This is a genomic window from Mesorhizobium sp. P170090 (assembly GCF_057786115.1).
In genome coordinates this window covers 6317265-6373484 of sequence record NZ_JBYNWH010000001.1, presented here as the reverse complement: position 1 = coordinate 6373484, position 56220 = coordinate 6317265, and the positions used below count along the sequence as shown (strand labels likewise).

Sequence of the window (56220 nt, the reverse complement as noted above, 5' to 3'; positions counted from 1 at the left end):
CGCGGATGTCGAGCGAGATGCCGTCGACGGCGGTGACCCGGCCGAACTTCTTCGAAACGTTATCAATGGCCAGCAGCGTGCGCGGTTCGCTCATTGGCCGATGATCCCACGGTTGAGCCGCTGCGACAGGGTCAGCGCGGTGATGGATACCGCCATGACGATGGTCGCCAGCGCGTTGATCTCCGGCGTGATGCCGAAGCGGATCATGGCGTAGATCTGCATCGGCAGCGTCGTCGAGGCGCGGCCGGCACCGGCGGTGAAGAAGGCGATGATGAACTCGTCGACCGAGAGCGTGAAGGCAAGCAGAGCGCCGGCAATCACTGCCGGCGCGATGACCGGCAATGTCACACGCCGGAAGGTGGTCAGAGCCGAGGCGCCGAGGTCGGCGGAGGCCTCGACGATCGACCAGTCGAAACTCTTTAGCCTTGCGCGCACCACCGAGCAGACGAAGGCGAGGTTGAAGACGACATGGGCGAGGATGATGGTATGCAGGCCCATGGTCAGGTTTAGCATGGAGAAGAACGACAGCAGAGCGATCGCCAGGACGATGTCGGGGATGATCATCGGTGCGAAGATCAGCGCCTCGAGACCCCTGCCGTATTGCCGGCGCATCTCGATGCCGATGGCCAGCAGCGTGCCGAGCAGCGTGGCGATGGCCGTGGAGACCAACGCCACGATCAGCGTGTTGAGCGCAGCGGAAAGGATGGCGGAATTGCCGGCCAGCGAGGCATACCATTTCAGCGAAAAGCCCGACCATGCCGTCGGCAGTCCGCCTTCGTTGAAGGACAGCGCCACCAGCACGGCGATCGGGATGTAGAGGAAGGCGAAGACGAGGGTGAGGATCGTCCGCATGCCGAGCGTACGGGTGAAGGAATGGGTCATCGCCGGCCTCCGACAATTGGAAGGCAAGCGAACGACCAGAGTCCTTCTCCCTGTTCACGGGTAGAAGATACCGGCAGGCAGATGAGGGGCAGCGCTGAGCGTCGCAAAGGTTGACGCCGCCCCTCATCCGCCCCTTCGGGGCACCTTCTCCCGGTGAACGGGGAGAAGGCAAGAATTGCGCGGCGCTCAGCCATCGGCGTCACCCCTTGCCTCAGCCGCACGCCCCGCGGCGCGGTCGGCGGCGAGCGCCTGCGCCATCAGCACCAGAAGCATGATGGCGATCAGCGCCATCGCCAATGCCGCGCCAAACGGCCAGTCATTGGCGGTCAGGAACTGGTCGTAGACGAGGTTGCCGATCATCTGGAAGCGGCCGCCGCCAAGCAGCGCCGGGGTGACGAAATTGCCAATCGACAGCACGAAGACGAAGACGGCGCCCGCAGCGATGCCGGGCACGGTCAGCGGCAGGATGACACGTCGGAAGGTGGTGGCGGCCGAAGCGCCGAGATCGCGCGATGCTTCGGCCAGTTCCGGGTTGAGGCGCGACAGCGGCGCGTAGCAGGCGAGGATGACGAAGGGCAGATAGTTGTAGACGAGGCCTGCGATGACCGCGCCTTCGGTATAGAGCATCGAGGGCGACTCGCCGGTGTAGCCGAACCAGCGCAAGAGCTGGGTGATCAGCCCTTCGCGGTTCAGCAGCACGATCCAGGCATAGGTGCGGATCAGGTAATTGGACCAGAACGGCAGCACGGCGAAGAACAGGAAAATTGGCTGCCACCGGCGCGGTGCGGCGGCAATTGCATAGGCCGCGGCATAGCCGATCACGACTGCGATGAGCGTCGCGGTACCGGCGATACGTGCTGAGTTGAGGAAGATGCCGGCATAGAGCGGGTCGAAGACCAGCCCGAAATTCCCCAGCGTGAAGGTGTAGTCGATGCCGCCATAGACGCCGCGCCGGAAGAAGGCGAGCGCCAGCACCAGGGCGCATGGGATAACCATCAGCGCGGTCAGCCAGACCAGCGCCGGGGCCATCAGCAGAGAGGAACGAAGTCGGGTCTGGGACAATTTCTCGGGTACCGCTCAGGGCCGGCGGCAGAAGTGCTGCCGGCCGTGAAGTCTGCGCCGCTTACTGCGCGGCCTTGATCTCGCTGACGATCTTGGAATAGTCGCGCTGGGCTTCGCCGACGTCACGCAACTGCTCGAACTTGACGAGATCGGCCACCGGCATCGCCATGTTGGGGAATTTGGCCAGGAAGTCGGCCGGCAGGCTTTCCATCGCCGGCTTGTTCGGCACCTTGTAGTCGATGTTCTGCGCCGCCCAGGCGTGGTTCTTGGCGTCGAGCATGAAGTTGATGAACTTGAAGGCGTCGTCCTTGTGCTCGGACGCCTTCATCACCACCATCGTGTCGACCCACAGGTCCGAACCTTCTTTAGGGATGACGTATTTGATCTCCGGCTTGTCGGCGATGCCGTAATTGCACCAGCCGTCCCAGGCCTGCACCATCAGCGCCTCGCCGGAAACCAGCTTGGAATAGAAGGTGGTGTCGTCATAGGCGAGCAGGGTCTTCTTGGCGGAGATCAGGAGGTCCTTGACCTCGGCCATCTTGGCCGGGTCGGTCTCGTTGACCGAATAGCCCTTGTCGAGCTGCCCGGCGGCCAGCAGCCAGCGATCGGTCGCCAGCATGGTGGTCTTGCCCTTCATCTCGTCGGAAGGGGCGAGCAGGTCGCTCCAGCTCGTGGGCGCCGTCTTGACAAGGTCAGAGCGGTAGCAGAGGCCCGTCGTGCCCCAGGTGTAAGGCACGGAGAAAGCGTTGCCGGCATCGTGCGGCAGCTTGGTCGCTTCGGGATAGAGGTTGGCGAGGTTGGGGATCTTGGCATGGTCGATCGGCTCGGTCAGGCCAAGCTTGTTTAATACTTCGGCGAAGGGCGAGGAGACGAAGACCACGTCATAGCCCTTGCCGCCGGCGGCAATCAGCTTGCCCATGATCTCTTCATTGGTGGCGTGCACCACCACTTCGCCGGCAACGCCGGTGGCGGTCTTGAAAGCGGCCATGGCGTCGGGTGCCATGTACCCATCCCAGTTCGAAATAACGAGGTCGGCTGCGGCGGCCGGCCCCGAGAGCGTCAGGGCGAGACCGAGAGCGATTGAGGATGTATTGAGCGCACGGCGCCGCAGGCTGGTAGCGGTCATGGCAGTCTCCCATTCGGTTTGATCGTCGAAATCATTTGCCGGACCAAGGCCGGCGACGCGCGCGCCTGCCTCGATCCTGTTCCCTCGGTCTTTTCTCGCCGATTGTGCCGACAGTACTATTGCAGAAAAAAGTACGTCAATCCATAATCTGTCAACCGACGGAGGAATTTGGCCGATTGTCCCTGTTCCGGCGATCAGCCAGTCCAATGCGCCACATTCGCATTCGAGAAAAGTCATGCAAGCCGTAGCCAGACGACCTCGCACCAACCATCTCGATCTGGCGCAGCGCATCCTGGATGTGGCGCGGCAGCGTGGCTTCGAGCCTGGCGCCCGCCTGCCCGAACAGCAGATCGCCTCGCTGTGCAATGTCTCGCGCACGCCCGTACGCGCCGCACTCGGCCTGCTCGCGGAACGGGGCGTGGTGCGCTGGGAGGCCGACAGCGGTTATCATCTGACGGTCGACCTCGCCGCCCAGCCCGCCATTGCCGCCGAACTACCCAGTGCGGAGGAAGACGAGCTCGCCGAAGCCATCCTGCGCGACCGCTCGGCGCGACGGTTGGACCAGACGGTGACCATCGCGGGGCTGATGCGACGCTACGACGCTGATCGCAAGACGGTACTAAAAGCACTTAACAAACTGACCGACGAGAATCTTCTGGATCGTGCGCCTGGGCAATCCTGGTTGTTTCGCCGCGCGCCGGACGATCCGGAGGCGCAAGGCGAAAGCTACGAGTTCCGCCTGGTGCTGGAGCCGGCGGCCATCCTGACGCCAGGCTTTCGGCTGGACGGGGCGCGGGCAGCAATGTTGCGGCAAGGCATGGAAGCGCTTGCAGCGCTGCCGGACGAGACATTCGACACGCGCGAGTTCCAGCGGCTGGACATGGATTTTCATGGCATGATCGCCGAGGGCTGCGCCAACCGTTTTGTGTCGGATGCATTGGCCGATCATCTCCGCCTGCGCCGGCTGCCGGGCATCTATTCCGGCGTCAACGTGTTTCGGCTGCGGCAATCGTTGCGCGAACACTCGGGCATACTCGACTATCTTGAAAGCCGGCAGTATGAGGTGGCTGCCGATCTGCTTCGCATCCACCTGCGGCTCTCCCGCAGCCAGCGACCGCAAGCAGCCAGCCGCGGAGCTCCCGCACTGTTCAGCATGATCAGCCGGCCGGATTGAAGAGGAATAATTGACGCGTAAAGCCAGCCCGACCATCGCGCTGTTTCCCGAAGCCAGTTTCGGCGCCGCGTTGAATTGCGTCGGTATCGCACAGGCATTGCGCGCACGGGGCGCTCGCCCCGTCTTCATCTGCCATGCCGGCTTCTCCGGCGTCTTTACCGACTATGGCTTCCAGGAATACCATCTGCCGACGGATGAGCCGCTGAGCGACAGCGACCGCCAGAGCTATTGGCAGGCCTTCGTGCGCCGGCACCTGCCGCATTTCCGGCTGAGCCCGATCGACCAGCTCGAGACCTATGTCGCGCCGACCTGGCAAGCGATCGTCGACACCGCCGTCAACGCCGAGGCGCCGCTGCGCCAATTGCTGGCGCGGCTGAAGCCGGACGCGGTGGTGCTCGACAACGTCATCATGTTCCCGGCGATCGCCGCCGCCGGCTGCCCGTGGGTGCGCGTCGTCTCCTGTGCCGAGACGGAACTGCCGGATGCCGAGGTGCCGCCCTATCTCTCGGGGATGGGTGCCGACGACCCGCAACGTGCGGCGTTCGAAGCGCGCTATCTCGCGGCCTCCGCACCCGCGCATGAGCGCTTCAACCGTTTTCGTGCGGATGCCGGCCTGGCGCCGTTGCCCAAGGGCCTGTTCCTCGAGACATCACCCGACCTCAATCTGCTGCTGACGCCAGCGATCGTACGGCGTGAGCGGGCCGAGCCGCTCGACCCCAAACGCTTTGTCTATCTCGAAGGCTGCGTGCGTTCGGAAGGGCCATTCGAGGTGCCGGTGTTTCCGCGCAATGGCGGCCCGCTGGTCTATGTCAGCTTCGGCAGCCTCGGCGCGATGGATGTCGGGCTGATCGAGCGCATGCTCGCCGTCTTCGACAGGCTGCCGGCGCGCTTCATCGTCAATGCCGGCGGCCTGCGCGACGCCTATCGCGCGGTGCCGGACAATGTCTATCTCGACGCCTGGTTTCCGCAGCCTTCGGTGGTGGCGAAGTCGGACCTGTTCATCCACCATGGCGGCAACAACAGCTTTTGCGAGGCGCTGCGCTTCGGCGTGCCGTCGCTGATCATGCCCTATTGCTGGGACGGTCACGACAATGCGCAACGCGCGGGAGAGACAGGTGTCGGCGACCATATCGGCCGCGACGCCTGGACGGAAGGGGGATTGGAGAGAGCCATTCTCGGCCTGCTGGCCGACGATGCGATGCGCGCCCGCCTCAGGGACAATGCTGCCAAGATGGCGCTGACCCCTGGAACGGATGTGGCCGCGCAAGCCATACTCTCTCTCATAGGTACGTGAACCAAAATGCAGGACAAAAATACCAACACCGCTCTCTTCACCGGCAACGATCCCAAGGCCTGGCTCGCCCAGCACGGCATCACGGAGGTCGAGTGCCTGGTGCCCGACATGAATGGCGTGCTGCGCGGCAAGGCGCTGCCGACGGTGAAATTCCTCAAGGCGCTGGAAGACCGCGCACTCTACCTGCCGAGCAGCGCTTTCCTGGTCAGCATCGATGGCCGCTACTCCGGTTCCATCGACGAAGGCTTTGCCTATCAAGACCCGGATATGCGCATGGTGCCTGATATGTCGACGCTGTGCCTGGCGCCGGGCGGTGGCGTCGGCAAAGCCTATGTCTTCGCCGACGCCTTCCACATGCAAGGCAAGCCCTGGATGGCCTCGCCACGACATGTGCTGCGCGCCGTGCTCGATCTCTACCGGAAGCGCGGTTGGCGCGCGGTGGTGGCGCCGGAAATCGAATTCTATCTGACCGCGCCCAATCCGAATCCCGACCAGCCGCTGACGGCACCGGTTGGCGCCAATGGCCGCGCCGAGGGCTCGCAGCATCCCTATGACATGGTGGCGCTGGAAGAATTCGAGCCGGTGATAAGGCGCGTCTATGATTATGCCGCAGCCGCCGGCCTGCCGCTCGACACGCTGATCCATGAGTCCGGCACCGCGCAGCTGGAGATCAATCTCTTGCACGGCGACGCGGTGCCGCTCGCCGACCAGGTGCTGCTGTTCAAGCGGCTGACTCGCCAAGCGGCGCAACAGAGCGGCATGCACGCGACCTTCATGGCCAAGCCGATCGCGGCGCAGGCGGGAAGCTCGATGCATCTGCACATGTCTGTCGTCGATGAAACGACAGGCGCCGCGCTGTTTGCCGACAGAGATGATGCAGACACCGAAATGTTCGGCCATTTCATCGGCGGCCTGCAGAGATATGTGCCCGAGATCATGCCGCTGTTCGCACCCAACGTGAACTCGTTCCGCCGCATCCGGCCGAACCACAGCGCACCGGCCAACATCGAATGGTCGCATGACAACCGCTCTTGCGGCCTGCGCGTGCCGGCAGGTGGCCGCGCCGCCCGGCGGGTAGAGAACCGCTTGCCGGGAGCGGATTGCAATCCCTATCTGGCGATCGCCGGTTCGCTGCTTGCCGGCTATCTCGGCGTCGAGCAGAAGCTGGCGCGCTCGGCTGAGGCCTCGGGCAATGCCTACAAGATCAAAAGCACGCTGCCGAAAACGATGGAGGAGGCGCTTGATCGTTTCATTGCTTGCGAGCCGGTGCGGGCATTGCTCGGCGAGGATTTTTTCCAGACCTATCTGCGCGTCAAGAGCGTCGAACTCGACCTGTTCCAGAGCGTGGTGACGAGCTGGGAACGCGACCATTTGCTGCTGAAGGTGTGATCATGGCCTCCGGCTCAACGGGTTTCAATTCGAGCCTCGATATCGGCAATTCCTATTATGTCGCCACCGCCAATCCGGCGCCGGACCATCCGGCGCTGGTGGGAGATGTCGGCGCCGATCTGGTGGTGGTCGGTGGCGGCTGCACCGGCCTGTCGGCCGCCCTTCATGCCGCCGAGCGCGGCCTGAAGGTGGTGCTGCTCGAAGGCGGCAAGATCGGCTGGGGCGCGTCGGGCCGCAATGGCGGCCAGATGATCCCCGGCCTGCGCAAAGGCGCCAAGGGGCTGGTCAAGCTCTACGGCCCCGAGCGGGCGAAGGCGCTGTTCGACCTCGCCTTCGAGGCGCGGGGCCTGGTGCTCGACATCATCGAGCGCCACGCCATCGACTGCGATCTGCGGCTGACCGGCCATCTCGTCGGTGCCGTTAATGGCTCCGACCTCAGGGATCTCGAAGACGAGGCCAAATGCCTCGAGAGCGTGATGAAGTTCCGCGACGTCGAGATCCTGTCGGCGGCGCAGGCACGCGGCAAGGTGGACACGCCCTATCATGGCGCGATGTATGAGCCGCTCGGCGGCCATATGCATCCTCTGAACTACACGCTTGGCCTTGCCCATGCCGCCGTGGCGGCCGGTGTCGTCATCCACGAAAATTCCGTCGCGGTGAAGCTGGAGCGCGAGCCTTCGATCCGGGTCTCGACGGCGCAGGGGTCGGTAAGGGCCAATCATGTCGTGCTGGCCGGCGACGCGTTGCTGCATGGGCTGGAGCCGCGCGTCAACAGCCGCATCATGCCGGTCGGCAACTACATCGTCGCCACCGAACCGCTGGAGGGCAAACACAATGTCATCCCGGCCAATGTCGCGGTGTCCGACACGCGCTTCGTCGTAAACTACTACCGCATGTCGGCGGACGGTCGGCTGCTGTTCGGCGGCGGCGAGCGCTACACGCCATCGCCGCCGGCCGACATTGCCGGCTTCGTGCGGCCGCATATGGAGGCCACCTTCCCGCAACTGAAGGGCTGCCGCATCGATCATGCCTGGGGCGGCCTGGTGTCGGTGACCACGTCGCGGCTGCCGCATGTCGGGCACTATGGCGAGGTCTATTTCGCGCATGGCTATTCCGGCAAGGGCGTCATCCTGTCAACGCTGTCGGGCAAGCTCTTGGCCGAAGCGATTACGGGCGACGCCTCGCGGCTGGACCTGTTCTCGACGCTGACGCCGATGCCGTTCCCGGGCGGTACGGCGCTGCGGGGCCCGCTCTATGTGCTGGGGATGTTGTGGTACGCCATGCGCGACCGTATCAAGCATTGAGGTTAGTACCGGCGGGTGGATCATCGGAGGATTGCATGCGTGATTTTCAGTTCCCCGGCCGCTCGCCGGTTCGCGCAACGGAAGTTATGGCGGCGACATCGCATCCGCTGGCGACGCTGGCCGCCATCGACATGCTGCGCTCAGGCGGAAATGCGATGGACGCCGCCGTCTGCGCGGCGGCGGTGCAAGGGGTGGTCGAGCCGCAATCGACCGGCATCGGCGGCGACTGTTTTGTGCTCTACAGTCCCAAAGGCGAGGGCGAGGTGCTGGCCTTCAACGGCTCGGGGCGGTCGCCTGCTGCTGCAAATGCCGATTGGTATCTGGAGCGGGGCCATAGCGAACTGCCTGCGGCCGGACCGCATGCCGTCACCATACCAGGCGCCATCGATGCATGGTGCCGGCTACTCGAGGACCACGGAAAAAAGGGCATCGACGCCGCGCTGGCGCCAGCCATTCGCTATGCCGAACAAGGCTATGTCGTTCATGATCGCGTCGCCTTCGACTGGGCCGACGAGGTCGCCCTGCTCGCCGCCGACGAACATGCGGCGCAGATCTTCCTGCCGAACGGCCGGGCACCACAGGCCGGTGATGTGCATCGGCAGCCGGAACTCGCGGAAACCTTGCGCATAATCTCGAAGCAAGGTCGCGCCGGCTTCTATGAGGGCGAGGTCGCCGGTGATCTGGTGGCGCGTCTCGGCGCGCTGGGCGGGCTGCATGCGCTGGACGATTTCGCTGCAACCAAGGGCGACTACGTCAAGGCGGTGAACACGTCCTATCGCGGCTACGACATCCATCAGATGCCGCCAAACAATCAGGGCATGACGGCGTTGATCATGCTGAACGTGCTTTCCGGCGTTGCGCTCGGGTCATTGGAGCCGAACAGCGCCGAGCGGCTTCATCTCGAGATCGAAGCCGGCCGGCTTGCCTACCAGGACCGCGATACTTTCATCGGCGACCAGGATTTCGTCCAGGTCCCCGTCGAACAACTGCTGTCGGCAGCCCATGCGGAGCGGCTGCGCGCCGCCATCGATCCGGCCCTCGCCATGACGCATCTGCCGCGGCTTGAGCTGCCGCGCAGCGACACCGTCTATATCTCCGTGGTCGACCGCGACCGCAATGCAGTCAGCTTCATCAACTCGACCTTCGGTTCCTTCGGCAGCGGCGTCGTCGGTCCCAAGACAGGCGTCGTGCTGCAGAATCGCGGCAGCAGTTTTCGCCTCACGGAAGGCCATCCAAATCGTATCGCGCCGCGAAAGCGACCGATGCACACCATCATGCCTGGCATGGCGACGCGAGGGGGTAAGGTGGTGATGCCGTTCGGGGTGATGGGCGGCGGCTACCAGCCGTTCGGCCATGTCCATCTGCTGACCAACATGATCGATTTCGGGATGGACCCGCAGCAGGCACTGGATGCGCCACGGGTGTTCTACAAGGACAATGCCGTGCTGGCCGAGCGCGGGATTCCGGCTGAGGCGGTCGCCGGCCTGCGTCAGCGCGGCCATCAGGTTTCGATCGCCGAGGAGCCGCATGGCGGCGGCCAGCTGGTGCTGATCGATTGGGAAAAGGGCACGCTCACCGGTGCCTCCGACCCGCGCAAGGACGGTTGTGCGCTGGGCTACTGATCTGCGTTGCTGGAATGCGCATTCAGAACCAGATCAGCCAGACAAGCTGCAGGATTACCAGTGCAATGGCGTCCCAGAAGATGAGTTCGCCCATCGAGAACCAGCGCCGCGACCGGTTGAAGCTGTAGAACAGCCACCAGACCAAGGCTGCGGCGGCCAGCGGCACCAAAGCGAGCAGCGTGCTCACGGCAGCCGCGCTCCCGACACCGCATCGAATGTGTGCAGCGCTGCCGGCGGAAAGCGTAGATAAAGCGGCTGGCCGGGATCGAAAGCGCGATCGTCATTCACAGTCCTGACGATCAGCGCGTTGGCCTCGCTCTTGGCGAAGATCAGCACGTCCGGCTCGACCGGTTCGACGACGTCGACGGCAAACTGGATGGCATCGCTTGCGGAGGCGTCGACCAGTTGGATCTGCTCGGGGCGAATGCCGAGCACGATGGGACCATCAGGCTTTCCCGGAAGCGGGCAAGTGAAACCGCTGGCGTGGAAGACGCCGGCGCGGACGTCACCATCGAACGTGTTCATCGCTGGACGGCCGATGAATTCGGCGATGAAGCGATTGGCCGGGCGCCGGTAGATCTCGCGCGGGTCGTCGTACTGGATCAGCGCGCCTTCGCGCAGCACCGCGACCCTGGTCGCCAGCGTCATCGCCTCTTCCTGGTCGTGGGTGACGAAGACGAAGGTCTTTTTCAGCTCGCGATGCAGACGCTTCAGCTCGGTGCGCATGTGGAGCCGCAACAAGGCGTCGAGATTGGACAGCGGCTCGTCCATCAGACAGAGGCTCGGCTGCCAGACGAGTGCGCGGGCCACAGCCACGCGCTGCGCTTGGCCGCCCGACAATTGCGAAGGGCGGCGGTCGAGGTAGCGGGTTATTTCCAAGAGTTCGGCCATGGCGTGCACGCAGCGGTCGAGCTCGGCGGCCGGCATTTTTCGGATGCGCAAGGGATAGGCGATGTTCTCGTAGACGCTCTTATGGCTGTAGAGCGCATAGTTCTGGAACACCATGCCCATGCCGCGCAGGCGCGGCGGCAGGTCGGTGACATCGCGACCCTCGACCATGATGCGGCCGGCCGTGGGACGTTCAAGGCCGGCAAGCAGCCGGCAGGCTGTCGTCTTGCCGGAACCAGAGGGCCCGAGCAGAACCAGGAATTCGCCGGGCTCGAAAGCAAGATCGAGCGCCTGCAGCGCCACCGTCCCGTCGGGGAAAGCCTTGGTGACGCCGTCGAAAACAATTGCCATGCGAGATCCCTTCAACCCTTGACCGCGCCGAAGGTGAGGCCGCGCACGAGCTGTTTCTGGACAAGGAAAGTGAAAAGCACGATCGGCAGCGTCGCCACGATGGCGACCGCCGCGACTTGGCCCCATAGCGTGCCATGCGGCGTCACCAGTCCGGGTATGCCGACGGTCAGCGGCCGCCCGTCGAAAGCGACGAGGATGAAGGCATAGAGGAACTCGTTCCACGACAGGATGAAGCAGAGCACGGCCGTCGCGCCGATGCCGGGCGCGGCCAGCGGCGCGACGACGAAAAAGAATGCGCCGAGCCGCGAGCGGCCGTCCATCATCGCGGCTTCGTCGATCTCCCTGGGGATTTCGGCGAAGAAGCCGCGCATCATCCAGACGACGAGCGACAGGTTGAAGGAGGTGTGGGCGATCACCACGGCGTAGATGGTGTCGATCAGGCCAAGCGAGGTGAAGAACAGGAACAGCGGCACGGCGATCGAGATCGGCGGTGCCATGCGCGTGGTCAGGAAGAAGAAGAACAGGTCTTCCTTGCCGGGGAAATTGGAGCGGGCAAAGCCGTAGGCAGCCGGCGCGCCGATGACGATGCAGAGCACCGTAGACGACACCGAGATCAGCACCGAGTTGATTGCCAGCGGCCAGTATTCCTTGTCGATGAAGACGGCGGGATAGTTGGCAAGCGTCGGCGAAAAAATCCATTTCGGCACAGAAGACAGAAGATCGACGCGGTTCTTGAACGACGCCAGCACCATCCAGACATAAGGCGTCAGCGCCACCACGACGGCGACGAGCAACACCGCCCAGGCAAAGCTTTTCCAGGCGCGGTTGGTGGACTGATCGATCATCGCAGCGCCCTCAAAACGCCCCCACCTGCTTGCGGCTCGACCAGTAGACGGCCTTGTAGAAGACCGAGCACAGGATCAGCACGACGAGATAGATCATGAAGGCGACCGCGGCGCCGTAGCCGAGGTCCCAGTTGCGGAAATTGACGCGGTAGGCGTAGATCGAGGCCAGCTCGGTCAGCGTTCCCGGTCCGCCGCCGGTCATCAGGAAAACCTTGTCGAACTCCTTGAAGGCATCGATGCCGCGCAGCAATAGCACCAGCGCGATGACGGGCCGCAGCAGCGGCAGCATGACATCGCGAAAGATCTGAAACGGTTTTGCGCCATCCATCATCGCCGCCTCGAACGGCGCGCGCGGCAGGCTCATCATGCCGGCGAGCATGATCAGGGTGACGAAAGGCGTCCACTGCCAGACATCGATGGCGACGATGGTCGGAAACACCAGGTCGGGTGCCGAAAGCACCGCCGAATTCTGCGCCAGCAGGCCGACCTTGCGCATGTAGAAGGTGAGCATGCCGAAATCGCCCTGCAACAGCAGCCGCCAGATCAGCCCGACGGCGACCGGCGCGATCATCATCGGGATGAGCAGCAGTGTGGTGAGAAGCCGCTGGCTGGCGACGAAGCGGAAGATCAGGAAGGCCAGCGCAAAGCCGAGCAGGAATTCCAGGCCGACGGCGATGATGACGAATTTCAGCGTCAGCAGGAACGATGCCCAGAAGAATGGGTCGTTGCGCATCACCTTGCGGAAATTGTCGAAACCGACGAAGGCGCCGGCATGGCTGGCGTCGGCGAAGCTGAGGTCGGTCAGCGCGGTGTAGGCCATGTAGTAGAACGGGCCGACCAGGAAGACGACGACGAGCAGCGTCGCCGGCAGCATCAAGAGCGGCCCCACCCCACGGTCGAGAAGCGGCATTCCGCGCGGCGATGGTGTGCGGTTCGTCACGGGCGTTTCCTGCGGACAAGAACGGCTACCCGCTTGTGCGGGTAGCCTCTGCGCGACATCTCAAGGCCTATCGTGCCGGATAGGTCATGGGTGCGCAAGAACCGAGCAGTGTCGAGATGTCGGTGGCGGCGGTGTCGAGGGCGGCCTGCGCCTCCTTTTCGCCGGCGAGGTAGGATGACAGTTCGCGCACCAGTATGTCGGTCATCTCGGCCGATTGCGGCAGCGTCGCCTTCGGCACCGCATGCTCGTTGGCCTCCATCGAAGCCTTGGCATAGGGCAGCTTCTGCACCTCGGCGGAGGCATAGACATCCGGCCGACCTGAAGCGCCGCCATTGAGATGCTGTTCGAGCTGGCGGTCATAGCCCATCATCCACTGGACGAAGAGGAAGGCGGCCTGCTGGTTCTTCGAATAGACCGGGATGAGATAGGTCCAGCCCTCGACCTGGCCGATCTTCCCGCCGTCGCCTTGCGGCACGAGATCGAAGCCAACCTTGCCGACCACGGTGGAGGCCGTGGTGTCGACCGACACGGCATAGGTTGCGTCGTTCCACATGATCAGCTCGGCGACCTTGGCTTGCTGCATCAGCGCCATGACATCATCCCAGAAATAGTTGAGGCTGTCCGGCGGCGAGAATTGCATCAGGCTCTTGTAATATTCGAGCGAGGCGACGGCCTTGGGGCTGTTGACGATGACCGGGCCGCAGGCCGAGCCGCTCTTCACGTCGAGCACGTCGCCGCCGAAGGAATAAAGGAAATTGAGCCACTCATACCACAGTGCCTCATGGCGCTTGCCCTGCAGGGCGGTGCCGTAAAAACCCTGGTCGGGGCGATAGAACCATTCGGCGATATCGCGGTATTGCTTCCAGTCCTTGGCGGGAGCGAGGCCGTAGCCATACTTGGCCTTGAAGCCTGCCTGCTCCTTGGGATCGGCGAGCAGGTCCGAGCGATACCACATGAACATGTTGAGCACTGTGAAGGGGAAGCCGTACTCCTTGCCGTCATACCAGGAGATTTCGTGCCAGGCGGTCTGGTAGAGCTGCTTCTCCGGCTCGAAGCTCGGATCGCGCAAAGCCGGGTCGGCCATCATCTTGGCGATTTCGACCAGATGGTTGTTGGTGGCGAACTTGCCGAGTTCGCGATGCGGCTGGATGATGACGTCGTAGCGGCCGCGGTGCGAGTTGAGATCGAGCTGCACCTTGTTGACGGCTTCCGAGTGCTCGTACATCTCGACTTCGACATGGATGCCGGTCTGTTTTTCAAACTCCGGCGCCATCTTCTTCAGCGCTTCGAGCGGCGGCAGCGCCTCGCCGACCATGCGGATGGTCTGGCCGCTATAGGGTTTCGACGCCTCTTTCAGATCCCACGCGTCCGCTTGTGTCACTTGCCACGTCAGGGGCCACACAAATACGACTGCGACGAGCAGTCTGGACGCGGTACGTCTCAGCGGCTTGAGCATTCTTCCCTCTCCCTAGAAGTCGTGCCTGGCGGGCCGGCGCCCGTTTTGTCATAAAATGTGTGGTACTGCAAATCAAAATGTGGCACCTTGCAACAAATGGTTGGGAGGTGTTAACAGACCGGCAGCAAACCGGCTTTCCCGACCAGGCGAGGGACCTTTCGGATGGACTTCATCTTCATGCTGACGCGCAACGATCGCACGGTCGAGGACTGTCTCGACCTGGTCGATTTGATTGAGCCGGTCGGCCTGAAGCATGTCGGCTTCAAGGATATTGGCGTCGCGCCGGATGTGCTGCGCAAGCTCGCTGTCGCCATTGGCCGGACAGGCGCCACCACTTACATGGAAGTTGTCTCGACGACGGCTGAGGCCTGCCTTAATTCCGCGCGCATCGCCAGGGATCTCGGCATCCAGCGCCTGCTCGGTGGTACCCAGGTCGACGAGATCATGGCGTTGATGGAGGGGAGCGGCACCGAATACTACCCTTTTCCCGGGCGGCCGGTCGGCCATCCGACCAAGCTCGGCGGTTCGGCCGAGGATGTCGAGGCCGACTGCCGGGCCTTCGCCGAGAAGGGTTGTGCGGGATGCGACATCCTCGCCTATCGCGCCACCGAGGCCGACCCGGCCGAACTGGTGCGCGCAGCCCGGCGCGGGCTTGGTCCGTCGCGGCATCTGATCGTCGCCGGCGCTGTGGCATCAGCCGATCGGATCAAGGCAATCAAGCTGGCCGGCGCCAACGCTTTTACCATTGGCACAGCGGTTTTCGATGGCTCCTATTCGCCGACGAAAGGTTCTATCCTCTCGCAACTGCGGGATGTCCTCGCGGATTGCGAGCGTGTCTAATGCCAGTCATCGGCATCGATCTCGGCACACAAAGCCTAAAGGCGATCGTTGTCGACGACGAATTGCGGCTGCGTGGCGAGGCCGCTGTGTTGTACCAGCCGGCCTTCCCGGCGCCCGGCTGGGCCGAACAGAACCCGGCGCTGTGGCTGGCGGCGCTCAAGCCGGCCATTGCCGGCGCGCTCGACAAGGCTGGGCTTGCGCCGTCCGACATCAAGGGTATTGCCATTGCCGGCCAGCTCGACGGCTGCGTCGCGGTCGATCGCAATGGTGAGGCGCTGGCTCCGTGCATCATCTGGATGGACCGGCGGGCGGCAGGAGAGATCGCCGGCATCGACCCGGACTTCATCCGTGAGCGCACCGGTCTCGTTCTGGACGCCACCCATATGGCGGCGAAAATCCGCTGGGCCGCGCGCAACCTGCCCGAAGCGCGCCGAGTGGCGCTCTGGCATCAACCGGTATCATTCGTGGTCGCAGCGTTGTGCGGTCGTGCCGTCATCGATCACGCGCTGGCCTCGACGACCATGCTCTATGGGCTGAAGGAGCACAATTATGCCGGCGATCTGCTGGCGGCCTTCGACATCGATGCAGATAAATTGCCCGGCATCGACGATGCATCTGAGATCGCCGGCGCCTTGACCCACGCCGGCGCCGAGCTCACCGGTCTTCCTGTGGGCACGCCGCTGGCGGTCGGCACCGGCGATGATTTTTCGGCCGCCATAGGCGCCGGGGTTGTCGTGCCCGGTGTCGTCGCCTGCAATCTCGGCACGGCCGAAGTGGTCGGCGCGGTGTCCGGCACGCTTCGCCTCGACCCCGGCGGCCTGGTCGAGACCCATGGCTTTCTCGGCGACGGCTATTTCATCTCCAATCCCGGATGGCTCTCGGGCGGCGCGGTGACGTGGTTTCTAACAACCTTCGGCGTCGATTCGCCGGCGGCGATGTCGGAACTGGCGGCGACGGTGGTTGCCGGCAGCGACGATTTGCTGTTCTTGCCCGCGTTGTCCGGTGCCATGGCGCCGCGCTGGATCGCCGAAGCGCGTGCCGCTTTCTACGGCCTGACATCCTTCCACGGCAAAGCCGCTTGTGCCCGTGCCGTGCTGGAGGGCTGTGCCTTTGCCATGCGCGACGTGGTCGACCGGCTGGACGATCTCGATATCGCGACGGATCGCATCCGGCTCTCAGGCGGTGGCGCGCGCAGCCGGGTATGGGCGCAAATCCGTGCCGATGTCAGCGGCAGGCCGGTCGAGATCGCGGGTGCGGCCGATGCCTCGCCGATCGGTGCGGCAATCCTTGCCGCCGCAGCCATCGGCCTTACCTCCTCAGTGCAGCAGGCGGCTGAAAGGCTGGCCGGCCGCATCGAGACGATCGACCCTGATCCTTCCGCCAAGGCCACCTACGACAGAAGTTACCGCCGGTATCGCACCTTGTTCGATGCCCTGACCCCGCTTCATGCTGACTGACCGGACTGCATCCTATGTCCAGACAAATGCTCGATCGCCTTATTGCCGGCACGCTGCCTGACCCGGACAGCCAGGGAATGCTGTCGGTGCCGCTGAAGACCATCGTCATAGGGCGCGGTCTCGGCGACGAAGCCGATGCGCTGGTCAAGCCACTGCCGCTCGGCCGCAAGCTCGCCGTGGTCATGGATCCCGACACAAGGCTGGCGCTGGGTGAGAGGGTGTCGATCGGACTGCGTGGCAGCAGCGATGTCGACAAGATCATCCTGCCGCGCCATCCGCATCCGGACATGGACGCGGTGCGATCGGTGATCGCACGCACGAAAGACGCCAGCGGCCTGGTCGCGGTCGGATCTGGCTCGATCAACGACATCACCAAATATGCTGCCCATCTCACCCAAAAACCTTATGCGGTGTTCGGCACCGCGCCATCGATGAACGGCTACACCTCGGTGTCGGCGGCAATCACCGAGGACGGCCTGAAGAAATCGCTGACGGCCAGCCTGCCGGTCGGCGTCTTCCTCGATCTCGATGTCATGGCGCGAGCGCCGCACCGGCTGATCGCTGCCGGCTTCGGCGATTCGATGGCGCGGCCGACCGCGCAGACCGATTGGCTGATGGCGCATCTGTTGCTCGGCACGCCCTACCGGGAGGCGCCGTTCATGCTTCTGGCCGAGGACGAGGAGGCGCTCATCGCCAAGGCCGGCGAACTCGGGACCGGCGACCTTGAGGCGATGGAAGTGCTGGTGCGCACGCTGGTCATGTCCGGTCTCGGCATGACACTGTGCGGCGGCTCTTATCCGGCCAGCCAGGGCGAACATCTGATCGCCCACTATATCGACATGCGGGGCCAGGGATTGCCTGAGGCGCATCACGGCGAACACATAGCGGTGACGACGTTGACGATGGCGCGGCTGCAGGAACGCGTGCTGGCACTGCGGGAGCTGCAGCTCGCGCCGTCCGCCGATACGCCAGACCGCTTCATCGAAATCTTCGGCGAAACGCTCGGACGTTCCTGCTGGGCGGCATTCAAGCCCAAGCTGCTGGACCGCGAACGGGCAAACGCCATCAACACCATGCTGGCCAAGCAATGGCGCTCGCATCGTGAAAGGCTGGTGCGGGTGGCACGCCCGGCGCGCGAGATCGCGGCAGCACTGCGCGCCGCCGGCGCGCCGACCACGCCGCAGGAGGTTGCCATACCGGCTGGCTTCTACGACGAGGCGGTCGCCAATGCCCGGCTGATCCGCGACAGGTTCACCATGCTCGACGTCGCGGCTGCCTCGCTCGAAACGGTTGCGGCGGGAGCCTGAGCGGGTGCTGCGTCCGCTTGCCGACTTCACCGCGCTAGACCGGCGCAACATCGCCGTCGTTCTGACCGATATCGACGACACCTTGACCGACAAGGGACGGCTGCCGGCAAAAGCCTATGCGGCGCTCGAGCGGCTGAAGCAGGCCGGCTTCCTTGTCGCGCCGGTGACCGGCCGCCCTGCCGGCTGGTGCGACCTGATCGCGCGGCAATGGCCGGTCGATGGCGTGATCGGCGAGAACGGCGCTTTCTATTTCCGCTATGACGGCACTGCCAAGCGCATCGTTCGTCACTATGCCAGGAGTGCCGGGGAAAGGCAGGCTGACGCGGCGCGCCTGCGCGAGATCGAACGCGCCGTGCTCGCGGAAATTCCGGGTGCGGCGGTCGCCGCTGACCAGGCCTATCGCGAAGCCGATTTGGCGATCGATTTTCGCGAGGATGTCGCGCCGCTGCCCAAATCTGAAGTGCTGAAGATCGTCGCTATCTTTCAGCGCTATGGAGCGGCGGCGAAAATCTCGTCCATCCATGTCAATGGCTGGTTCGGCAAATACGACAAACTGTCAACAAGCCGGCTATTCTTGCGCGACTGTTTTGGTATAGACATAGACCACGACAAGGACAGCATTGTCTTCGTCGGCGATAGTCCAAACGATGCGCCAATGTTCGGCTTCTTCCCCAACAGCGTCGGTGTCGCTAATGTGCTGGACTTCGCCGGCGAACTTCCGGCATCTCCTGCCTTCGTCACAAGCGGGCGCGGCGCGCAAGGGTTTGCCGAGCTTGCCGACGCACTGATTGCTGCAAAGGGAATGGAATAATCATGGATCAGGGCCGACTGACGAAGAAGGAGCGGCACGCGCTTATCCTTTCGGAAGTGCGCCGGTCGGCGTCCATCCGCATCTCCAAACTTGCACGGCGCATCGGCGTCGCCGGCGAGACCATCCGCCGCGATCTCATCGAACTCGGCGATGCCGGGCTGATCAACCGCACCTATGGCGGTGCGACGATCTCGCTGGTGACATCAGAGCCGGTGATTTCGGAGCGCGGCCTGACCCTGGTCGAGGAGCGCGCCCGCATCGGCCGCGGCGCAGCGGGCCTGGTCCAGAAGGGCCAGATCGTGATGATCGATGGCGGTTCGACCACTTATGAGGTGGCGCGCAACCTTTCGCAGCTGAAGCGCGACCTGACCATCATCACCAATTCCACCGGCGTGGCCTCGGTGGCCGGCGCCAATCCGACCTTCCGCGTGCTGCTTTGCCCCGGGACCTATGACAGCCGCGAAGGCAGCGTGCTTGGCGAAGACACCGTCGAGTTCCTGCGCCGCTACAATGCCGACGTCGCCATTATCGGGGCATCGGGGATAAGCGCCGATGGTCCGAGCGACATGATCTCGGGCGCCGCAGCCGTTAAACGCGCAATGATATCGCGTTCACTGTCGACGGTGCTGGTGGTGACCCACGACAAGTTTGGCCGCAGCAGTCTGGAACGCATCTGCGGGCTCGATGACATTGCCGATATCGTCACCGACAGCGAACCGAAGGCCGACCTGCGCACTGCTGCCGAACAGGCGGGCACGGAGCTGCATGTGTTTGCCGCCGACTGATCAGCATTGGCTATCCGGCGGCATCCCTGTTGGTCAGCGCGATGTGGCAGCAGCCGGGGCCGTGGCCCGGCGTCCAGGTGACATTGTCGAAGCGCACGCCCGTTGCCTCGAACAGACCACGGTCGAAAGCGCCGGCGATGCGGCAGAGCGTGGCGAGTTTTTCATCACCGACACCGGCCTCGACCCAGGCGTCCTTCAGCGGACAACGCTTCACCTTGAAGGCGATGTGGTCCGGCCCGCGCTCGACATCGGTCGGATACATCAGGCCGCCATCCGGGCTGACGGCCAAAAATGCCTCGCCGATGGCCGGCGCGTCGTTAGGTCCGAAACGGGCGAAGGCGGCCGCCGCCACCTCCTTGCCGCGCTGCTCGATGGTGCGGATCATGATCGCCTCGGCCTTTTCCGCGCCGAGTTCGCCGGTCAGCTCGTCGAGAAACAGGCGGTAGAGATCGGCGCGGTTGCGGAAGGCGGAATCGAGTTCGCGCGAGAGTTTTTCGGCTCTGGCTTCTGGGTCGGTCATGGTACCTGCCTGCTGCTTTTGTCCAATCTTGGCGCCGCCGCAACCAGCGCCTTGCCGATTGCCGATTGCGGCGCGTCGACTACGTTGCGGGCGTCGCCGCTCTCGGCGATCCGCCCGGCGTCGAGAAGAACGACGCGGTGGGCGATGGCCCGTACGACGCCGAGATCATGCGAAATGAAGAGATAGGCGATCCGTTCCCTGGCTTGCAGGTCGAGCAGCAACTCAAGGATCTGTCCGCGCACCGAAACGTCGAGCGCCGACACCGCCTCGTCGAGCACGATCAGCGACGGTTTGGTCGCGATGGCTCGGGCGATGGCGACGCGCTGGCGCTGGCCGCCGGAGATTTCGTGAATGGCGCGCGGGGCGAGATCGGCTGCCAGCCCGACGCGATCCAGCAAGGCAGCAATGCGGGCCGGCCTCTCGGCGCGGGAAGCGATGGAATGGATGCGCAAGGGATCGTCAAGCACGCGAGCCACCGTGGCGCGCGGGTTGAACGCGGCGAGCAGATCCTGGAACACCATTTGCAGGCGCGCGCGCTTGGTGCGCAGGGCCGCACCCTTCAAGAGCAGAAAGTCATCGCCTTCGAACTGGACGGTGCCGGCGTCGGGCTCGATCAACCTAAGCACCAGCCGCGCGATCGTCGACTTGCCGCTGCCGGAGGGCCCGGCCAGCGCCAGCGTCTCGCCGGGTTCGATGGCGAAGGAGACACCGTCGACGGCCGCGATGGCCTTGCCGCCACGACGGTATCGCTTGGTAAGACCGGAGACGGTGAGCAAGTTCATGCCGGCGCCCGTCGTAGCAGCGGATCGGCGTCGAGGCCGAGATGGGCGTCGAGCAGCGTTCGCGTATAGGCATGGCGCGGGGCGTTTATGATTTGCTCCGTCGGGCCGAGTTCGATCAGTTCGGCGTTCCGGAATACAGCGATACGCTCAGCCAGTTCGGCGGCAAGCGCGATGTCGTGGCTGATGAACAGCAGCGTCATGCCGTCCTCCGCCACCAGTTGCCGAATGAGGCTGACGATTTCCGCTTGCACAATGGTGTCCAGCGCGCTGGTCGCCTCGTCGGCGATCAGCAGTTTCGGACCGGCTGCAATGGCCGCGGCAATTGCAACGCGCTGCTTCTGGCCGCCGGAGAGCTGGTGCGGGAAAGCACGCATGGCGGTTTGTGGGTCGGGCAGCCGGACACGTTGGAGCAGGGTTTTGGCTTTGGCGTAAGCTTGTGGCCAGTCGAGGCCGAGGTGGGTGCGGGCGACTTCGGCGATCTGTTTGCCGACGGTCATGACGGGGTCGAGGCTGGCGGAGGGGTCCTGGAAGACGAAACCAATGTCGCGACCGGGAAGGGGGAGCGTACTGGGTTCGGTTAATTTGAGAGGTCGGCGTTCCGTCACACCCCCCTCTGTCCTGCCGGACATCTCCCCCGCAAGGGGGGAGATTGCTCTCTCATCTCCGCCTTCGCCAACCACGAACGTTGCACAAGGGAAGCCGTCGGCAAAGCTGCTGATCTCCCCCCTTGCGGGGGAGATGTCCGGCAGGACAGAGGGGGGTGGGAAGGATCGCGGCGCCTGAAACTGCCACTTGACATGCCCTTCAATCTTGGCGCTCGCCGGCAGCAGTCCAGCCACCGCCAGCGCCAGCGTGCTCTTGCCCGAACCGCTTTCGCCGATAATCGCCAGCCGCTCGCCGGCAATAACATCCAGGCTGACCCCCTTCAGCGCCGTTACCTCGCTGCCATCGCTGAAATAGCGCACAGACAGATCGCGTATCTCAGCCAGTGCGGTCATGACAGGCTCCTCCGCACCGCCGTCGTTTCGACCACGCCTTCGCCGGTGAGATAGACGCCAAGCACGGTCAGCACCAAGGCGATGCCCGGAACGATCGACAGAAAGGGCGCGGTGCGCAGCACAGTGCGGCCCTCGGCGATCATGCCGCCCCAAGTGACGCGATTGGGGTCGCCGAGACCGAGGAAGGACAGCGCTGCCTCGGTGAGGATCGCGGCCGCCACGATCACCGAGGACAAGGCCAGCACCGGCGGCAACGCGTTGGGCAACACCTCGCGAAAAGCGATCTCAAGCGGATGCATGCCGATGACGCGAGCGCCGGCGACGTAATCGCGCTCGCGGATCGACAGCACTTCGGCGCGCGCTACACGCGCCGGTCCGGTCCAGGCGCCAAGCGCTATTGCCGTGACGACGACGCCGAGCGACGGCCCGACGACGCTGACGAAGGCCAGCGCCAGGAGAAAACTCGGCACGGTCTGGAAGGCATCGGTGATGCGCATCAGCCCCTCGTCGACAAGGCCGCCGGCAAAGCCGGCCAGCGTGCCGACGACCGCGCCGATGAAGAGTGCCGCCGCTGCCGCCGCCAGGCCGACCGCCAGCGAGGTGCGGGCGCCGTGGAACAGTTCGGACAGCACGTCACGGCCGAGCCGGTCGGTGCCGAGCGGCAGCGACCAGTCCTGGAACGGCGGCAGCAGTGCTGGTCCGGCAATGGCCTGCGGGTCGCCGGGGAAGAGCAGCGACGCAAACAGCGCCATGGCGAACAGAAGCGCCAGGATGATCGCGCCGGCGACCGCTTCCGGCCGGCGCAGGAACCGCGGCAGCGCGCTCACGCGCTGGCCTCGCTGGCGCCGACGCGCGGGTCGAGGAAGGCGTAGGCGATGTCGACGGCAAGGTTGACGGCAATGACGAGGACGGCGCTGGTGAGGATGATGCCGAGCAGCAGCGGCGTGTCGCGCGAAGCGACCGCTTCCTGCGCCAGCCGGCCGAGCCCGGGCACGGCAAAGACGCTTTCGATGACGACGCTGCCGCCCAGCATCTGCGCCGATTGCAGGCCGAGCATGGTGACCAGCGGCAAGAGCGCGTTGCGGGCGACATGGGCGAGCACGATGCGGCGGCGTGACAGCCCCCTGGCGCGGGCGGCGAGCACAAAATCCTGCCGCCACGCCTCGGCCATGCCGGCGCGCATCATGCGCAGATAGAGCGCGAGATAGATGAAGCCGAGCGCGGAAACCGGCAGGACGAGGTGGACGGCGATGTCGGTGGCGCGGTCAAAACCGGTCTTGTCCGAGGCCAGGCTCTCGATGCCGCCGATCGGCAGCCAGCGCAGGTCGACGGCAAAGACGACGATCAGCACCAGGCCAAGCCAGAAACCCGGCACGGCATAAAGCGCCAGCGAGCCGATCGACAGGAAGCAGTCGCGAAAGCTGCCGGGTCTGGCGCCGGCGTAGATGCCGAGCGCCGAGCCCAAACCGAAGGAGAGCGCGGTGGCGGTCACCATCAAGAGCAGTGTCGTCGGCAGGCGTTCCAGGATGACATCGCGAATTGGCCGCGAGAAGGTAACGGACTGGCCGAGGTCGAAATGCAGCAGCGCCCAGAGATAGTTGGCGAGCCGTGTCAGTTCGGACTGGTCGAGGCCCCAGCGATGACGCAGCAATTCGATCATGCCGGCGTCGCCGCCGGTCGAGACGATGTAGGCGTCGACCGCGTCACCGGGGGCGGCTTCCAGGAGGAGGAATGTGCCGATGATGACGATCAGCAGCACGAAGATGCTGCCGACGAGGCGACGGCGCATGAGGGTGAGGGCGCGGGTCATGGGAAAGGCATAGCGCTGCGCCAGTCGGGAGAGGTGCGGTGTCTAGGCACCCCCCTCTGTCCTGCCGGACATCTCCCCCGCAAGGGGGGAGATTGGATGTCGCCTCTGCCTTCGCCAATCTTCGATGCCGAATGTACGCGACAGCGAAGCTGCTGATCTCCCCCCTTGCGGGGGAGATGTCCGGCAGGACAGAGGGGGGTGTGATGAAACGCGGCCCTACGCCATGCCTTCACACCAATTTCTTTGCGAACTTTCATCCGCGCAAATGTGTCACGATTCCAGATAGGTGTCCGCCCAGTTCGACGCCGCCCATCGCGGGTTGTTGGCGATGTTGCCCACGGTATCGCGCGCGACGCTGATGAAGCTCCATTCGGCGACGTTGATCAGCGGCAGGTCCGCCGCGACCTGTTTCTGGAATTCCTTGTAGAGGTCGGTGCGCGCTGACGTATCCAGCGTCTCCGAAGCCTTGGCGATCAGCGCGTCGAGCGCGGCGTTCTTGTAGCCGCCCTGGTTGGAGAACGGCACGCCGTCGGGAATGCCGCTCTGCACCAGGATGGTGGTCGAGATCGCCGGGTCGCCGCGGAACACCGGCGGGCCGACGGCGAGGTCGAAGGCGTGGTCGGTGTAGACGGCCTTGATGTGCGCGGCCGAGTCATTGTTGACGATCACGGCGTCGATGCCGATTGCCGCCAGCGCCTGGCGCAGATAGTCGCCGAACTGCTTGGTTTCGTTGAAATAGGGTGCCGGCAGGAGTTTCAGCGCAAAACGCTTGCCGTCATCGGCGCGCTTGTACCCCACGTCGTCGAGCAAGGCGTTGGCCTTGGCGACGTCGAATGGATAGATCGGCACGTCGGCAGTGTAGAATTGCGGATCGTTCTTCGGCACCGGGCCGGTGGCGGTCGCGGCATAGCCGAGGAACACCGTCTTGACGACGAAGTCCTTGTCGATGGCATGCGCGATCGCCTGGCGGACCTTCACGTCGGCCAGTTCCTTGCGGCGATGGTTGATCTCGACGACAAGCTGATAGGTCAGCCCCTCATAGCCCTTGGAGATCACCTTCAGGCCCGGCACCTTGGAGATGCGGTCGAGGTCGGCCAGGGGCACGGCGGAGAAGGCGGCGAGCTGGATCTCTTCGGCCTCGAGCGCCGCTGCAGCCGACGTGCGGTCGGGCAGCACCTGGTAGATGATCTCGTCGAGATACGGCTCGTCCTTGGCCCAGTAATCCGCATTCCTGGTCAGCTTGTAATACTGGCCGGCCTTGTATTCGCCGAACTTGAACGGTCCCGTGCCGATGGGTGCGTTGTTGGCCGGGTTGTCCTCGATCTTGCCGACTTCGTAGATATGTTTCGGCACCACGCTCGACAGCGCCGGCAAGGCGTTGCGGATCAGCTGGAACGGGGTCGGCTTGGCGAATTTGAACACGGCGGTCAGATCGTCAGGCGTGTCGACGGCGGCCAGGTCCTTGAACACCGTGCGGCCGAGATTTTGCAGCGGCTTCCAGATCTGCAGCGCCGAGAAGGCGACGTCGGCCGAGGTGAACGGCTTGCCGTCATGCCATTTGACGCCGTCGCGCAGTTTGAACGTCACCGACAGCCCGTCGGCGGCACCTTCCCAGGAGAGCGCCAGGTGCGGCTGCAGCCCGTCCTTGCCGTCGAAGGACGCTTCGGCCAGCGTTTCGACGATCTTGCTGGACATGAAGAAGACGCCGTTGGAGGCGACGATCGCCGGATTGAGGTTGCGCGGTTCGGAATCGGCGGCAAGGACCAGCCGCCCGCCCTTCTTCGGCGTCTGCGCCCAGCTGAATGTGGGCATGGCGGTGGAGGCCAGCAGCAAAGCTGAGCCAAGCAGCGTGCGTCTGGAAATATCCGACATGATCAACCTCCGTCCTCTCCGCGACCAGATGGGCGCACCCCTCGAAGCTGGCCGCACCCGCCAGCATCCTCGCGGCGATTATGACCCTTGCCAAGGGTTTCGCCAGAGACGGAATTGGCGCATCCTTGCTTGGCTTTGAAATTTTCGTCCGCTGGACCAGTTTTAGAGGTGGCCCTTTCATTCTGGTATTCTGGTAGGACCAGATTGCCTTGATGTGCAGCAATGACGACTTGGTGACTGCCTGCTGAAGCTATTTTCCTTGTTTCTGGCTGGACCAGAGTGAGCAAAATGGTGCAGATTTGATCGAAAGCCAAGGGATCGGCCGCTGCACGACCGGCGATCCCACGGAAATCAGGGAGAGAACAATGAACATTGCCCCGGGCAAGAGCGCCGTGAGCAATATCCCGTTCGACCAGGCGAGGGTCGACCGGCTGATGGAAGAGGCCGGCATCGATGTTCTGCTCGCGACGTCCAAGCACAACACGCAGTATCTGCTCGGCGGCTACAAGTTCATCTTCTTTGCCGCCATGGATGCGATCGGCCATAGCCGTTACCTGCCTATCGTCCTCTATGAAAAGGGCGGGCCCGATCATGCCGCCTATATCGGCAACCGCATGGAAGGCGCCGAGCACCAGAACAACCCGTTCTGGACGCCGACGCTGCATGCCGCCTGCTGGGGCACGCTTGATGCTGCCAATCTTGCGGTCGAGCACATCAGCAAGATCGGCAAGGCCGGCGCCCGCCTCGGCATCGAGCCGGCCTTCCTGCCGTCGGACGCCTATGCGCTGATCCGCAAGGCGTTGCCGGATGCCAGGCTGATCGACGCGACCGGCATGCTGGAGCGCATGCGCGCCATCAAGACGGACGCCGAGCTGGAAAAGCTGCGTATTGCCTCCGAGCTAATCACGGATTCCATGCTGGCGACCATCCAGTGGGCGCATGAAGGCAAGACCAAGGCCGAGATCATCGAGCATCTGCGGCGCGAAGAAACCAATCGGGGCGCGCATTTCGAATATTGCCTGCTGACGTTGGGCGCCAGCCACAACCGCGCGGCGTCACCGCAGGCTTGGAAAAAGGGCGACGTGCTGTCGATCGATTCCGGCGGCAATTATCACGGCTATATTGGCGACCTCTGCCGCATGGGCATTTTGGGCGAACCGGATGCCGAACTGGAAGATCTGTTGGCCGAGGTCGAGACAGTGCAGCAGGCGGCGTTCTCGAAGGTGAGGGCAGGCACCATCGGCGGCGACATGATTTCGCACGCGGAGGGCGTGCTGAAGGCGTCGAAGGTCGCGCCCTATACGGATTTCTTCGCCCACGGCATGGGGCTGATCACGCATGAGGCTCCGTTCCTGATGACCAACCATCCGGTGACCTATGAAGGCACCTATGCCGCCAAGCCGCTGGAGACAAACATGGTGCTGTCGGTGGAGACGACCATGCTTCACCCGACGCGGGGGTTCATCAAGTTGGAGGACACGTTGGCGGTGACGGATACGGGATATGTGATGTTTGGGGATCGGGCGCGGGGGTGGAATAGAGGTGGGATAGCCTAGCTCGGCGCTACCCCCTCACCCGGATTGCCATCCGAATTCCGAAGGGCAATTCGGGGCTATCCGACCTCTCCCCGAGGGGAGAGGAGTTTGCGCCGGCGCTGGCTTCTGCCTCTTCTCCCCTCGGGGAGAAGGTGGCCGCGAAGCGGCCGGATGAAGGGGGCCTTTCGCGATTACTTCCCCGCCGGGATCAACCTGAAATCCGGCAACTCCCGCAGCACCAGTTCGGGTCCGGCCGGCGAATAGACGACGAAGAGCTGCATCGGCCCATCGCCCGTGTTCAGTGTCGAATGGAAACGGCTTTCCGGCACATAGATGGTGCAGCCGGGGCCGACCTTGGCGACGACCGGATTGCCGTTCTCGTCTTCGACCATTTGTTCGCCATTGCCTGAGATGACGAAGATGATTTCTTCCGCGCCGGGGTGGTTGTGGCGGGTGTGGCCCTTGCCTGAGGGCAGGTCGACGACGCCGCCGGAAAAGCGCTCAGCGCCATTCACTTCAGGCGCGACCGTCAGCGACAGCTTGCCCCAGTCAAAGCCGAAGGCGCTCACGTCCTTCGGGTATACGAACACCTTGCTCTTGTCGGTCATGATCTCATCCCTTCTTTTTCTTCTGGTCGTGCGGCGTGACGGCCTTGAAATCCGCCGTCTGCCTGGCGATCGCGGCTTCAGCCGGCAGCCGTTCCATCGAACTCGCGCCATAAAAGCCGTGCAGGCCCTTGCAGCGGTCGAGGATGTAGCGGGCATCATCCGGCATCGAGATCGGCCCGCCATGGCAAAGCAGGATGACATCCTTGCGCACCGAGCGCGCCGCGTTGGCGATGGCGTCGATCTCGACCACGCAGTCGTCGAGCGACTTGGCCGACGTGGCTCCGATCGAGCCGCCGGTCGTCACCCCCATATGGGCAACGACGATGTCGGCGCCGGCTTTTGTCATGGCGCGCGCCTCGTCGGGGTTGAAGATATAGGGCGTGGTCAGAAGATCGAGCTTGTGCGCCTCGGCGATCATGTCGACCTCCAGCCCGAAGCCCATGCCGGTTTCCTCAAAACTCTGGCGCATGCTGCCATCGAACAGGCCGATGGTCGGGAAATTCTGCACGCCGGAAAAGCCCATCGTCTTCAGCTCGGCAAGCAGCAGCGGCATGATGACGAAGGGATCGGTGCCGTTGACACCGGCCAGCACCGGCGTCTTTTTGACCACCGGCAGCACCTCGTAGGCCATTTCCTTGACGATCTCGTTGGCGTTGCCATAGGCGAGCAGGCCGGCAGCCGAGCCGCGCCCGGCCATGCGGTAGCGGCCGGAATTGTAGATGATGATGAGGTCGATGCCGCCGGCTTCCTCGGCCTTCGCCGACAAGCCGGTGCCGGCGCCGCCGCCGACGATGGGCACGCCGTCGGTGATCATCGCCTTGAACTTCTTCAATATGTCTTTGCGCGGTATTGCGGGCATTTGTTGACTCTCACTATCTGGCGATGTCGAGGAAGGCCGCGGTTGCGGCTTTGGCAAATTCCGGATCGTTGATGTGCAACGGCAGGCGTGTGACGCGGCGCGTGGCGCTCGGCCTGATGGTGCGCTCGATGGCATCGAACAGCACGGCGTCGGCTTCGAGGTCGAAGAAGGCGCCGCCCTCGATGTCGAGTGCCGAGACGCCTTTTTCGGGGATCAGGAAATGCACAGGGCCCTCGCAGCGAGCGAGCCTGGTGCCGATCCACTCGCCTATGCCGCGGCATTCATTCGCCGTGGTGCGCATAAGCGTGACGTTGGGATTGTGCTCGTAAAACAGCCGGCCCCTAAACTTCTCGGGAATGGTCGGCGGCGCCCAGAAATTGACCATGTCCAGCGCGCCGACCGAGCCGACATAGGGCAGCTTGGTGCGGGCGATAGCGCCGAAGCGGTCTTCCGTCGCCGGCAGCACGCCGCCGAACAACAGGTCGCAGACTTCCGTCGTGGTGATGTCGATGACGCCGGCGAGCAGGCCCGAGTCCGCGAGCTTCTCCATCGAGCGGCCGCCGGTTCCGGTGGCGTGGAAGACCATGCAGTCGTAGTTGGCGCGCAGCTGGTCGGCGATGGCGGTCACGCAAGGCGTGGTGACGCCGAACATGGTGAGCCCGAGTGCCGGCTTGCCAGTGGCGACTGGCGCCGGCCTGGCGGCCATGCCGGCGATTGCCTGCGCCGCATTGTGCAGCACGACGCGTGACAGCCGGTTCAGTCCCGCCATATCGGTGACCGATGGCATCATGATGATGTCGGAGACGTCGACATAGGGCGCGGTGTCGCCGGAGGCGAGCGTCGAGACCATGATCTTGGGCAGCCCAAGCGGCAGCGCGCGCATGCCGGCAGTGATGATCGACGTGCCGCCGCCGCCGCCAATGCCGATCACGCCTGATATGTCGTCGCGCGACTGAATGAAACTGGTGAAGGCGGCGCCCATGCCGGCCACTGCCGTGCCGCGATCATCGATGCCGAGCACGCCACTGGCTCCATCCGGATGATGCGCCGCGACCTCGCTGGCCGGGATATCGACCGGCACGGTGGCGCCGCGCGTTCCGATGTCGACACGGGCAACCGAACTGCCGGTGGCGGCAATAGCATCGGCCAGGAAGGCAAGTTCCTCGCCCTTGGTGTCGGCTGTGCCCACCACGTAGATGCGCTTCATCGCGTTTCTCCCGTCACCGGCCGACCGGCGCCGGGCCGCCTGTCGCCCTTTGCCGGCCTTTCGGTGGGCAAAGGTCATTGCAATTTTTTGAGACGCGCGTATCGTATTGACATGGAAGTCTCACGTCAACAAGCCGCTGGGAACGACGACGCCAACGAGGCTGCAGAACGCGGCCCGCGGGCCCGCACAAAACGGCTGATGCTGGAGACGGCGACGCGGCTGATGCAGGCGGGCGTCACCCCGTCTGTCAGCGAAGTCGCGGAGGCGGCGCAAGTGTCGCGCGCCACCGCCTATCGCTATTTCCCAAGCCAGGCAGCCCTGGTGCAGGCGGTGGTCGACGAGGGGCTTGGGCCGATCCTGACCTGGCAATCGACGTCCACCGATGCCGGGCGCCGCGTCGCCGAACTGTTCGACACCGCCATGCCGCGCATCGAGGCTTTCGAGGCAACTTTCAAGGCGGCGCTGAAACTGTCGCTCGACCAATGGGCGCAGCGGCAGGCGGGCACGTTGGACGGCGAACCGCAATTCACGCGCGGACATCGCGTCCAGCTGCTGAAGGACGCCATCGCACCGCTCAAGGGCCGGCTGCCGCCGCGCGAGTTCAAGCGACTGGCACAGGCGCTGTCGATGATGTTCGGCGTCGAAGTGCTGATCGTGCTGAAGGATATATGGGGGCTCGATAGCCGCGGCATGCGGTCGGTCGCGCAATGGGCGGCGGGCGCCCTTGTGCGCGCCGCGGTGGCGGAATCAACGGCTGAAATCGATGCGGCCCCGACGGCGGCATTGGCGAAATAGCGCCAATCTGGTTCGACCAGATTTGGATGCCCACTATTGATGTTAACCGGGATGGCAGTGCCGAAACAAGGCTCTCCTATATCAACGAGTAGGAAAATTCAGGGAAAACAGTCGGATACATGAAAAATCCGGTTATACAAGGTCCGGTGGTGATCCAAGAAAGAGCTTGACGGCTATCCAAAATTGGTAATACCAGATCAGGAAAGAAAAGGCGGATCGAGAATGACAGCCGCAGTCCATTTCGGCAGGACGAGGAGAATCATACGGATGGCGCGTGTTCCGTCCGCACGAGGTGGCGCATCGTGACGCAGACGTCGCCTCGCGCCAGTGACGGCAAGGGGATTGCGCTGCGCCTCGATGGGCTCAGCAAGGCCTATGGATCCGTGCGCGCCATCAACGACCTGAGCTTCGCCGTCGACGAAGGCCGCTTCTTCGTACTCTTCGGGCCGAGCTCCGTTGGCAAGACGACGACGCTGCGCACTATCGCCGGCCTCGTCAAGGCCGACTCCGGCACGCTTGAGATCGGCGGCCGCGACATGGCCCATGCGCCGATCGCCGGCCGAGGCATCTCGATGGTCTTCCAGTCTTTCGCGCTTTACCCCCACCTCACGGTCTATGACAATCTCGCCTACCCGCTGCGCGAGGAGAAAGCCGCGCGCGCCGAGATTGACAAGCGGGTGAAAGAGACCGCCGAGATCCTGAAGCTGACACACCGCCTGAAGGCCAAGCCGGCAACCCTGTCCGGCGGAGAGCAGCAGCGCGTCGCGCTCGGCCGCTCCCTGATCCGCCGGCCAAAGATTCTTCTGCTCGATGAGCCGCTCACCAATCTCGACGCCAAGCTTCGGCACGAGACGCGCGCCGAGCTGAAGCGGCTGCACCGCCAGTTCGGCATGACCGTGATCTATGCCACGCCCGACGAGATCGAGGCTCTCTCGATGGGCGAGACGATCGCCGTCATGCGCGATGGGGGTATCGTCCAGATCGGCACGCCAGACGAGCTTTACGAGCAGCCGATCGATACCTATGTCGCCAGCAAGATCGGCTCGCCGCACATGAATCTGTTCACGGCCTCGGTGCGCGCCGACACCAGATCTTTCGACACGCCGCTCGGGACTCTGGTTCCGGCGACGGCGCCAAAGACTGCCGATGCCAACGAGGCCGCGCTGATCGGCATTCGCCCGAGCGACATTCGGCTCGCCGCCAAGGGCGAAGCCGGGGTTGCCTCGAAGGTGCATCTGGTCGAACCGCTCGGCGACATAACGATCGTCTCGGTCGAGGCCGGCGGCGAGATGTTGCGCATGGTGCTGCCGGAAGCGATCGCCGCCAGCATCAGGACCGGCGATTCGGCATCGATCGCCATCGATAACAGGAAAATCCACGTCTTCCGCGCCGCGAGCGGCCAGGCAATGACCTGACTCGAAAGGCGAGAAGCAATCCGGTTAACCAAGGGAGGAAACGCGAATGACGGCGATGACCAAACTGAAAGGGCTAGCGACAGCCGCAAGCTTCGCTGCCACACTACTGGTGGGAGGCGTGACCTATGCCTCTGCCGAAGAAGTGACGTTGACGATGGCGGTGCCGGATTGGCCCCCGACCCGCATTATGAAGAAGTTCTTCGACGAGCAGTACAAGCCGAAGTCTGGCAATACTGTGAAGCTCGATGTGGACTTCATTCCGTGGCCGGATTTCTACACCCGCGTCAACGCCTCGTTGACCTCGGGCGAAAAGAAGTACAACTTCATCGTGTCGGACTCGCAGTGGCTGGGCGCCTTCGTCGAAGGCGGCTACTTCCGCAAGATCAACGATCTCATCGATGCCGACCCGGAACTCAAGGCGACGATGGAGTCGATGCATCCCGCCGTGCTCAACGCCTACTCGACCTATCCCAACAGCACGCCGAACTACTACGGCTTCCCGCAGTTCCCGGACGTGCTGGTCACCTACGGCCGCAAGGACGTGCTCTGCAACAACGACGAGCAGGCCGCCTACAAGGCGAAGTACAATGAGAAGCTGCCCTGCACCGGCGAAGAAATCGACGCCATGGACTGGAACACGTTCGAGCATGTTGGCGAATTCTTCCAGCGCAAGAAGGGCGACAAGCTCGCCGGCCAGGTGCTGGATGACGATTTCTATGGCATCGCCTATCAGGCAGGCAAAGGCTACGACTTCTCGACGAGCTCGGTCCACACGTTCGTCTGGGAGCATGGCGGCGGCATCTGGGATGAAACCAAGGCCCCGACCGGACATGCCGAAGGCGTCGTAAACTCCCCGAAGTCCATCGAGGGCATGGAGCATTTCCTCAAATTGCTGAAGTTCATGCCGCCGGTGGTCAAGACCGGCACCATGGACATCTTCGTCTCGGACCAGTTGTTCCGTGAAGGCAAGGTGGCCATGAACATCGACTGGATCGGTCTCGCCGAAGCCTCGCTCGATCCCAAGACGTCGAAGGTTGCCGACAAGCTGGTGTTCGGATTGGCGCCAGGCCTGCGCGGTGCCGACGGCAAGGTGAATCGTACGTCACAGATCGGCGGACAGCCTTTCGTTCTCACCACCTGGACGACGCCTGAGCAAATCAAGGAAGCGGTTGGCTTCGTGAAGTGGTGGCTCTCGCCTGATATCCAGCACCAGTTCGCCGCCGGCGGCGGCCAGTCCGCGATCAAGTCGGTCTACAGCGATCCGAAGTATGTGACCTATCGTCCGTGGGACCGCGCCTGGGCGAACTCGCTCGACTGGCAGAAGGACATGTGGCACGTGCCGCAGTTCTTCGAACTGCTCACCCAGCAGCAGGACCAGTACGACCTAGCCATCACTGGCAAGCAGGACGCCAAGACCACCTTGGATAACATCGCCAAGTTCCAGGAGGACCTCCTGAAGAACGATGGTCTTATCCAGTAACCTTCCGACATAGCTGCGGGGAGCGGGCAAAAGCCGCTCCCCGTCATTGCCACTTCAGGCGCTCCATATTTCGGACTCCCATGACCGCTGTTTCAAGCACGCTGCTGACACCACGCCTTACCGCGGTTGTTGCCCACAACTGGAAACTCGCCATCGCTGTCGCTGTCGTCGTGTCGGCCATATCAATGGCGGGCTTGCCTGCGGCTGTCTCCTTCTGGGTGGTGGGCGCCGCGGTGGCGTTGGTCGCGGCCGCATTTACCGTCAACGCGTATCGCCGCCACTACTTCGGCGCCTTGCTGGTCGCTCCGGCAATCGCCGTTCTGTTTGTGATGAATATCTTCCCCCTGCTGTGGTCGCTGGGCCTTTCGTTCTTCGCCTACCAGGCAAACCAGCAGACGATCCGCTTCGTCGAACTCGGGAACTACATCCGGATCCTTACCAACGATCTCGCTGCTCACGCGACTTGGGGCGCGCTGATCAACACCGCCATGTTCGTCGTGTTCACCGTCTCCGCGCAGATGATCGTCGGCTTTCTGCTGGCCATCCTGTTCGCCAAGCAATTTCCGCTGCGCAAGTATTTGTTGATCCTGGTGCTGACACCGATGATGCTTTCGGTTGTCGCCTCTGGCGTGTTCTTCACCTACTACTATGACCCGACATTCGGGATTCTCAGCTACGTCATCAATTCCATCTCCGGCAACCAGTTCATCCTGATGAGCAACAAAGTCGGTGCCGTGGCGGGAATCGTTTTCGCCGACGCATGGATGTGGTCGCCCTTCGTCATGCTCCTTGTGCTGGCGGGCCTCGTCTCGGTGCCGAAATACCTTTACGAGGCCGCTGCCATCGACCGTATTTCCAGCTGGCGGCAATTCTGGATGATCACCTTCCCCTACATCCGCGGCCTTCTGATGTTGGCCCTTCTCTTCCGCACCATCGAGGCATTCAAGCTGGCGGATCTCGTCATCCTCCTCACCAAGGGCGGCAACGACACGCTGACGATCTCCTATCACTTGATCCGCATCGCCAACGAGCAGAACAAGACGAGTGAGGGCGCGTCGATCTCCTATCTGATGCTGTTCATGGTGATCGTTCTCACCAACCTCTACCTGTACCTCGCAAACCGCCGTACGCAGGGAGCCTAACCCGTGACCGAATCGATATTGGGAAAGCTCGGCTTCCGCAGGGCCAGCGGAGTAGACGAGGCCGGCTGGGGGCGGACGCTCGCCGTGGCCGTCGTCGCCTTTATCTATTTTCTGCCGGTGCTGTTCATCATATTCACCGCCTTCAAACCGCAGGGCGACGCGCTTCTGGTGCCTCCGACGCTGTCGCCCACGTCGCTGTTCGGCTTGATTCCGGATCATTTTGTGTTCAAGCCCACGCTCGAAAATTTTGGGTCCGTCTTTTCTCGCTCGATGACGTCGGGCGGTGCCCCGGAAGCGACAGGATTCGACCGTTATTTCTTCAACTCGATCTTCATCGCCTCGGCTTCGGTGCTGCTGGCGCTGGTCATCGGCACCCTGGCGGCCTTCGGCTTCTCGCGCTATCCGCTGAAAGGCAATGACACCTACCTGTTCATCATCCTGACCACGCGCATGCTGCCGGCGATTGTGGTGATCATTCCGGTGATCCTGATGTTCCGCGTAGTGGGCCTGTCGGGCTCGTATCTCGGCATCATCATGCTCTACACCGCCTTCAACTTGGCCTTCACCATCTGGATGATGAAGAGCTTCTTCGATGAATTGTCGCCAGACGTCGAGGATGCCGCCCGCCTCGACGGATCGTCCGGAATGCGGGTGTTCTTCAAGATTTGCCTGCCCCAGGTCATTGCCGGGCTCGCCGCCACGTTCGTGTTCGGCCTGATCCTCACCTGGAACGAGTTCCTCTTCGCCCTCTTGCTCTCGGGGCCTGACACGAGGACGGTCCCGGTCGCCATGAACCAGGCCGTGTCGTCGGGTGGACGCGGCACCGACTGGACTTTGCTTGCCGCCATCGAAACCCTGTTCCTCGTCCCAGTCTTCCTGGTCACCTTCTTCTTGCAAAACCATCTGTTGCGCGGTGTTACCTTCGGCACGGTGAAGCGCTGAGATGTCAACCATCGAACTCCGCAAAGTCACCAAGCGCTTCGGCTCCTTCACCGCGGTCAAGGACGTTGACCTGTCGGTGGCCGCCGGTGAGGTCGTCTGCCTTCTCGGCCCGTCCGGCTGTGGCAAGACGACGACCTTACGCGTCATCGCCGGGCTGGAAAGCGTCACTGACGGCGAGGTCGTCGTCGCCGGCAAGGTGATGAACAAACTGCCGCCCGAAAAGCGCGACATCGCCATGGTGTTCCAGTTCTACGCGCTCTACCCGTCGGCATCGATCGCCGAGAACATCGCCTTCCCGCTCTATCATGACGGCATTTCCGGGGCTGAGCGGACTGCCCGCGTCAACCGCGTCGCCGCGATCCTTCACTTGGAGCACGTTCTCGACCGGCTGCCGAACCAGATATCCGAGGGCGAAAAGCAGCGCGCCGCCATGGCCCGCGCCATCGTCCGCGACCCCAATTGCTTCCTCTTCGACGAGCCCTTGTCGCGTCTCGATGTCGAACTGCGCCAAACCATGCGTGGCCAGATCAAGGAAGTGCTGCAGGGCCTCTCCAAAGCGACCGTGATCGTGACCCATGACCAGCTCGAAGCGCTCACCATGGCCAACCGCATCGCCATCATGAAGGACGGCCTGATCGAGCAAGTCGGCTCACCGCACGAGGTATTTGCCAAGCCCGCCAATGCTTTCGTGGCGAGCTTCATCGGCACGCCGCAGATGAATCTTCTCGAGGCCGACCTCAAGGCCTTCGCCGATGGCACGGCGGACATGACCGTTGCCGGCATTAGTCTGGCGATCCGCACGGACGCGGCGGTCGCGCGCCTGCAGCCCGGCAAGGTGACGATCGGTGTCCGCCCCCGTGCTTTCACCGTGACCGATACGGGGGACCGTGGCACCATCTCCGCCAGAGCCGAGCTCATCGAGCCCATGGGCGCCGAAACCCTTATTCATGCCCGCACGGCGGCAGGCGCCGACATCCGCGTCGTGGTGACGAGAAGCCAGTGGGTCAAGGTCGGCGAGGCGCTGAATCTACGCCCCGATCCCAGGCAAACCCATGTCTTCGATGGCGCCGGAAAGGCGGTGCGGTCATGAGCGACAGTTCTTCCGGCATGAGCCGCGCCGGCGCGTTCCGCCTCGAGCTCTTCATCATTGGCCTCGGCGTCTTGGCGCTGGTGCTGATCTTTCAACCCTTTTCCATCGGCCTGTACGCGGTCGGCAGCGGTCTCGTGGTGCTTGCCGGGCTCATCAACAACCTGCTGCCGTTGGCCCAGCCGGGCGTCAAGGTGCGCAGTGTGGTGACCGTAGCGCTGGTCGTGGCGCTGGTCTTCTGCATTGCGCTGCTGGTATCGATCACGGCGGCGCATCTCTACGGCGTCTTCTTCCTCAATCCACCGGACCCCAACACTCTCGCCGGCAAGGCGCAGCTCGCCACGCCGCCTTTCTACAAGCAGGCTTTCGTGTGGGAAATCGCCGCCGCGGCGGTGATTCTCGCGCTGATCGTCACCGCTCTCAACAAGACAGCGCGATGATCAGCAGCTGACGCTATCCGGCAGGTCGCGCTCGCGCCCGTCCGCGACGGTCGGTGTGCGTCGCCCTCTCAACTCTCACGCTGTCATCCTCCGGCTTGACCGGAGGACCCGACGCCGAGATCAAGGATCGTGTCGACCGCGCCGCCAAAACACTCAGGATCGAACATCTGCTCGACCGCAAGACCGATCGTCTGTCCGGCGGCGAGATGCAGCGCGTTTCGATCGGCCGCGCCATCGTGCGCAAGCCGCGCGTGTTCCTGATGGACGAACCGCTGTCGGCGCTCGACGCCAAACTGCGCGAGGCGCTGCGCACGGAACTGAAGAACCTGCAGATCCAGCTTGGCGCCACCTTCCTGTTCGTCACCCACGACCAGATCAAGGCGATGTCGATGGGCGACAAGGTGGGCGTGCTCAACCATGGCCGCATCATCCAGACCGGCACGCCGCACGAGATCTATAACAATCCGCGCGATAACCTATGTGGCCAGCTTCGTCGGCTCGCCGCCGATGAACCTGATCGATGGCAAGCTGGTCAACGGCCGCGCGGTGATGGCGCCGCTAAATTTCGAACTGCCTTTCTCTGGGGGTGCCAAGGCGGGCGGTGCGACCGACGGTCGCCCGCTCGTCTTCGGTATTCGACCTGAGGATGTGTATCTTGAAAGCGGTGCGCCGGTCGAGGCACGCGTCCACGATGTCGAGAACCATGGCGTGGAAAAGATCCTGACTCTGCGGGTCGGCGACACGACGCTGCGCGCCACGGTGCCGGCCAGAACCGATGTCCAGATCGAGCAGCCGGTGCGCTTTGCCTGGAATCAGGACAAGGTGGTGCTGTTCGACAAGGGCAGCGGCGTGAGCTTGCGGCACGCCAGCTAGTTGCGGTCGAACGACGGCGCCGCCTGACTATTTCTGGAAGTAGGTCTCGTAAGGCGTATCGTTGATCAGCAGGATCACGCACTCCGTCTCGGAGAGGCAGGCGTCGTCGTGCATCTCGTTGGCCTTCTGGGTCCAGTAGGATCCCGGCGGCAATTCGACCTTCGTCGCTTCGCCGCCGTCCATTTGCCAATGCGCCCACAGTCCCTTGATGACCACCGCGCGATAGTCGGCGGTGTGCGCATGAACCGGCGCGCGCCAGTTGCCGGGAACTTTCAGCAAGGTGCCCGCCGGGCCTTTGGCCCGGTCACCCCACAACGGGCCAAGGCGATGCGGCTGGTCTGGCACTTCGGCGACATAGGGGATCTTGTCGGCCGGGAGATAGCTGTCCTCGAGGGCAAAGGCGCGAGCGGGAAAGACGCAAGAAACGGCGAGCGCCAGAAACGCGCTGTCTTCGGCGGCCTGGTGGTCGACAATGCCGGTGTGGCCAGCGCCTTCGCCTATTGTGGCGCTGCGACCTTGCTGGCGGCGATCGTTGTGTTCGCGCGCGGCCCTAAGCGCGTCGAATAGCCGATAGCCATCCTTGGCTGAAGCAGCGGGCCCGAGAACTATCAAGGTTTTCGGGGCGTTGCTTTTGTGGTGAGAGGCCACCGTAGGGTCAGACCGCGCGGCCGTCGAAGTCGAAGACCGGCAGGCCGGTGGGATCGAAATCGGCGACGCAGTTGAGGTTGATGTAGGCGCTGCGTTCGCTGCCCTGACTGACATCCTCGGCAAAGGGATGGATGCCGCAGGTGCGGCAGAAGCGATGCGCCATTGCATGATTGCCGAATGTGTAGGTGCCGAGATCGTCGCCCCACGCCAGCACCGTCAGGCTGTCATGCGGGATGGCGGCCAACAGCGCGCCCTTGCGCGAGCAGATCGAACAATTGCACCGCACGGCGCCGGTCAGCTGCGCCTTGAATTCGAACGCAACCTTGCCGCAGTGGCAGCTGCCTTTGTACAGCATCAGTCCCTTCCTATCGCTGGCAGGTGCAAAGGCACGCTGTCCGGGCTATTCCTTCCGCTGACCTAGCGGCCCATATGCCTTAAAGACGCTCCACCTTGACGGAATCCGACATCGACATGCAATCAATCCGCGATCGTCTCGAGATCATCCTGTCACGTCTTGCCAGTTGCGCGGCAGGCGAGAAGGTGTTCACCAAACTCTATGCCGAGGCGGCGCGCGCAGCGGCCGAGGCCACCGATGCGCGCAAGAAGGCCGGCGTATCGCTCGGGCCGCTCGACGGCACCATCGTGTCGATCAAGGATCTGTTCGATGTCGCCGGCGAGCCGACCACGGCCGGGTCGCTGATGCTGAGGGACACCGCGCCCCGTCGGCACGACGCTGCGGTCGTCAGCCGTCTGCGCCAGGCCGGCGCCGTCATCATCGGCAAGACCAACATGACCGAATTCGCCTTCACCGCTATCGGCGACAACATGCACTACGGCACACCGGGCAATGCCGCCGACACCAGCCGCATTCCAGGCGGTTCGTCGTCGGGCGCCGCCGTGTCCGTTGGCGAGGGGACGAGCGACATTTCCATCGGCTCCGACACCGGCGGTTCGGTGCGCATCCCGGCATCGCTGAACGGCGTCGTCGGTTTCAAGCCGACGGCGCGGCGCGTGCCGCTGACTGGTGCCTATCCCCTTTCCGCGACGCTGGATTCGATCGGGCCGCTGGCGCTGAGTGTTGCTGCGTGTGCCCTGGCTGACGCCGCGATGACGGGCGAGCAGATGCCGCAACTGCACCTGCCGTTAGCGCTTGCCGGGCTTCGTGTCGGCATTCCGCGCGGCCTGCTTTTCGAAGACACGGAAACGGAGATTGCCGCCGCGTTCGATCGCAGCCTTGCCGGGATCGAGCAGGCAGGCGCGTGGCTCACGGACATTTCGATCGACGACCTCATTGCCGATCTGCGCCTGGCCACCAAACGCGGCTCGATCGCGGCCATGGAAGGTTCTGAAATCCATGCCGACTGGCTGGCGACGGGCGCATCGGTGCCGGTCGATCCCCATGTCAGCGGGCCGCTGTCGCGGGCGGCGGCCATACCGACGCCGGTTTATATCAGGGCAATGCGTCGTCGCGCGGCACTGTGCATAGCCATGGACGAGCGGTTGGGTTCGGTCGATGTGCTAGCTCTGCCGACCACGCCGGTGACAGCGCCGACTATCGTTTCGATGGCCGAGGATACGGCTCTGCGTGAACGCACCGAAGGTCTGCTGCTGCGCAATACCCAGGTCGCCAACCAGTTCGACCTCTGCGCGATCTCGCTGCCGATGCCCGGCATGACGCTGCCGGCCGGACTGATGCTGGTGGCGCGCAATGGCCACGACCACCATCTGCTGCGCATCGCGGCTGAAGTCGAGCGGCTGCTCCGATAGGCAGCGAGCCGTAGGTCGGCAGTCAACGTGCCGCGCAGCGCTTGCGCTCGCTTTTCTTGGAGGAGCGTTCGATTTTGGTAACGACCAGCATCGGCGGATCGTTCGGCTGGCCGCGATGCTGGATCGATCCTCGGACGACGAGTTTTCCAGCATAAAGCTTGTCGGAGAGGTCAGGTGCCGATCTGTCCAGCGGCGGCAATTCCGTAGTGTTGAGCTCCACGCCTTTAACGACATTGCCGGTGGTCAGATCCAGCGCATTGCCTGACGGGCAGGGCGCCATCATGCAGACGATCCCATTGCTGCAATAGACATAATCGCTGCTTTGTGCCGCCGCGAGCGAAGGTAAGGCCACGATCGACGACACTGCGAGAACCAGAGATGCGAAGCGAAAACCGGACATGGTTCACGCGTCCGCCGGGAACCGTCTGCGGTAATGCTCGACCACGTCGGGATTGCGCAGATTGACAGGCAGCCGGTTGGCCAGCACCAGCAAGGTCTCGCCGGCCGCGCCCACGCCCATGCGCATCATCGATTGCTCGGTAATCCCCGCCATATGCGGGGTGACGATAACATTGTCGAAACCGAAATAGGGATGGTTTGCCGGCAGCGGCTGCGTGGCAAAGACGTCGAGTGCGGCGCCGCCGATCCGGTCTTGGCGCAAGGCCTCGATCAGCGCCTCGTCGTCGATCACCGGTCCGCGCGAAATGTTGATCAAAAGCGCGTCCGGCTTCATGCGGGCAATGCGTTCGCGGCTGATCAGGCCGCGCGTTTCCGGCGTCAGCGGGCAGCAGAGCACGATGATGTCGCTCTGTTCGATCAGCGCATCGATCGACAGGAAGCCGATCCTGTCGGGTGCCGGCTGCATGCTGCGGGTCGTCGCCACGACGTCGAGGCCGAAGCCGTGCGCGGCGATATGGGCGACCGCCTGACCGATGGCGCCGAAGCCGATGATGCCGATGGTCTTGCCGGCAAGCTCGCTGGCATGGCTGGCGTGGTCGCGGCCGGCATTCCAGCCCTTGGCGCGCAAGTCGCGGTCTACCGAACGGAAGCGCCGAAGCAGGGCAAGGGCCGCGAACATCACATATTCGGCGACCGAACGCGCATTGACCGCCGGCACGTTGGCGACCAGCACGCCGGCCGCGGCCGCGGCCTCCATCGGCACCATGTCGAGCCCGGCGCCGTGGCGGACCGCTGCTCTGAGTTTCGTGGCGTTTTCGAACAGCGACGGCGGCAGCGGTGCGCGAACGATGATGACGTCGGCATGCTTCGCCTCGGCGGTCAGCGTTGCCGCATCGAGCGCTGAGGCGACGACGAGTTCACCGGCGCCCGCCAGCATTGCGGAGGCACGCGGATGCAGCGTGTGCGTCGACAGGATTCTGGGCATGGGGCTCTCGCTAGTCGCAATTCTCAAAGGAAAGCGCCGCGCGCTTTTCCCAGAAAAACCGTTTCACACCTTTCCTGGAATTGCACTAGACCTTCTCAAGTGCCAGGCTTTGCGCTTGCGCCTCCCGGCCCTCGATGATCCCCTTCCAGTAGCTTTCCGCGCCTTGCAGGTGGGCGCTCATCAGCGCCTGGGCGAGATTGCCGTCGCGACGCAGCAGCGCCTCGTAGATCTGGATATGCTCGGCATGCGAGCGCACTGAGCGCTCGGGATCGTTGAAGTAGATCGGCAGCCGCTGCTCGCCCATCAGGTAATAGACACTGCAGATATTGTGGAAGACGCCGTTCTTGGTCGCCCGCACGATTTCGAGGTGGAATTCGCGGTCTTCCTTGGCGAGGCCTTCGCCGGCGGCGATGCACTCCTCCGAGGATTTCAGGATCTCCCGCAGGCGTTCGAAATTCTCTTCAGTGGCGCGGGAACAGGCAAGTTCGGCGGCCTTAATCTCGTGGATCTTGCGCAGTTCGACGGTCTCGTAGATTTGCACCGGGTCGAGCGGCAGGCCGGCACGGGCAAACAGCGCCAGCGCCTCGACACTGGCCTGCCTGGTGTCGACATAGATGCCGGATTTGGCGCGGCGCTCGACGATGCGCATGGCCTCCAGAATGGCCAGCGCCTCGCGGATCTGGCCGCGACTGACGACGAAATGCTCCGCCAGTTCGCGCTCCGAAGGCGTGCGGCCGGTCTCCTTGTCCGAATGGGCGAAGAGATAGGCGGCGAGCTCGGCGAGAAGGTTCTTTTCTTTCATCGTCAACCGCGTTGCGCGTGCGCCTCCAGGAACCGCTCCGAAATGGTGAATCCCAGACCCGGCTTTTCAGGGATCGCTATCATACCGTCCCTTGCTTCGACAGTCTCTTCGATAAGATCGTGGATCATCGGGTTGGCGCCGAGCGAATATTCGACGGTAAAACTGGCAGGCGAGGCCGCACAAACATGCAGGCCGGCGAAGAAGCATGGCGCGCCGGCCCACAGATGCGGGGCAAAGCGCAGATTGAAGGCACTGGCGATGGTGCCGATCTTCATCGCCTCGCTGATACCGCCGCAAAAGGCCGGATCCGGCTGGAAGATGTCGGCGGATTTCAGCACCGCGAGATCGCGGAAGGCGTAGCGCGTCGCTTCGCTTTCGCCGGTGGCGATCGGGATCGAACCCGAGGCGCGCACCTCGGCCATACCAGCCTTGTCGTCGGCGATAACAGGCTCCTCGAACCAGGCGAGGTCGAGATCGCTGGCCAGGCTGATGAAGCGCTTGGCCTCGGCCACCGTATAGGTGCCGTGCGCGTCGACCATCAACTCGACGTCAGGACCGAGCGCCTGCCGTGCGGCGCGGACGCGGGCGGCGGAAATGTGCGGGGCGCCGTCCATGGCGCCGACGCGCATCTTCAGCGCCTTGAAGCCGCCTTTGGCGATGTAGGATTTGAGCTGCTCGCCGATAGCGTCGGCGGCAGCCCAGCCGCCGGAGGCGTAGGCCGGCATGCGGTCGAGCTTGCGGCCGCCGATGAGCCGCCACACCGGCTGTCCCAACGACTTGCCCAGAATATCCCAGAGCGCGATATCGACGGCGCTGATTGCCGCAATGCTCATGCCGCGCCGCGCCAGCTGCGGCATGGCATGGCCGGCGCGCGCGGCACTGTCATGGCGCACGCCGTTGTAGAGCATCTCCCAGATCATGCCGATGTCGGCGGGGTCGCGGCCGATCAGCTGCGGCCCGACCTCGTGATTCAGCATGTAGACCAGCGCACCATAGCTGCCGGCGCTGCCGGCGGCGTTCTTGCCCTCGCCCCAGCCGATCAGCCCGTCGTCAGTCTCAATGCGCAGGATGGCGGCGTCGAACGTCGTCACCTGGCCAAAGTCGCTGCGATGCTGCTTCGCGGCCTCAATCGGCACGCGGACCCACCACGCCTGGACCGTTTTGATGCGCATCCCGATCGGCTACTTGATTAGCGGCAGCAGCGTTTCGGCCGTGATGCGCATCTGGTCGGTGTAGAATTTCTCCGTCAGCACGCTGGAGCCGTGATCCTGGATGAACTTCAGCTGTTCGGGAGAAATGTCGACCGGATTGCGCTCGACCATGTCGGGATAGGGCGCGGCGGGTGTGCGGTCGACTGGCGCGACAAATTCGTTCGTCAGCGCGCCGTCATAGCCGACTTCCTTCAGCGTCTGCACGATCCGTGGCCAATCAATCTGGCCAAGGCCGGCGGCAAAGCGGTTGTTGTCGGCGACGTGGAAGTCGAACAGCCGTTTGCCGACCTGACGGATCGCGTCATGGACGTTAAATTCTTCCATATGGATGTGATAGGCGTCGAGGCAGACGCCGCATTCGGGGCTGACCGCATCGGCCAGGGCCAACGCCTGCGCGCCGCGGTTGAACAGATAGGTCTCGAAGCGGTTGAGCGGCTCGACCGCGATCTTGACGCCGACCTTCTTGGCATGGGTGAAGCATTCGCGGGTGGCGTCGACCACCCACTTCCATTCCTCTTCCTCGGTGCCGTCCGGTACCACTTTGCCGACGGTCGCGGGCACCAGCGTTATGATCTCGCCATCAAGTTCGCTGACCATGGTCAGCACGTCCTTGACGTACTGCGCCGAGCGTTCGCGCTGGCCCTGGTCCCTGGCGGCAAGGTTGCGTTCGCCCAGCATCAGCGTCACCGACCCCCAGCAGCGGATGCCGTATTCTTTCAGCAGCGCGCGGGTCTCCTTGGTCTTGTATTGCTCGGGCTCGCCGGAAATCTCGATCGACTCGTAGCCGAATTTCTTGATGCGCTTCAGCGTCACCTCCAACGGTTCCGCGCGCATCCAGTTGTGCGTCGAAAGATGCATGGTCTATCCTTCCCAGAATTCGTCTGTGCCAGTTCGCCTGCGACGCGCCCCACAAGGCGCGTTGCGTGTTTCCTCCCCAAGGCGCTCCAGCGTTTTTGCGCAACTGGTTCGACCAATTGGGCCCTAATGGAGGTCTACAGCAATTTTTGTCGCGCGGCAAGAACCGCCGCCATGCGATATCGACATCTGTGTACCGTATTGATTATGCTGGTATATATCGCCAAAAATGGAATGCCCTGGCAGCTTTGCGCGTGAGTCAAATGGCTTGACCCATTTTCGGTATTTGGTAATACCAGAATGCCGATACGAGAATGCACATCACGAGAGACCAAAGAGGCTGGCCCTGCTTTCATCAGACGCTATGCTTGGTCCTTGGAAAAATGAATTGGGAGGATGCCGATGCCGTCGACAATGAAGGGTCCGGGGCTGTTTCTGGCGCAGTTCGCGGGGGATACCGCGCCGTTCAATTCGCTGGCCTCGATCACCAAATGGGCGGCCGGTCTCGGTTACAAGGGCGTGCAGATCCCGACCTGGGATGCACGCCTGTTCGACCTCAAGAAGGCGGCATCTTCCAAGACCTATTGCGACGAGGTGAAAGGCATCTGCGCGGATGCCGGCGTCGAGATCACCGAGCTGTCGACGCATCTTCAAGGGCAGCTGGTGGCGGTGCACCCGGCCTATGATGCCCAGTTCGACGGCTTTGCACCGCCTGCGGTGCACAACAACCCCAAGGCCAGGCAGAAATGGGCGGTCGAACAGATGGAGTTCGGCGCCAAGGCCTCGAAGAATCTTGGCCTGAAAACCTCGGTGACGTTTTCCGGCGCTCTGGCCTTCCCGTATCTCTATCCCTGGCCACAGCGGCCGGCCGGGCTGATCGAGGAGGCCTTTGCCGAACTCGGCAAGCGCTGGAAGCCGATCCTCGACGTCTATGACGAGAACGGCGTGGATGTCGGCTATGAGATCCATCCTGGCGAGGACATCTTCGACGGCGCAACCTTCGAGATGTTCCTAGATGCGGTTGGCGGTCACAAGCGCTGCAACATCAACTACGACCCGTCGCATTTCCTTTTGCAGCAGCTCGACTATCTCGAATTCATCGACATCTATCACGAGCGGATCAAGGCCTTCCATGCCAAGGATGCCGAGTTCAATCCGACGGGGCGGCAAGGCGTCTATTCCGGCTATCAGAGCTGGACCAATCGCGCCGGCCGCTTCCGCTCGCTTGGCGACGGGCAGGTCGATTTCGGCGGCATCTTCTCCAAGCTTACCCAGTATGGCTACGATTCCTGGGCGGTGCTGGAGTGGGAGTGTTGCCTCAAGCATCCGGAGGACGGTGCGGCCGAAGGCGCGCCCTTCATCCAGCACCACATTATCCGGGTGACGGAAAAGGCCTTTGATGATTTCGCCGGCGGCACCACCGACAAGAAGATGCTGCGCGCCATGATGGGTATTTGAGACAAGCAGGAGAAAGACATGGTCGGCGCATCGAAGTCGGAAGCGGGGGGCGGCCCGATCCGCTATGGTATGGTCGGCGGCGGCCAAGGCGCCTTCATCGGCGCGGTGCACCGGATCGCGGCGCGCATGGACAATGACTTCGTGCTGGTGGCCGGCGCCCTGTCGGCCAATCCCGAGCGCGCCAAGGCTTCCGCCGCCGAACTCGGTCTCGACCCGGCGCGCAGCTACGCCTCCTATGCCGAGATGGCCAAGGCCGAGGCCAAGCGCCCGGACGGCATCGAGGCGGTGGCGATCGTCACCCCCAACAATGTGCACGTGCCGGCGGCCAAGGCCTTCCTCGAGGCGGGCATCCACGTCATCTGCGACAAGCCGCTGGCGACGACTTTGGCCGAGGCCAAGAAGCTCGCGGCCGTGGTTGAAAAGACCGGCAAGGTGTTCGTGCTGACGCACAATTACACTGCCTATCCGATGATCCGGCAGGCGCGCGAGATGGTGGCCAAGGGGCAGCTTGGCGACATCCGCATCGTTCAGTCCGAGTACCCGCAGGACTGGCTGACCGAGGATCTTGCCGCCACCGGCCAGAAGCAGGCGGCGTGGCGCTCCGACCCCAAGCAGGCGGGCGCGGGCGGCGCGCTCGGCGACATCGGCACGCATGCCTACAATCTGGCGCGCTTCGTCTCGGGTCTGGAGCTCGATTCCCTGTCGTCCGATCTCGACGCTTTCGTGCCGGGGCGACTGCTCGACGACAATGTCAATGTCATGCTGCGCTTCAAGCCGGTCGGCAAGGTGCATCCGGCCAAGGGCATGATCTGGGCAAGCCAGGTGGCGCCCGGCCACGAGAACGGGCTGAAGCTGCGCATCTATGGCTCGAAAGGCGGGCTGGAATGGGTGCAGGCCGATCCGAACTATCTCTGGTACACGCCGTTCGGCCAGCCCAAGCAGCTGCTCACCCGCAACGGCGCCGGCGCGCTGCCAGTTGCGGGACGCGTCAGCCGCGTTCCGTCTGGCCATCCGGAAGGCTATCTCGAAGGCTTCGCCAACATCTACCAGGAGGCGGCGCGGGCGATCCGCGCGGCACGCAAGAAGGGCGGCAGACCGGGCAAGGACGTGGTGTTCCCGACCATCCAGGACGGCGTCGAAGGTATGGCGTTCATCGAGGCCTGCGTGAAGTCATCGAAGAAGAACGGGGCGTGGACGAAACTTTAGGGAGCGCCGGCGCCAAGTCTCTTCTCCCTTCGGGGAGAAGGTGGCCGCGAAGCGGCCGAATGAGGGCGCATGGTGCGAGGTGCGAAAGAAACCAGCGCGCGCCGTCAAACGGGGAGGGGCTGTCGATGAAAATCGGCATGTGCATGTTTTTGTGGACGACTTCCGTGTCTAAGAAACACGAGCCGTTGCTGCGCGACATCAAGGCGACCGGCTTCGACGGCGTCGAGATACCGATCTTCTCAGGCACGCCAGAGGACTACAAGAACCTTGGCGATTTGCTCGACCGCATCGGGTTGGAGCGCACGGCTGTTACGGCGATGGGCGACCCGGCGATGAATCTGATTTCGCCGGATGCCGCGACCCGCAAGGCCGGCATCGGCTACATGAAATGGGCGATCGATTGCGCCCAGGCGCTCGGCGCGAGTACGCTGAGCGGGCCGCTGCATTCGACGCTCGGCGCCTTCTCCGGCAGCGGGCCGACCGCTGCCGAGAAGAAGCGCTCGATCGCCTCGCAACGCGCCATTGGCGATCATGCCGGCAAGCGGAACGTTACCATCGGGTTGGAGGCGCTCAACCGTTTCGAGTGCTATCTGCTGAACACGATGGCCGATCTGTCCGAGCACGTCGATGCCATCGACCGGCCGCACATCAAGGCGATGTACGACACCTTCCACGCCAATATCGAGGAAGCCGACCCGATCGGCGCCTACATGAAGCACCGGCGGAATGTCGTGCACATCCACATTTCGGAGAACGATCGCGGCGTGCCGGGACGCGGGAACATTCCGTGGAAAGAGACTTTCGCGGCCATCCGCAAGAGCGGCTATGACGACTGGCTGACGATCGAGGCGTTTGGCAGGTCGCTGAAGGATCTGGCGGCGGCGACCAAGGTGTGGCGGGATTTTTCCGAGACGCCGGAGGCAGTTTATCGCGAGGGATACAGGCATATCAGGGATGGGTGGAAGCGGGCGGCTTAGCCGCTCACTTCCCTCATCCACGGGCGCAGCGGACGCGGAGACTCGAGGACCCATGCCGCGACTGTCGCGCGCCGCAGCGGTGCAGGTAGGAGATGCGAATGGACGCCTCTTTTTGCACCGCTGGATTCTAGCGCAGACGTCACCGAATGAAACCTCGGGTCTGCGCCGCGTCGCTTCGCTCCTTGCTCCGCCCGTGGATGAGGAAGCGACGGGCCTTTTCGCAAATCGCCGAGGTATGCGATCTGCCTTAACTCGGCACTTATCGCTCCACCAAATTTTTCGGATGTCTTACCCCACCTCGATCACAGCCTTGATCAACCCCGATTTCTCATGCGCCCAGCGGGTGAGATCATCCGGCGTGCCGGCCAGCGTGGTGCGGTGGGTGACGAGTTTTGCCAGCGGCACGGCGCCGTTGCGGATCGAGGCGGCGACGTGGTCGAAATCGACTTTCAGCGCGTTGCGGCTGCCGATCAATGTCATTTCGCGCTTGTGGAATTCCGGGTCGGAAAAGACGATGTCATCCTTGACGACGCTGACCAGCACGAGCGTGCCGCCATGCGCGACATGGGCGAAGGCCGACTGCACCGAGGCGGTGTTGCCGGTGGCGTCGAAGACGACGTCGAACCCTTCGCCGCCGGTTGCCTCGCGCACCAGTTCGGCTGCCGCTTTTTGTGAACCGTCGAGCGTGGCGAAGCCGAGTTCGCCTTTTGCAAAATCCAGCCGCTCCGTGCTCATGTCGAGCAGGCTGACATCGAGCCCGGCGATGCGCGCAAACAGCGCTGCGCCAAGGCCGATCGGCCCGGCGCCGATGACCAGCGTGCGGGCGCCTGGTTCGGCGCGAGCGCGCCGCACGGCATGCGCGCCGATGGCGAGGAATTCCACCGCCGCCGCATCGGCCAGCGACAAGCCGTTTGCCGGATAAAGATTCTGCGCCGGCACCAGGATCTGCTCGGCCATGGCGCCGTCGCGATGGACGCCAAGCACTTCGATCCTGACGCAGCAATTCGGCTTGCCGTGCCGGCAGGCGATGCATTTTCCGCAAGCGAGATAGGGATTGATGATGACGGGCTCGCCCACGGCAAGGTCGACATCTTCGCCGGTCTCGACGACGGTGCCCGACACTTCATGGCCCATGATGCGGGGATAGGCAAGGAACGGGTGCTTGCCTTCGAAGATGTGGTAGTCGGTGCCGCAGATGCCGACATGGCTGACGGCGACCAGCGCCCAGCCGGCAGGCGGCGCTCCTGGCGCCGGCCGGTCTTCCAGGACAAGCTCGCCGGGCGAGCGGCAGACAACAGCTTTCATTCGGCAATTCCAGTGTTTCTCGAAAAAGGCGCCGGTCCGTTGTTAAGCAGGCCGGCGCAGAAGGTCAGGGAGAATTACTTGCCGCGACGGCGCAGCCCGTCGAAATAGACGATGATTATGATCAGCGCGCCGGTGATGATGCGCTGCCAGAACGAGTTGACGTTGAGCAGATTGGCGCCGTTGTTGATGGTGGCCAGGATGAAGGCGCCGAGCAGCGGGCCATGCACCGAGCCGACGGCGCCGAACAGCGAGGTGCCACCGATCACCGATGAGGCGATCGCCTGCAACTCCCAACCTTCGGCCTGGGTCGGGTTGCCGATGCCGATGCGCGCCGCCAGCAGCACGCCGACGAAGGCCGCGCATAGGCCCGACAGCGTGTAGGCCATGTAGATGGTGCGCTGGACATTGACGCCCGAGAGGCGCGAGGCCTCGGCATTGGATCCCACAGAGAAGAGATAGCGGCCCCAGCGGCTGTGGTGCAGGAAGATGTAGGCCGGGATACCGACCAGGATCACCATCCAGAACAGATTGGGGATGCCGACAAAGGAACTGCGCGAGAACGCGGTGAAGCTGTCGCTGTTGATGTTGATCGAATTGCCGTTGGTCATCAACAGGCCGATGCCGCGCAACGAGGTCAGCGTCGCCAGCGTGATGATGAAGGGCGGCAGGCCCATCTTGACGATGCCGAAGCCATGGAACAGGCCGATGGCAACGCCGACCAGCAGCGTCACCAGAATGGCGACCCAGATCGGGAAGCCGGCATTGATCATCATGGCGACAATGACGGTGGCGAAGCCGACCACGGCGCCGACCGAGAGGTCGATGCCGCCGGTGATGATGACGAAGGTCTGGCCGACCGCCATGATGGCGATCATCGAGCCCTGCCGCAAAAGATTGGCGATGTTGTTGGAGGAGGCGAAGCTCGGCGTCGCCACCGACAGCACGATCCAGAGCAGAACCAGCAACGCCAGAAGCGTCAGCCCGAACAGGACGTTGTAGTTCCGTTTCGGTTTTTCGATCGCGACGGTTTCGATGCTCATGGTTCCTCCCGTTTCTTGTTTTGTCAGCCGATCGCCTGCGTCAGCACGTCTTCGTGGCTAGCGGCGCGAAAGCCATGGCTGGCGACCAGTTTGCCGCGCCGGAACACGTGCAGCGTATCGGCGAGCTCGTAAACCTCGGGCAGATAGGACGAGATTAGGATGATGCCGGCGCCCTTGGACAACAGTTCCCCGAACAGGCGGTAGATCTCGGCCTTGGTGCCGACATCGACGCCGACGGTCGGCTCGTCGAAGATGAACAGCTTGGCGCCATGCGCCAGCCATTTGCCGATGACGATCTTCTGCTGGTTGCCGCCGGACAGGCTGGAGGCCAGGGCGCCGCGCGTCGGCGTTTTGATGCGGAGGCCGGCGATCTGGCGATCGGCCTCGGCCTTTTCCTTCGCACCGGAGATCAGCATGTTGCTGGAGATGCGCTTATAGATCGGCAGGTTGAGGTTGAGGCCGACCGGCAGGTTCAGGCACAGGCCCTGGTCGCGGCGGCTTTCCGGCGCCAGCGCCATGCCGAGCTTGATCGCGTCGTGCTCGGAATTGATGTGGACCGGCTTGCCTTGCCAAAGGACCTGTCCGGCCGACTTCTTGTGGCGGCCATAGAGCGTGGTGACGAACTCGCTCCGCCCGGCGCCGATCAGGCCATAGAGCCCGACGATCTCGCCGGCGCGCACCGTCATCGAGACGTCTTCGAAACCCTTGCCCGACAGGTTTTTCGCTTCAACGATCACGGCACCGGGGGTGAAATGCTCCTTATGGTAGACTTGCTCGATCGAGCGGTTGATCATCATCTTGACCAGCTCGGCGTCATTGGTCTCGGCAATGTTGCGGGTGCCGACCAGCGTGCCGTCGCGCAGCACCGAGACGCGATCGGCGAGTTCGAACACCTCTTCCATGCGATGGCTGATGTAGATGATGGTGACGCCTTCGCCCTTGAGCCTGCGGATCAGCGTGAACAGCTGGTCGGCTTCCTTGCGGGTGAGATAGGCGGTCGGCTCGTCGAAGATCAGGAATTTGGTGCCGCGCACGGTGGCGCGGGCGGCGGCGATCAGCTGCTGCTGGCCGATGGTGAGGTCACCCAGCATGACATGCGCCGGCAGGTCGAAGCCGAGACCGTCGATGATCTTCTGCGCTTCCTTGACCATGGCGCGCTGCTGCAGGATGCCGAAGCGCGAATTCTCCTCGCCGAGGAACATGTTGGCGGCGACGGTGAGATGGCGACAGAGCACGACCTCCTGATGCACGGCGTTGATGCCCAGCGCCATTGCCTCGTGCGGGGTTGCCAGCGCTGCCGGCTTGCCCTCCCAGATGACATCGCCGGAGGTGCGCGGCATGACGCCGGTCAGAAGCTTGATCAAGGTGGATTTGCCGGCGCCGTTCTCGCCGACGATGGCGTGGATCTCACCTGCCTTGAAGGCAAGGTGAACGGGCTTCAGCGCATGCGTGCCGGGATAGCGTTTTTCCAGCCCGTGCAGTTCGAGGATCGTCCTGCCGGGCGCTAGCGTTGGGGCCGGGTGCAGTTCCTGCGCCGTGGGCGTCATGACAATCCTCCCAGATTGGCCTTACGATTGGCACGTCGCGATGCAGTCAGCCACATCGTCGAGGTGATTCAAGCCGGTGGATATTCAAGCTTGTATCCGGTGTTTCCGGGGCGCGAGGCCCCGGAAACGATTTTTGCCTGACGGGCTCAGAGCTTCGGGTTGAGCAGGGCGTCGATCTTGGGGTCTTTCATGTTTGCCTTGGTCACCAGGTTGGCGCCGGTGTCGACATTGGCCTCGACCTTCTCGCCCTTCGAGGCGGCGAGCGCGGTCTTGATGCCGTCATAGCCCATCCGGTACGGATCCTGGACGACGAGCGCGGAAATGACGCCGTCATTGAGGAACTTGATCAGCTTCTCGTCGCTGTCAAAGCCGACCAGCGCCAGCTTGCCGCCAAGGTTATTCTCGGCGACAGCCTGACCGACGCCCTGCGCCATGATCAGGTTGGACGCGAAGATGCCCTTGAGGTTCGGGTTGGCGGTGATCAGGTCGGTGGCGATGTTGAGACCGGTCGTTGCCTGGCCGTCGGCATATTTGTCCGCGACGAGCTTGAGCCCCGGATATTTCGCGGCCAGCTGCTCGGTGAAGCCCTGCTTGCGCTGCTCCAGCGAACCGGCGCCCGGCGCGTTGGTGATCAGGGCGACGTCGCCCTCGATCTTGCCGCCATTGGCTTCGCCGATGGCTGCTGCAAGACCGTCAGCGGCGACGCGTCCGCCCTGCACATTGTCGGTGGTCAGGAACGAGGTGAACGCCTTGGAGTCGGCGCCGGAGTCGATGCCGATGACCTTGACCTTGCTGGCCGCTTCATCGATCGGCTTGCCGAGCGCCTTGAATTCGGTCGGCGCGATGACGATCGCGGCCGGGTTGCCGGCGACGGCATTCTCGAGGATCGAGACCTGGCCGTTGACGTCGGTTTCAGCCTGGGCGCCGAGTTCGGGTACGTTGACGCCGAGATCCTTGCCGGCCTTGCGGGCGCCGGCCAGGACGATCTGCCAGTAGAAGGACGTGGTGTCCTTGACGATGATCGGAATGGTCACTTCCGCCGCCGAAGCCGGCGCCGTGTGCAGCGTGCCGGCAAGCATCGAGGCGGCAGCTAGTGCCATCAGTGAGCGGCGGTTGAGAATGCTGGTCACGAATTTCATTAGGAATCCTCCCTAGATCGCCCGGTGAAGGTTACGGAAGCTCCATTTGGATAGGCGCGGCCCAAACAGAACTTTATCAATAAAAAACAGTTGCCGCTTTTGATAGTGCATCGGTCCGGCCGACGCAAGCGGTGTTTCATATCGGCCTGCGCATGGCTTGGCGGGGAAACCTCCCTGCCGATCCTCAGTGCCACGTCCAGACGCTCCCGATCCTCCTTGATCATCATGGAATATTAATTCCACCGTCGAGTCAATATGGAATATTCATTCCTTCTTGAGAACCGTGATCGTGGCGTTTCGTCAGCCGAGCTCCTGCACGATGGTGTAGGGAGCGTAGCGGGCGAATTCCGCTTGCGGCACCTGGATGTCGAACAGGTCGAGGTTGCGCGTCAGGTTGGCGGGCTTGGCCGTTCCGGTCAGCACGCTGGCCACGACAGGCTCCTGCAGCGGAAACTGCAATGCAGCCGCCGCCAGCGGATATCCGCCCTCATCAGCGATTTTCTCCATCGCGCCTACACGCTCGAGTATGTCCTGCGTCGCCGGCAGATAGTCGAAATGCGCACCGTGCACCGGTCCGGTCGCCAGGATGCCGGAGTTGAAGACGCCGCCGATGATCAGCGAAGTCTGTCGCTCACGACACAGCGGCAGCAACTCGGCTTCAGCCGAGCGGTCGAGCAGCGAATAGCGGCTGGCCAGCAGGATGCAGTCGAGCGGTGCTTCGCGCAGCACGTCGAGGCAGATCTGCACCTCGTTGACGCCGAGCCCATAGGCGGAAATTACACCCGACGTTTTAAGCTCGTCCAGCGCCTTCAAGCCGCCGTCCATCAGCTGGCGAAAGTGCAGCTTCGTCTTCTCGACGCCATGTGTGTAGGTGCCGATGTCGTGCACAAACAGGATGTCTATCCGGTTCAGCCCGAGCCGGGCATAGGAGAACTCGACCGAGCGCATGATGCCGTCATACGAGTAGTCGTAGTCGAGCGCGAAAGGCAGCGGGTCGACATAGGAATGATCGGGAACCTGGTCTTCCGGCACCGGGCGGAACAGGCGGCCGACCTTGGTCGACAGCACATAGGAATCCCTCGGCTTGTAGCGCAGGAAATCGCCGGTCCGCCGCTCCGACAGGCCGAAGCCATAGAAGGGCGCGGTGTCGAAATAGCGCAGGCCGGCATCCCAGGCTGTCTGCAGCGTCTCCATCGCCGCTTCGCGCGGACAGGCCCGGTAGAGCCCGCCGATCGCCGCTCCGCCGAAGCTTATCTCAGTGACCTCGAGCGCAGTCGTGCCGATGCGGCGTTTGTCCATCCAAAGCCTCCCCTTGTGGGCAGTCGTTGCAGCCCGCTTTTTTCGTCGGTGGTTAGAGCGTCGCGCCGAGGTGCCACGGCACGAACTCGTTGTCGCCGTAGCCGAACGCCTCGCTCTTGGTCTTGCGGCCCGATGCCGTCTCGACGATGAGTTCGAAGAGTTCCCGGCCCATGCCGGCGATGGTCTTCTCACCCGAAGCGATGACGCCGCAATTGACGTCCATGTCCTCTTCCATCTGGTGGTACATGGTCGAGTTGGTGGCGACCTTGATCGACGGCGTGGGCCGGCAGCCGAAGCAGGAGCCGCGGCCGGTGGTGAAGACGATGATGTTGGCGCCGCCCGCCACCTGACCGGTCGCCGAGACCGGGTCGTAACCGGGCGTGTCCATGAACACTAGGCCACTGCCGGTGACCTTTTCGGCATAACCGAAGACGCCGTTGAGCGGAGTTTGGCCGCCTTTGGCCACGGCGCCCAGCGACTTTTCCAGGATGGTGGTCAGGCCGCCGCGCTTGTTGCCGGGCGAGGGGTTGTTGTCGATCGAGGCGCCGTGCTTGGCGACATGGTCTTCCCACCATTTGACGAAACCGTCGAGTTTCTTGGCGATCTCCGGCGTTGCCGCGCGATAGGCGAGCAGATGTTCGGCGCCATAGATCTCCGTCGTCTCCGACAGGATGCCGATGCCGCCGACGCCGGCCAGGATGTCGACCGCCGCTCCCAGCGCCGGATTGGCAGTGATGCCCGACATGCCGTCGGAACCGCCGCATTGCAGGCCGACGACGATCTCCGAGACCGGGATCGGCTCGCGCTGATACTGGCCGACTTCCTCGGCGATTTCGGCGAGCACGCCCATCGCCTTTGCGACCGATTTGCGCGAACCGCCGGCGTCCTGGATATTGAAATGGCGTTTTCCCGCCGCCGCACCCTTCTGGCCGTAAAGGGTGAGCTGGTTGACCTCGCAGCCGAGGCCGACCATCAGCGCGCCGCCGAAATTCGGGTGGCGGGTGTAACCGGCGAGCGTGCGGTGCAGTACCATCATGCCGTCGCCGGTGCCGCTCATGCCGCAGCCCTGGCCATGGACGATCGGGACGAAGCCGTCGATCCCCGGATATTTCGGCAACAGCACGCGGTTGGCCTCGTCGGCAATGGCGTGGCAGACGGTGGCCGAGCAATTGACGCTGGCGATGATGCCGATGAAGTTGCGCGTGCCGGCACGGCCATCGGCGCGACGATAGCCCATGAATGTCCGGGCGCGGTCGGCTTCGGTGGCATGCTCCGCTTCGCTCGGCGGCACGACCGGCAGACGGCCGGACTCGAAGACCAGATTGTGCGAATGGACGTGGTCGCCGGGCGCGATGTCCTGGGTGGCGCGGCCGATGGCCTGGGCATACTTGACCACCGCCTCGCCGACGGCGATAGGCTTGATCGCCACCTTGTGGCCGGGCTCGATCAAGGCCGTGGCGACGGCGCCGCCGGGCAGAGGGGTGCCGATCTCGATGCGGCCATTGGCGACCGCGACATTGTCGGCGGGGGACAGAAGAATGCTGTTCGAGGCGTTCACGGGCAGTTTCCTGGGTCTGTTCCTGGGGATGCGCGGATTGACACGCGTCTGTTTACATATAATGTCTTTTATCGTGAAAAAACATTTGTGCGTCAATTGTTTTTTCAGGAGGAGACCATGCGTCCG

The 56220-nt window shown here is 63.5% G+C and carries 53 protein-coding genes and 1 pseudogene (1 of these 54 cut by a window edge); 23 read left to right on the top strand and 31 right to left on the bottom strand.

All coding sequences use genetic code 11. The features are described from left to right. From AC3EML_RS30760 to AC3EML_RS30745, 4 genes are all read right to left on the bottom strand, one after another. Positions 1-94, bottom strand: the 5' end (the start) of a protein-coding gene (locus AC3EML_RS30760; protein WP_352521615.1) for an ABC transporter ATP-binding protein. The gene continues 980 nt to the left of window position 1, outside the view; only the first 94 of its 1074 coding nucleotides appear in the window; its start codon is at positions 92-94; its stop codon lies beyond the left edge, outside the window. Next, positions 91-882, bottom strand: coding sequence for an ABC transporter permease (locus tag AC3EML_RS30755; RefSeq protein ID WP_023672946.1), 792 nt, complete (start codon positions 880-882; stop codon positions 91-93). Before AC3EML_RS30755 ends, AC3EML_RS30760 begins: the two co-directional genes overlap by 4 nt. A 186-nt stretch (positions 883-1068) precedes the next feature. Then, complete coding sequence (locus AC3EML_RS30750) at positions 1069-1911, bottom strand: ABC transporter permease (RefSeq protein ID WP_352521631.1); 843 nt, start codon at positions 1909-1911, stop codon at positions 1069-1071. Between the two features lie 94 nt (positions 1912-2005). Beyond that, the gene (locus AC3EML_RS30745; RefSeq protein ID WP_023698839.1) at positions 2006-3070 is read right to left on the bottom strand and encodes a polyamine ABC transporter substrate-binding protein; all 1065 of its coding nucleotides are present in this window, start codon (positions 3068-3070) and stop codon (positions 2006-2008) included. 235 nt (positions 3071-3305) lie between these two features. On the opposite strand from AC3EML_RS30745, the gene AC3EML_RS30740 reads away from it, so the two are divergent. From AC3EML_RS30740 to ggt, 5 genes are read left to right on the top strand one after another with little or no spacing between them, the layout of a single operon-like run. Beyond that, a complete protein-coding gene (locus AC3EML_RS30740; RefSeq protein WP_023698838.1) occupies positions 3306-4244 on the top strand; it encodes a GntR family transcriptional regulator in 939 nt (312 codons plus the stop codon). 10 nt (positions 4245-4254) lie between these two features. Continuing rightward, a complete protein-coding gene (locus tag AC3EML_RS30735) occupies positions 4255-5538 on the top strand; it encodes a glycosyltransferase (RefSeq protein ID WP_023698837.1) in 1284 nt (427 codons plus the stop codon). A gap of 6 nt (positions 5539-5544) precedes the next feature. Next, complete coding sequence (locus AC3EML_RS30730) at positions 5545-6927, top strand: glutamine synthetase family protein (protein WP_023698836.1); 1383 nt, start codon at positions 5545-5547, stop codon at positions 6925-6927. A 2-nt stretch (positions 6928-6929) separates the two neighbouring features. Continuing rightward, complete coding sequence (locus AC3EML_RS30725) at positions 6930-8231, top strand: NAD(P)/FAD-dependent oxidoreductase (protein ID WP_352521614.1); 1302 nt, start codon at positions 6930-6932, stop codon at positions 8229-8231. Between the two features lie 35 nt (positions 8232-8266). After that, on the top strand, positions 8267-9853 hold the full coding sequence (gene ggt, locus AC3EML_RS30720; protein WP_352521613.1) for a gamma-glutamyltransferase: 1587 nt from the start codon (positions 8267-8269) through the stop codon (positions 9851-9853). Between the two features lie 22 nt (positions 9854-9875). Here the strand turns inward: ggt and AC3EML_RS30715 are convergent, their stop codons facing one another. From AC3EML_RS30715 to AC3EML_RS30695, 5 genes are all read right to left on the bottom strand, one after another. Further along, on the bottom strand, positions 9876-10040 hold the full coding sequence (locus AC3EML_RS30715; RefSeq protein WP_023714150.1) for a hypothetical protein: 165 nt from the start codon (positions 10038-10040) through the stop codon (positions 9876-9878). Continuing rightward, a complete protein-coding gene (locus tag AC3EML_RS30710; RefSeq protein WP_352521612.1) occupies positions 10037-11092 on the bottom strand; it encodes an ABC transporter ATP-binding protein in 1056 nt (351 codons plus the stop codon). Before AC3EML_RS30710 ends, AC3EML_RS30715 begins: the two co-directional genes overlap by 4 nt. Before the next feature lie 11 nt (positions 11093-11103). Beyond that, entirely contained in the window at positions 11104-11937 is an 834-nt protein-coding gene (locus AC3EML_RS30705) for a carbohydrate ABC transporter permease (protein ID WP_352521611.1), read from the bottom strand. Between the two features lie 10 nt (positions 11938-11947). Next, positions 11948-12877, bottom strand: a complete 930-nt coding sequence (locus AC3EML_RS30700) for a carbohydrate ABC transporter permease (RefSeq protein ID WP_352521610.1) — start codon at positions 12875-12877, stop codon at positions 11948-11950. Positions 12878-12944: 67 nt separating this feature from the next. After that, positions 12945-14258, bottom strand: coding sequence for an ABC transporter substrate-binding protein (locus AC3EML_RS30695; protein WP_352521609.1), 1314 nt, complete (start codon positions 14256-14258; stop codon positions 12945-12947). Between the two features lie 237 nt (positions 14259-14495). Between AC3EML_RS30695 and AC3EML_RS30690 the strand changes: the two genes are divergently transcribed. The 5 genes from AC3EML_RS30690 to AC3EML_RS30670 are packed head-to-tail and all read left to right on the top strand — an operon-like array spanning position 14496 to position 19533. After that, positions 14496-15173: a beta/alpha barrel domain-containing protein gene (locus AC3EML_RS30690; RefSeq protein WP_352521608.1), complete on the top strand. Its 678-nt coding sequence runs from the start codon at positions 14496-14498 to the stop codon at positions 15171-15173. Then, the gene (locus AC3EML_RS30685) at positions 15173-16630 is read left to right on the top strand and encodes a xylulokinase (protein WP_352521607.1); all 1458 of its coding nucleotides are present in this window, start codon (positions 15173-15175) and stop codon (positions 16628-16630) included. The genes AC3EML_RS30690 and AC3EML_RS30685 overlap by 1 nt, the downstream gene beginning before the upstream one ends. Before the next feature lie 14 nt (positions 16631-16644). After that, positions 16645-17937 carry an iron-containing alcohol dehydrogenase gene (locus tag AC3EML_RS30680; RefSeq protein ID WP_084012945.1) on the top strand — a complete coding sequence of 431 codons (1293 nt, stop codon included), beginning with the start codon at positions 16645-16647 and terminating at the stop codon, positions 17935-17937. Positions 17938-17944: 7 nt separating this feature from the next. After that, a complete protein-coding gene (locus tag AC3EML_RS30675; RefSeq protein ID WP_023692036.1) occupies positions 17945-18748 on the top strand; it encodes an HAD-IIB family hydrolase in 804 nt (267 codons plus the stop codon). A gap of 2 nt (positions 18749-18750) precedes the next feature. Next, positions 18751-19533 (top strand): DeoR/GlpR family DNA-binding transcription regulator, encoded by a 783-nt coding sequence (locus AC3EML_RS30670; RefSeq protein ID WP_023686645.1) that lies wholly within the window; start codon positions 18751-18753, stop codon positions 19531-19533. A 10-nt stretch (positions 19534-19543) separates the two neighbouring features. Here the strand turns inward: AC3EML_RS30670 and AC3EML_RS30665 are convergent, their stop codons facing one another. The 6 genes from AC3EML_RS30665 to AC3EML_RS30640 form a co-directional block, all read right to left on the bottom strand. Next, positions 19544-20053, bottom strand: coding sequence for an L-2-amino-thiazoline-4-carboxylic acid hydrolase (locus tag AC3EML_RS30665; RefSeq protein WP_352521606.1), 510 nt, complete (start codon positions 20051-20053; stop codon positions 19544-19546). Further along, positions 20050-20835, bottom strand: coding sequence for an ATP-binding cassette domain-containing protein (locus AC3EML_RS30660; protein ID WP_352521605.1), 786 nt, complete (start codon positions 20833-20835; stop codon positions 20050-20052). The genes AC3EML_RS30665 and AC3EML_RS30660 overlap by 4 nt, the downstream gene beginning before the upstream one ends. After that, positions 20832-21833 (bottom strand): ABC transporter ATP-binding protein, encoded by a 1002-nt coding sequence (locus tag AC3EML_RS30655; protein WP_352521604.1) that lies wholly within the window; start codon positions 21831-21833, stop codon positions 20832-20834. Before AC3EML_RS30655 ends, AC3EML_RS30660 begins: the two co-directional genes overlap by 4 nt. After that, positions 21830-22660, bottom strand: a complete 831-nt coding sequence (locus AC3EML_RS30650) for an ABC transporter permease (RefSeq protein WP_023726421.1) — start codon at positions 22658-22660, stop codon at positions 21830-21832. Before AC3EML_RS30650 ends, AC3EML_RS30655 begins: the two co-directional genes overlap by 4 nt. After that, the gene (locus tag AC3EML_RS30645) at positions 22657-23643 is read right to left on the bottom strand and encodes an ABC transporter permease (RefSeq protein ID WP_352518466.1); all 987 of its coding nucleotides are present in this window, start codon (positions 23641-23643) and stop codon (positions 22657-22659) included. Before AC3EML_RS30645 ends, AC3EML_RS30650 begins: the two co-directional genes overlap by 4 nt. Before the next feature lie 270 nt (positions 23644-23913). Then, positions 23914-25515, bottom strand: a complete 1602-nt coding sequence (locus tag AC3EML_RS30640; RefSeq protein ID WP_488505385.1) for an ABC transporter substrate-binding protein — start codon at positions 25513-25515, stop codon at positions 23914-23916. A 365-nt stretch (positions 25516-25880) separates the two neighbouring features. Here AC3EML_RS30640 and AC3EML_RS30635 point away from each other — a divergent pair, with 365 nt between their 5' ends. Next, positions 25881-27071, top strand: a complete 1191-nt coding sequence (locus AC3EML_RS30635; RefSeq protein WP_023804583.1) for a M24 family metallopeptidase — start codon at positions 25881-25883, stop codon at positions 27069-27071. Between the two features lie 170 nt (positions 27072-27241). Here AC3EML_RS30635 and AC3EML_RS30630 read toward each other — a convergent pair whose 3' ends face one another. The 3 genes from AC3EML_RS30630 to AC3EML_RS30620 are packed head-to-tail and all read right to left on the bottom strand — an operon-like array spanning position 27242 to position 29724. Then, positions 27242-27658: a cupin domain-containing protein gene (locus tag AC3EML_RS30630; protein WP_023753232.1), complete on the bottom strand. Its 417-nt coding sequence runs from the start codon at positions 27656-27658 to the stop codon at positions 27242-27244. 4 nt (positions 27659-27662) lie between these two features. Next, a complete protein-coding gene (locus AC3EML_RS30625) occupies positions 27663-28517 on the bottom strand; it encodes a phosphoenolpyruvate hydrolase family protein (RefSeq protein WP_352518464.1) in 855 nt (284 codons plus the stop codon). Between the two features lie 13 nt (positions 28518-28530). Further along, complete coding sequence (locus tag AC3EML_RS30620; protein ID WP_023815722.1) at positions 28531-29724, bottom strand: Tm-1-like ATP-binding domain-containing protein; 1194 nt, start codon at positions 29722-29724, stop codon at positions 28531-28533. A gap of 111 nt (positions 29725-29835) precedes the next feature. Between AC3EML_RS30620 and AC3EML_RS30615 the strand changes: the two genes are divergently transcribed. The 8 genes and pseudogenes from AC3EML_RS30615 to AC3EML_RS30580 form a co-directional block, all read left to right on the top strand. Further along, positions 29836-30519: a TetR/AcrR family transcriptional regulator gene (locus AC3EML_RS30615; RefSeq protein ID WP_352521602.1), complete on the top strand. Its 684-nt coding sequence runs from the start codon at positions 29836-29838 to the stop codon at positions 30517-30519. Between the two features lie 302 nt (positions 30520-30821). Continuing rightward, positions 30822-31934 (top strand): ABC transporter ATP-binding protein, encoded by a 1113-nt coding sequence (locus tag AC3EML_RS30610; RefSeq protein WP_027048959.1) that lies wholly within the window; start codon positions 30822-30824, stop codon positions 31932-31934. A gap of 46 nt (positions 31935-31980) precedes the next feature. Continuing rightward, on the top strand, positions 31981-33414 hold the full coding sequence (locus tag AC3EML_RS30605) for an ABC transporter substrate-binding protein (protein WP_023728574.1): 1434 nt from the start codon (positions 31981-31983) through the stop codon (positions 33412-33414). Between the two features lie 80 nt (positions 33415-33494). Then, positions 33495-34556, top strand: a complete 1062-nt coding sequence (locus AC3EML_RS30600) for a carbohydrate ABC transporter permease (protein ID WP_488505383.1) — start codon at positions 33495-33497, stop codon at positions 34554-34556. Between the two features lie 3 nt (positions 34557-34559). Continuing rightward, positions 34560-35498: a carbohydrate ABC transporter permease gene (locus AC3EML_RS30595; RefSeq protein ID WP_023728572.1), complete on the top strand. Its 939-nt coding sequence runs from the start codon at positions 34560-34562 to the stop codon at positions 35496-35498. Between the two features lies 1 nt (position 35499). Beyond that, positions 35500-36588, top strand: a complete 1089-nt coding sequence (locus tag AC3EML_RS30590) for an ABC transporter ATP-binding protein (RefSeq protein ID WP_023733630.1) — start codon at positions 35500-35502, stop codon at positions 36586-36588. Then, complete coding sequence (locus AC3EML_RS30585) at positions 36585-37025, top strand: hypothetical protein (RefSeq protein ID WP_023728570.1); 441 nt, start codon at positions 36585-36587, stop codon at positions 37023-37025. The genes AC3EML_RS30590 and AC3EML_RS30585 overlap by 4 nt, the downstream gene beginning before the upstream one ends. A 116-nt stretch (positions 37026-37141) precedes the next feature. Continuing rightward, a pseudogene (locus AC3EML_RS30580) lies at positions 37142-37898 on the top strand (ABC transporter ATP-binding protein); the annotation flags it as partial. A gap of 27 nt (positions 37899-37925) precedes the next feature. Here the strand turns inward: AC3EML_RS30580 and AC3EML_RS30575 are convergent. Next, positions 37926-38336 (bottom strand): DUF4437 domain-containing protein, encoded by a 411-nt coding sequence (locus tag AC3EML_RS30575; protein ID WP_027048960.1) that lies wholly within the window; start codon positions 38334-38336, stop codon positions 37926-37928. Between the two features lie 217 nt (positions 38337-38553). Next, positions 38554-38901 (bottom strand): GFA family protein, encoded by a 348-nt coding sequence (locus tag AC3EML_RS30570; protein ID WP_023669842.1) that lies wholly within the window; start codon positions 38899-38901, stop codon positions 38554-38556. Between the two features lie 116 nt (positions 38902-39017). On the opposite strand from AC3EML_RS30570, the gene AC3EML_RS30565 reads away from it, so the two are divergent. Next, on the top strand, positions 39018-40313 hold the full coding sequence (locus AC3EML_RS30565; RefSeq protein ID WP_352500401.1) for an amidase: 1296 nt from the start codon (positions 39018-39020) through the stop codon (positions 40311-40313). 22 nt (positions 40314-40335) lie between these two features. Here AC3EML_RS30565 and AC3EML_RS30560 read toward each other — a convergent pair whose 3' ends face one another. The 5 genes from AC3EML_RS30560 to AC3EML_RS30540 form a co-directional block, all read right to left on the bottom strand. Continuing rightward, positions 40336-40713 (bottom strand): hypothetical protein, encoded by a 378-nt coding sequence (locus AC3EML_RS30560; protein WP_023692018.1) that lies wholly within the window; start codon positions 40711-40713, stop codon positions 40336-40338. A 3-nt stretch (positions 40714-40716) separates the two neighbouring features. Continuing rightward, positions 40717-41697 carry an NAD(P)-dependent oxidoreductase gene (locus tag AC3EML_RS30555; RefSeq protein ID WP_023686626.1) on the bottom strand — a complete coding sequence of 327 codons (981 nt, stop codon included), beginning with the start codon at positions 41695-41697 and terminating at the stop codon, positions 40717-40719. An 85-nt stretch (positions 41698-41782) separates the two neighbouring features. Next, on the bottom strand, positions 41783-42499 hold the full coding sequence (locus AC3EML_RS30550) for a FadR/GntR family transcriptional regulator (RefSeq protein WP_352521601.1): 717 nt from the start codon (positions 42497-42499) through the stop codon (positions 41783-41785). Positions 42500-42501: 2 nt separating this feature from the next. Continuing rightward, entirely contained in the window at positions 42502-43671 is a 1170-nt protein-coding gene (locus tag AC3EML_RS30545; protein WP_023683009.1) for a mandelate racemase/muconate lactonizing enzyme family protein, read from the bottom strand. A gap of 9 nt (positions 43672-43680) precedes the next feature. After that, a complete protein-coding gene (locus AC3EML_RS30540) occupies positions 43681-44568 on the bottom strand; it encodes a sugar phosphate isomerase/epimerase family protein (protein ID WP_352521600.1) in 888 nt (295 codons plus the stop codon). A gap of 399 nt (positions 44569-44967) precedes the next feature. On the opposite strand from AC3EML_RS30540, the gene AC3EML_RS30535 reads away from it, so the two are divergent. The 3 genes from AC3EML_RS30535 to AC3EML_RS30525 all read left to right on the top strand — a co-directional run bounded on the left by AC3EML_RS30535 (position 44968) and on the right by AC3EML_RS30525 (position 48206). Beyond that, positions 44968-46023: a sugar phosphate isomerase/epimerase family protein gene (locus AC3EML_RS30535; protein WP_023733624.1), complete on the top strand. Its 1056-nt coding sequence runs from the start codon at positions 44968-44970 to the stop codon at positions 46021-46023. A gap of 18 nt (positions 46024-46041) precedes the next feature. Next, positions 46042-47229, top strand: a complete 1188-nt coding sequence (locus tag AC3EML_RS30530; RefSeq protein WP_352521599.1) for a Gfo/Idh/MocA family protein — start codon at positions 46042-46044, stop codon at positions 47227-47229. Between the two features lie 125 nt (positions 47230-47354). Continuing rightward, positions 47355-48206: a sugar phosphate isomerase/epimerase family protein gene (locus AC3EML_RS30525; RefSeq protein ID WP_023683013.1), complete on the top strand. Its 852-nt coding sequence runs from the start codon at positions 47355-47357 to the stop codon at positions 48204-48206. A gap of 288 nt (positions 48207-48494) precedes the next feature. Here AC3EML_RS30525 and AC3EML_RS30520 read toward each other — a convergent pair whose 3' ends face one another. From AC3EML_RS30520 to AC3EML_RS30495, 6 genes are all read right to left on the bottom strand, one after another. Further along, positions 48495-49511, bottom strand: coding sequence for a zinc-binding alcohol dehydrogenase family protein (locus AC3EML_RS30520; RefSeq protein ID WP_352521598.1), 1017 nt, complete (start codon positions 49509-49511; stop codon positions 48495-48497). A 74-nt stretch (positions 49512-49585) separates the two neighbouring features. Then, positions 49586-50551 carry an ABC transporter permease gene (locus AC3EML_RS30515; protein ID WP_023683015.1) on the bottom strand — a complete coding sequence of 322 codons (966 nt, stop codon included), beginning with the start codon at positions 50549-50551 and terminating at the stop codon, positions 49586-49588. Between the two features lie 23 nt (positions 50552-50574). Next, entirely contained in the window at positions 50575-52098 is a 1524-nt protein-coding gene (locus AC3EML_RS30510; protein ID WP_352521597.1) for a sugar ABC transporter ATP-binding protein, read from the bottom strand. 146 nt (positions 52099-52244) lie between these two features. Continuing rightward, positions 52245-53237 (bottom strand): ABC transporter substrate-binding protein, encoded by a 993-nt coding sequence (locus AC3EML_RS30505; RefSeq protein ID WP_352443909.1) that lies wholly within the window; start codon positions 53235-53237, stop codon positions 52245-52247. 300 nt (positions 53238-53537) lie between these two features. Next, positions 53538-54536, bottom strand: coding sequence for an aldo/keto reductase (locus AC3EML_RS30500; protein WP_352443908.1), 999 nt, complete (start codon positions 54534-54536; stop codon positions 53538-53540). Between the two features lie 52 nt (positions 54537-54588). Continuing rightward, a complete protein-coding gene (locus AC3EML_RS30495; protein WP_023712307.1) occupies positions 54589-56094 on the bottom strand; it encodes a UxaA family hydrolase in 1506 nt (501 codons plus the stop codon). Between the last annotated feature and the right edge of the window lie 126 nt (positions 56095-56220).

What these genes read in the sequence shown, in the direction of transcription:
- AC3EML_RS30755 (WP_023672946.1), bottom strand. Translation starts at nt 882, where the DNA reads ATGACCCATTCCTTCACCCGTACGCTCGGCATGCGGACGATCCTCACC.
- AC3EML_RS30750 (WP_352521631.1), bottom strand. Translation starts at nt 1,911, where the DNA reads ATGGCCCCGGCGCTGGTCTGGCTGACCGCGCTGATGGTTATCCCATGC.
- AC3EML_RS30745 (WP_023698839.1), bottom strand. Translation starts at nt 3,070, where the DNA reads ATGACCGCTACCAGCCTGCGGCGCCGTGCGCTCAATACATCCTCAATC.
- AC3EML_RS30740 (WP_023698838.1), top strand. Translation starts at nt 3,306, where the DNA reads ATGCAAGCCGTAGCCAGACGACCTCGCACCAACCATCTCGATCTGGCG.
- AC3EML_RS30730 (WP_023698836.1), top strand. Translation starts at nt 5,545, where the DNA reads ATGCAGGACAAAAATACCAACACCGCTCTCTTCACCGGCAACGATCCC.
- AC3EML_RS30725 (WP_352521614.1), top strand. Translation starts at nt 6,930, where the DNA reads ATGGCCTCCGGCTCAACGGGTTTCAATTCGAGCCTCGATATCGGCAAT.
- ggt (WP_352521613.1), top strand. Translation starts at nt 8,267, where the DNA reads ATGCGTGATTTTCAGTTCCCCGGCCGCTCGCCGGTTCGCGCAACGGAA.
- AC3EML_RS30710 (WP_352521612.1), bottom strand. Translation starts at nt 11,092, where the DNA reads ATGGCAATTGTTTTCGACGGCGTCACCAAGGCTTTCCCCGACGGGACG.
- AC3EML_RS30705 (WP_352521611.1), bottom strand. Translation starts at nt 11,937, where the DNA reads ATGATCGATCAGTCCACCAACCGCGCCTGGAAAAGCTTTGCCTGGGCG.
- AC3EML_RS30690 (WP_352521608.1), top strand. Translation starts at nt 14,496, where the DNA reads ATGGACTTCATCTTCATGCTGACGCGCAACGATCGCACGGTCGAGGAC.
- AC3EML_RS30685 (WP_352521607.1), top strand. Translation starts at nt 15,173, where the DNA reads ATGCCAGTCATCGGCATCGATCTCGGCACACAAAGCCTAAAGGCGATC.
- AC3EML_RS30680 (WP_084012945.1), top strand. Translation starts at nt 16,645, where the DNA reads ATGTCCAGACAAATGCTCGATCGCCTTATTGCCGGCACGCTGCCTGAC.
- AC3EML_RS30670 (WP_023686645.1), top strand. Translation starts at nt 18,751, where the DNA reads ATGGATCAGGGCCGACTGACGAAGAAGGAGCGGCACGCGCTTATCCTT.
- AC3EML_RS30665 (WP_352521606.1), bottom strand. Translation starts at nt 20,053, where the DNA reads ATGACCGACCCAGAAGCCAGAGCCGAAAAACTCTCGCGCGAACTCGAT.
- AC3EML_RS30660 (WP_352521605.1), bottom strand. Translation starts at nt 20,835, where the DNA reads ATGAACTTGCTCACCGTCTCCGGTCTTACCAAGCGATACCGTCGTGGC.
- AC3EML_RS30655 (WP_352521604.1), bottom strand. Translation starts at nt 21,833, where the DNA reads ATGACCGCACTGGCTGAGATACGCGATCTGTCTGTGCGCTATTTCAGC.
- AC3EML_RS30645 (WP_352518466.1), bottom strand. Translation starts at nt 23,643, where the DNA reads ATGACCCGCGCCCTCACCCTCATGCGCCGTCGCCTCGTCGGCAGCATC.
- AC3EML_RS30640 (WP_488505385.1), bottom strand. Translation starts at nt 25,515, where the DNA reads ATGTCGGATATTTCCAGACGCACGCTGCTTGGCTCAGCTTTGCTGCTG.
- AC3EML_RS30635 (WP_023804583.1), top strand. Translation starts at nt 25,881, where the DNA reads ATGAACATTGCCCCGGGCAAGAGCGCCGTGAGCAATATCCCGTTCGAC.
- AC3EML_RS30630 (WP_023753232.1), bottom strand. Translation starts at nt 27,658, where the DNA reads ATGACCGACAAGAGCAAGGTGTTCGTATACCCGAAGGACGTGAGCGCC.
- AC3EML_RS30625 (WP_352518464.1), bottom strand. Translation starts at nt 28,517, where the DNA reads ATGCCCGCAATACCGCGCAAAGACATATTGAAGAAGTTCAAGGCGATG.
- AC3EML_RS30620 (WP_023815722.1), bottom strand. Translation starts at nt 29,724, where the DNA reads ATGAAGCGCATCTACGTGGTGGGCACAGCCGACACCAAGGGCGAGGAA.
- AC3EML_RS30615 (WP_352521602.1), top strand. Translation starts at nt 29,836, where the DNA reads ATGGAAGTCTCACGTCAACAAGCCGCTGGGAACGACGACGCCAACGAG.
- AC3EML_RS30605 (WP_023728574.1), top strand. Translation starts at nt 31,981, where the DNA reads ATGACGGCGATGACCAAACTGAAAGGGCTAGCGACAGCCGCAAGCTTC.
- AC3EML_RS30600 (WP_488505383.1), top strand. Translation starts at nt 33,495, where the DNA reads ATGACCGCTGTTTCAAGCACGCTGCTGACACCACGCCTTACCGCGGTT.
- AC3EML_RS30590 (WP_023733630.1), top strand. Translation starts at nt 35,500, where the DNA reads ATGTCAACCATCGAACTCCGCAAAGTCACCAAGCGCTTCGGCTCCTTC.
- AC3EML_RS30585 (WP_023728570.1), top strand. Translation starts at nt 36,585, where the DNA reads ATGAGCGACAGTTCTTCCGGCATGAGCCGCGCCGGCGCGTTCCGCCTC.
- AC3EML_RS30570 (WP_023669842.1), bottom strand. Translation starts at nt 38,901, where the DNA reads ATGCTGTACAAAGGCAGCTGCCACTGCGGCAAGGTTGCGTTCGAATTC.
- AC3EML_RS30565 (WP_352500401.1), top strand. Translation starts at nt 39,018, where the DNA reads ATGCAATCAATCCGCGATCGTCTCGAGATCATCCTGTCACGTCTTGCC.
- AC3EML_RS30560 (WP_023692018.1), bottom strand. Translation starts at nt 40,713, where the DNA reads ATGTCCGGTTTTCGCTTCGCATCTCTGGTTCTCGCAGTGTCGTCGATC.
- AC3EML_RS30555 (WP_023686626.1), bottom strand. Translation starts at nt 41,697, where the DNA reads ATGCCCAGAATCCTGTCGACGCACACGCTGCATCCGCGTGCCTCCGCA.
- AC3EML_RS30550 (WP_352521601.1), bottom strand. Translation starts at nt 42,499, where the DNA reads ATGAAAGAAAAGAACCTTCTCGCCGAGCTCGCCGCCTATCTCTTCGCC.
- AC3EML_RS30545 (WP_023683009.1), bottom strand. Translation starts at nt 43,671, where the DNA reads ATGCGCATCAAAACGGTCCAGGCGTGGTGGGTCCGCGTGCCGATTGAG.
- AC3EML_RS30540 (WP_352521600.1), bottom strand. Translation starts at nt 44,568, where the DNA reads ATGCATCTTTCGACGCACAACTGGATGCGCGCGGAACCGTTGGAGGTG.
- AC3EML_RS30535 (WP_023733624.1), top strand. Translation starts at nt 44,968, where the DNA reads ATGCCGTCGACAATGAAGGGTCCGGGGCTGTTTCTGGCGCAGTTCGCG.
- AC3EML_RS30530 (WP_352521599.1), top strand. Translation starts at nt 46,042, where the DNA reads ATGGTCGGCGCATCGAAGTCGGAAGCGGGGGGCGGCCCGATCCGCTAT.
- AC3EML_RS30525 (WP_023683013.1), top strand. Translation starts at nt 47,355, where the DNA reads ATGAAAATCGGCATGTGCATGTTTTTGTGGACGACTTCCGTGTCTAAG.
- AC3EML_RS30520 (WP_352521598.1), bottom strand. Translation starts at nt 49,511, where the DNA reads ATGAAAGCTGTTGTCTGCCGCTCGCCCGGCGAGCTTGTCCTGGAAGAC.
- AC3EML_RS30515 (WP_023683015.1), bottom strand. Translation starts at nt 50,551, where the DNA reads ATGAGCATCGAAACCGTCGCGATCGAAAAACCGAAACGGAACTACAAC.
- AC3EML_RS30510 (WP_352521597.1), bottom strand. Translation starts at nt 52,098, where the DNA reads ATGACGCCCACGGCGCAGGAACTGCACCCGGCCCCAACGCTAGCGCCC.
- AC3EML_RS30505 (WP_352443909.1), bottom strand. Translation starts at nt 53,237, where the DNA reads ATGAAATTCGTGACCAGCATTCTCAACCGCCGCTCACTGATGGCACTA.
- AC3EML_RS30500 (WP_352443908.1), bottom strand. Translation starts at nt 54,536, where the DNA reads ATGGACAAACGCCGCATCGGCACGACTGCGCTCGAGGTCACTGAGATA.